The sequence below is a fragment of the Roseateles sp. genome (assembly GCF_044373315.1).
Classification (GTDB): Bacteria; Pseudomonadota; Gammaproteobacteria; order Burkholderiales; family Burkholderiaceae_C; genus JACDQM01.
In genome coordinates this window covers 1-55,884 of the sequence record NZ_JBILQK010000017.1, presented here as the reverse complement: position 1 = coordinate 55,884, position 55,884 = coordinate 1, and the positions used below count along the sequence as shown (strand labels likewise).

Here is a 55,884-nt window from a genome sequence, read left to right as displayed (position 1 = left end):
TTTCGGCCGCTGGGCCGGCGTGGAGCTGAGCGCAGAGAACCAACGCCAGCTGTGGATCCCGCCCGGCTTCGCGCACGGCTTCGTGGTGCTCAGCGAGACGGCCGACTTCCTCTACAAGACCACCGACTATTACGCCCCGCAGGCCGAGGGCTGCGTGCGCTGGGACGACCCGACCATCGGCATCGAATGGCCAGACTTCGGCGGTGCGCCGACCCTGGCCGAGAAAGACGCGAACGCGCCGCTGCTGGCGGACGCAAAGCACTTCGACTGAGTGAGCAGCGCTTGGTGATTAGCGCTTAGCGCTCAGCGCCCGCGGGCCGGGCGCAGTTGCTTCAGCTGCTCCTGCTGCTGCTCCGGGCTCGTCACACCCCGGCGTAGTCGATGAAGCCCTTGTTGATGCTGGTCAGCTTGCGCGCGAGCCGGTAGACCCCGCCGCCTTCGCGGCCCTGGCTGGCGTCGGTGTTGCCTTCGATGGTGTGCACGAAGCCGCCTTCTACACGCTCGACGAAGCCGGTGTGACCCAGGCCGCCGCCGAAATCCATGATGAAGACCATGCCCGGCGTCACCAGCGCCGGGTCGGCCACCGCGTCCTTGGCGGCAATGCGCCGCGCGCCGCGGCTCTCGGCCTTGTTCCAGTGCATCAGGCAGCCGGCGGTGCGAAGCATCGGGTTGTCCCGTTGCACGTCGCCAGCAGCCTCATCAAAGCACCAGTAGGTGAACGCGCAGCACCAGGCCAGGCCGGGCTTCACACCGGCACGCCGCAGGTACTCATCCACTTCTGGGCCGCGGTTGCTGTTCCTGGGCTGCTCGCGCACGCCGGCATCGGCGGCCTCGCCAGCCTTGCCCAGCACCGCGCCGAGGAAGGCGTCCGCCACTGCATCGCTGCGCGGCACGCGCCACTGGCCAAACAGCGCGGCCCAGGTCAGCGCGCCCACCTCGCCATCGATCTTCAACGGCTGGCCCTGCACGTCCAGATGTCGCGCCTGGAACAGCTGCACCGCCTGCTTCATGCGCGGGCCAAAGCTGGGGTTGTCCGGGTCCAGCGGCACAGCCGCGTCGCCACGCAGCACCAGGGCCTTGTTGAGCGCCGTCTTCAGCGCCTTGACGACGGCGGCATCGCCCTCGCCCAGCTTGATCGTGCGGCCTGGGTATTGCATGTCGAACTCCCTGAGCTTCAGTAGTCGAGACGCTGCACAGCGACGGCCTTGCCGGCGATGTGGCTGAGCGCCACAGCCATGATGTCCACCGCGTTGTCGAAGCAGCCATGCGAGGTGCGAAGATCCCGGGTGCCGGTGGAGACGCTGCGCGCTTCCAGCACATGCAGGTTGGCGCTCTTGGCCGGGCCCAGCGTGTTCCAGAACTTCTGCCAGCCCTTTACATCGGCCAGGCGATCGGTGGACCAGATGTCGTCCTCGGCCTTGGCCGCAGCCGCCGAGAAGCACTTCTCCATGCCCAGCAGCGGCTCCTTGTGATAGTCCTCGAAGGCTCGGCTGACGAGATACAGCAGCGACTTCTGGTAGGGCCCCACAGTGTCGTCGCGTTCGTTCTGGTCAGACAGCAGATGGATGTGCAGCTGCTGCGTGTCCAGCACGCCGGCACCGACGGCCGGTGCGTAATGCTCCAGCGCAAAGCCTGCGGTGCAGGCCGGCGCGAACAGGCGCACGCTCGCGGCCTTCAGCCCCGCCTGGCCCAGCAGACCCAGCATGGGCCCCAGCACGATGGAGCCGGCCGAGTGGCCGACCAGATGAATCTCCAGCCCCGGGCGCACTGTCTTCAGTGCCCGCAGCCGCGCCACCAGCTGGCGCACGCCGCCGTCCTGGTGCTGGCTGGCGCGCACAGCATTGGTCTTCATCTGCCCCCACATCGCGCCGCCAGGGCCCCGCAGCAGTGGCTCCAGCATGCGGTCGGTGGTCTCGGCCACGCGATCCAGGAAGCCGCGCGCGGGCGCTGCCGCGCCGCCTGCGCCCAGGCCGAACTTGGCCAGGCACTCCTCCACCAGATCAGACAAAGTCTCCAGCGGCCCTGAGCGCCAGCTGATGAAGAGCGGATAGACGCCTGCGGCCAGGCAATAGGGCGCGATGGCGCGGATGCGCGTGATCGAGGCTTCCTCGCTGTTGAGGCCGCCATGCGCATAGATCATGAGCTTGTCGCTGCGCTGCTCGGCCATCCAGGCCTGCGGCCATTCCAGCGCAGCCCGGTCCAAGGCGATCTCGCGGTTGGGTGCGGCCACATCGTTGTTGACGAGAAAGCCGCGGTCGAGCACCACCGTGTGGCGGTAGGCCTCATCGGTATCCAGCGGCATGGGCGCCTGGCCTTCGCTGCTGCGATAACGCCGGCTCAGCGCGTCCTCGGCGGCGATCAGGCCGGCCGGCCGCTCCAACGCAGCGGCCGATTCGCCAGAGCCCGAAGGCACCAGAAAGCGCGGCGAGCGCAGCACGCTCGTGCTGCTCGCGGCGCTCTTTGCGGTTCTGCCGCTGCCCTTGCGGGCGCCGGCCAGCACGGCCTGCTGGCGCGGCACACCCAGCGTCAACACCCAGGCGTCGTTGCCATGCGTGACCCAGTCCTCATAGGGCAGCAGCGCGAAGCCGAGCGAGCCCCAAGCCGGCCCCCAGGAGTTCTGCACCACGAAGCCGAACTCGTTGTAGCCCACCAGCGCAAAAGCATGGCCGCCGGGCTGCTTGGGCTCAGCCACGGCGCGGATGCGCGCCAGGTCAGCATGGCCACGCAGCTTGGTGGGCGAATGAGTGTCGATGTTCCAGCCCTCATGCACCGTGGCCGACACATACAGCGCAAAGTTCTCGCGCAAGGCCGCCTGCATGTCCACCACGGAGCGGCTGTCCACGCGGTAGTACACGCCCAGGGTGCAGGCCAGCGCGTCGACGTCCCAGTTGCGATCCGGATCATCGGGCCGCTTCGGATCTTCCTTCGGCACGCGCGGCAGCCGGTTGCCCTGGGCATCGATCTCAAAAGGCCACACGTCGCTGCGGCAGACGCCGTGCCGATGCCAGCCTTTGAGCGCGCCGCGGCAGCTCGAGCCTTCATAGTCCTCGCCGGGCCACTCGTCATACAGACGCGCCAGCTGATAGAGCATCGCCGGGCTGACGCGCCAGGGCTTGGGCGCCTGCCGGCCGAGCTCAAGATCGTGCAGGAAGAGCTGGAAGTTGATCACCGCCGCCAGGCCGAAGCCGGTGCAGGCCCCGTCCACTCCCTGATCCAGCAGCAGCCCGGCGCCGGCGTAGCGCGGCAGCCAGTTCTTCACCTCGGCATCACTGGGAGACTGCGGCGGCAGATTGCGCAGCAGCGGCCGGTAAGGCCGGTCGCGCAGATCCAGGCGATCGGGACGGGCATCCAGCGCGATCTTGTGCTGGCCGATGGCAACCGTTTTGGTAGGCATGGCGGCGGGCTCCTAGGATGGTGTGCCGAACCATCCTAGGGGCCCGCCTGCTCGACCGCATCGCACTGCTTGGGGAGGGCCGCAATGCAAACAGGCCACCGCAAGGATGGCCTGTTGACGAAGCCGCCTCAGCGGCGCCCTGCGACGCTGCGCGTCAGACCTTGTAGTAGTCGCGGTACCAGGCCACGAAGCGCTCGATACCTTGCGGCACCGGCATCGCCGGACGGAAGCCGGTCCAGGCGGCCAGCTCTTCGACATCCGCATGCGTGGCCGGCACATCGCCGTCCTGCAGCGGCATGAAGTTCTTCACCGCCTCGCGCCCCACCGCCTTCTCGATCGCCTCGATGAAGGCCATCAGCTCGATCGGGTCGTGGTTGCCGATGTTGAACACGCGGTAAGGCGCGTTCGAACGCGCCGGGTCGCTCTTGACCGCGTCGTACTCGGGGTCAGGCGTTGCCGCCCGGTCCAGCACGCGGATCACGCCTTCGGCGATGTCGTCCACATAGGTGAAGTCGCGCACCATCTTGCCGTGGTTGAACACATTGATGGGTTTGCCTTCGAGGATGGCCTTGGTGAACAGGAACAGCGCCATGTCCGGCCGGCCCCAGGGCCCATAGACCGTGAAGAAGCGCAGGCCTGTGGTCGGCAGGCCGAACAGATGGCTGTAGGTGTGCGCCATCAGCTCATTGGCCTTCTTGGTGGCGGCATACAGGCTGACCGGATGGTCGACGCTGTGGTGCTCGCTGAAGGGCATCAGCGTGTTGCCGCCGTAGACGCTGGAGCTGGACGCATAGACCAAGTGCTGGATCTTGGCGTGGCGGCAGCCTTCGAGGATGTTGGTGAAGCCCGAAACATTGCTCTCGATGTAGGCATGCGGGTTCTCCAGCGAATAGCGCACGCCGGCCTGTGCGGCCAGGTGCACCACGCGGTCGAAACCGCCTTCGGCGAACAGCTTCTCCATGCCCGCGCGGTCGGCCACGTCGAGCTTGACGAACTCGAAGCCCGGCTTGCCGGTCAGGCGCGCGAGCCGGTCGTGCTTGAGCTGCGGGTCGTAATAGTTGTTGAGATTGTCCAGGCCCACGACCTGGTCGCCGCGCGCCAGCAGGAGCTGGCTGACATGCATGCCGATGAAGCCGGCAGCGCCGGTGACGAGTACTTTCACGCAATCTCTCCGTTGTGAGTGGCGGCCAGGCCTTGCCTCGCCGCCGGGTTTCATTGTCTCGCAGGCTGCAAGCCCTGGCTGGGCCCGCCCCCCTGATTCATGGGCTGCCGCCCGGCTGCCGCGGCAGCCAGCGCTGCAACAGCTGCTCGTATTCGCCCAGGATCTTCGGCCAGGTCAGCGCCGCCTCGAAGCGCACAAGGCTGGCGGCGCGCATCTCGGCCAGCGCGGCCGGGTCCGCCAGCAGTTCGCCCAGCAAGGCCTCCAGGCCGGCGACCGAATCGAAGTAGCGCCCGCCCTCGCCCGCCACCCAGCGGTTGAAGCGGTTGTCGTGCGCGATCACTGCGTTGCCGGCACCCAGGGCCTCGACCAGCGAGGGGTTGGTGCCGCCGACCTGATGCCCGTGTACATAGGCCAGGCTGTGGAATCGCAGCGCCTGCACCACGGTCTTGTCGTAGATGGCGCCCAGAAAGCTCACCTCGTCGCTGGCGGCCGCCTTGACCGCCTGTTGATAGGCCTGCCCCGGCGCATAGTTGCCCAGCACAGCCAGCCGCACGCCACGCCGCTGGCGCGAGAAGGCGCGGACGACCTCGAGGATGGAGTTCTCCGGCTCCGGCCGCGCGATCAGGGTCAGGTATTGCCCCGGCTGCAGGCCCAGAGCCTGCACCGGCGCCGCATCGGCCGCGTCAATGCGCTCGGCGCCATAGGCGATGGTGCTGATCTTGTCGGCCCGCACCCGGCTCGCCAGATGCGCCTTGATCTCGGGATGATCGGCCACCAGATGGTCGCCCAGCCAGCAGCCAGCCCAGTCGTTGAGCCAGAACCAGCTTTTGGCCAGCGGCCCCCACTTGGCGCGCGACCACTCGATGCCGTCCATATTGATCAGGTTGGGAACGCCCTTGACGCGCAGCAGCGCGCAGAACAGCGCGGTGTTGTAGCCCAGGGTCAGGCACAGCTCGCGGTGACGCGCCGCATGCTTGGTCGCCAGCCAGTCGAACACGATGGTGCTCTTGGCGCCGTTGCCGGCCACGGGGATGCGCACCCGCTCGACACCCTGCCAGATGTCCTCCACCCAGGGGCCGCGGCCCTCTTCCTGGCAGTAGACGATGACGCGCCAGCCCTGCGCCACCAGATGCAGCGCCAGCTGCTCGGCAAAGGTCTCGAAGCCGCCATGCGCAGCCGGCACGCCGCGCGTGCCCAGAATCCGCAGCACCGGCTTCGGCTGCGCTGACTGTTCCATCAAATCCTCACTCCCAGTTCGGCATACAGCGCCAGCATCTGCTGCAGATAGCCGGCGCGGTGGAAGCGCTGCACGCCCGCGGCCCGCGCCGCCCGGCCCATCTCGGCGATGCGCGAATCCGGCGTGGCGCGGATCTCGCGCAGGCGCTCGGCCAGCGCGGCCACGTCACCGCTGGCAAAGGTCCAGCCGCTCAGCCCGGCTTCGATCATCTCGGGGATGCCGCCGATCTGCGCGCCTAGCACCGGCTTGCCGAAGGCAAAACTCTCCAGCACGCTCATCGGTGCGTTCTCATACCACTCGGACGGCAGCACCACCGCACGCGCGCCGCGGATCAGCGCGTGCAGCGCCGCGCCGCTCTGGAAACCCAGGAACCGCGCATCCACGCCCAGCTCGGCCGCCAGGCGCCGCAACGCCTCGTCCTCCGGCCCGGTGCCAGCCAGCTTCAGTGCCACGCCGGCCTGCGCGGCGGCCCGCAGCAAGGTGGCCAAGCCCTTCTCAGGCGCCAGGCGGCCAAAGTACAGCAGATAGTCGCCCGGCTCGTACTGCGGCTCGAACGCAGCCGCGTCCACGTAGTTCGGGATGTAGCAGAGCTGCTCGCGCGGCCAGCCCCATTCGACCAGCTTCTCCACATAGAAGCGGCTCGGCGCCACCACGCGCGAGACATGGCGGCGGTAGCTGTCCAGCGGGCCGCGCAGCCCATGCAGGCCGCTCTCGACCGCCACGATGGCGCTGGCGCCTAGCGAATCTCGCACGCAGCGGTGCTTGATGACGTTCAGCACCGAGCCTGTCTTGCAGCGCTCGCAGACACCGCCGGCATTGAGCATCTTGTAGGCCGGGCAGGCAATCTTCAGGTCGTGTGCGGTCAGCACAACCGGCACGCCGGCCTCGCGCAGCACCGGAAGGATGGACGGCGAGAGGTGGTGGTAGATGCAGTGCAAATGCGCCACATCGGCCGGGAAGTCCTGCAGCAGAACGCGCAGCTTGCGCTGCGCCTCGAAGGAATACACCACCTTGGCCGCCATCGCGAGCTTCTGGCGCAAGCTGTAGCTGTGGCCGAACTCCAGCTCGTCGATGAAATAGCGCGACCAGGGCGTGGCCTCGTTCTTCGGGTGCTGCATCGAGAAGAAGCCGCTGTCCCAGCCCTGGCTGGCCAGCAGCGCGGCATGGTCGAAATACACCGCGTCCGAGCCGCCACGGCGGTAGTGGTAGCTGTTGACGTTGAGCAGCTTAGGCATGGCCATCCTTCGAGTCCAGGAAGGCCTCGATGCGGGCGGCGATCACCGGCCACTGCAGGCGTTCACCCGCCGCCGCCATGCCGGCCGCCCAGCGCTGCGGTTCAGCCAGCATCTGCTGCAGTGCATCGGCAAAGCGCGGCACGAAGTCTGCACCCAGCGGCACGGTCAGGCCGGCCCTGGCCGGAATCTCCTCGGGCAGATCGCCCACCGCCGAAGCCAGCACCGGGCGCTGGAAGGCAATGGCCAGCTTGAGCACGCCGCTGGTCGTGCCTTCCTGATAGGGCAGCAGCACCAGGTCGGCGGCCGCGAAGCAGCACTCCACCTCTTCAAAGGGAATGCGGCGCGGCTGCAGCAGCACGTTTGGCAAGGCCGCGCATTCGCTGGCGAGGCGTTGCTGCTCGGCCGCGCTCAGCGAGGGCGCGCCCGCGATCAGGAAGTGCAGCGGCGAGCCCGCCTCTTTCAATTGCCGCGCCACCGCCAGCAGCTCGAACAAGCCCTTGCGTGCTTCGAGATGGCCGAAGAACAGCGCTACCGGCGTCGCAGCCGGCAGCGCGGCCAGAGCAGGCAGGCGCGCGCGCGCTGAGGTGCGGTCCAGGCCGCTGAGGCAGAACAGGTCGTAGACACCATGCGGCACGACCAGGGCCGGCGCGCGCACGCCCAAGGCGCGAGCGCCATCCAGCGCCGCGTTCGAGTGCACGATCACGCGCTCGAAGCTGCGGTAGTAGAAGCCATAGGTCCAGCGGCTCCAGGGCCGCGGCACATGCGGCAGCACATCGTGGATGGTGATCGCACAGCGCAGGCCCGCAGCACGCAGCGCGCGCACCAGCAGCCCGTCCAGTAGCGCGAACTTCAACGGCCCCTGCCACAGCGTCCACTCGGGGCGGCGGCGCAGCAGGCTGGCGGCGAAGCGCAACACGTCCAGCGGGAAATGGCGGCTGCGCCGGAACGGTGTCTCCACCGCAAAGCCCAGCGCGCGAAAGCGCGACTCCAACGACTGCGCCGTCACCAGCCGCGCCCGTGTGCCGACGGCCCGCGCCAGCGAGACCGCGTAATCGGTCAGGCCGGAGTTGCCGGTGAAGCAGATGATTTCCAGCGACTTCATCAGGCGCGCCCCGGCTCGAACTCAGCGTAGACGCGCCGCAGCAGCGCATCCCAGCGGTAGCGTGCCGCACGCGCCTGGCAGGCCGCAGCCAATCCGGGATCGGCCGCGGCGCGGTCCAGCACCTCCAGCAAGGCTTGTGCGTAACGCTCAAGCGTGGCGTCCTGATCCAACTCGGCAGCAAGGGCCGTGCCGACGCTGGCATCCACCATCACTCCCGGACCGCCGAGCGCGAAGCAGACTACCGGAAGGCCCGCCTGCAGCGCCTCCAGCACGACGAAGCCGCCCGAGTCACGCAGACTGGGGCACAGCAGCGCGTCATGACTGGCATACAAGTCCTGCACCTGGGCCTTGGGCAGCCAGCCCAGCCATTGAACGGCCTCGGCCACACCCAGCGCCGCGGCCTGAGCCTGCCAGCGCGCCAGCTCGGGGCCGTCGCCGACCACGCTGAGGCGCAGCCCGGGGCGCTGGCGCTGCGCGCGCGCAAAGGCCTCCAGGCCGTAGTCCATGCCCTTCAGACCCAGCGCGCGGCCGACAAAGAGCAGGCGCTGACCGCCGCCGCTCGTGCGCACGCCGGCGGGCGTCGGCGCACTGGCGATCGCCAATTCCACCCGCGCCTTGGCCCGCGCGAAGGCCGGCAGGCGCCGCAGATGCGCCGGCGAGGTGACATACAGACGCGTCGCCGTGCGGAAGGTCTGGCGCATCAAGGGATCGAAGCGAACGCAGGCATTGAGTGCGGTGCGCGCTGCTTCCAACCAACGCTGCTTGGCCGAAAAGCGCCGCGCATAGCCGGGCGGAATCTCATCGCCGCCAGCCACCGGGCCAAACACGAAGGGCAGACCCAGGGCGCCCAGAAAGCTGGGTTGCCGAAAGCTCACCCAGGTGACGTGGTGCACCAGATCGAAACGCTCGCCCTGCGCGAGCATTTCGCGCGCCCGCTGCAGAGCCAGCCACTGCCAGAGGTAGTAGTAGAGATGGTTCCGGCGGTTGATGCGCGCCAGCAGCGCATGCACGCGCGGTGAATCGACGTACTCGAAGCGCAGCCCGGCCAGCGTGCCGCTGCGCGCCAGCTCGGCGTCGACGGCCTCGCGATGGCTGGCACGCGTCAGCACGCAGACCTGATGGCCCTGGCGCGCGGCCTCGACGGCCCAGCGCCAGCCCACCTCCTCGTCGGAGCCGAACTGCGGATCGCAGGCGAAGGCACTCAGCAGGATCTTCACGTGCGTGGCTGTCCTGTCATGGCTGGCCCAGCAGCAGCGAGAACACCGACTGCGGCGGCACGCACACCGCACCGCCAGCGCCCAGGGCCTCGCGGCCGTTGTGCTGCTGCATGGTGAAGCGATGCTTGTCCTCGTCGCTGTTGTCGCTGCCGCGCGCATCCGCCACCAGGCGGCGCAACTGCAGCCGCTCGGCGTCTGGCACGCGGCCGTCGATGGCGGGCTTCAGCCAGTAAGCCTTGTCGCTGCGGTTCACGCCCATCAGGCTGCGCGTCGCTCCGCTGCCGCGCATGGCCACCAGGCGCAGGTCGTAGCCGCCCCCGTAGCGCGTGCCGGCCACCAGCGCGGGCTGCACCGCCACCGCATCGTCCAGCAAGGCGTCGCGCAGCACACGCAGAGCCCAGTAGGTGGGGCTGGGGTAGAGGGTGTCGGTACGGCGGTCCCACTTAATCATCTGCCAGGGGCCTTGCACGCCCAGTGCATGCCACATGGCAGCGGCCACCGTGGGCTTGGGCAGCAGCGACAGCACGAAGTCGGCCGAGGACACCCCGCCGCCCGAGCCCGAGGCCTGGTACCAGTTGTCCTCCCAGCGCCCCACAAGCGGCTGGCTGGGCCAGCGGCCATGCTCGGTCACATAGACCTGCTGGGCCGGGTTGTGGGCGCGGTAGCGCTGGGCCAGGCGGTCGATGAACTCGTTCATCACCTTGACCGAATGGCCGTCGTAGTAGGGGTGAATGGTCACGCCATCGGACAGCGCCGCGAGCTGCGCCGCGAGCTCGGTGTCGAAGCCCGCCCGCTCGCGCGTCTGGCTGCGCGCATCCCAGGGCGCGGTCTGGCCCAGCACCACGAGCTTGGCCTGCGGCTGGACTTGCCGCAACGCCTTCAGCAGCGGCAGGGCCCGGGCGCTGTATTGCGCAGCACTCCAGTTCACCGGCGACCAGTCCAGCTCGTTGCCCAGCTCATAAGACACCGCATGGCAGGGGCCAGGCTTGGCACACAGGCGCGGCGTGTGGGTCTGGATCCATTGCGCGTAGTCCAGGTTGTCGCGCAGCATCTCCTGCGGCTCCCAGACACGGCCCTGCGCGCCGTGCAGATTCAACATCCACAGCGGCTGGCCTTCCACCTGGGACATCAGGCGCAGGAATTCTTCAGGCCCCAGCTCGGCCACAGCCTGGCCGCCGGGCACATACTGCTCGCTGATGCGGCCGCGCTGCGCCAGCGGGCCGATAGCACGCCGCCACTCGAAGCTAATGCTGCCGGCCGGGTAGCGGTACATCGCGCCCTTGAAAGGCTTGAGCCATTCCACCAGCTCGGGACGGATGGCGCCCTTGCGCAGATAGCCGATCTGCGCGTCATACCAGGGCAGGTCGAAGCCGAACAGCGCTGGCGGCACGGCCGCACGCAGCAGCTCGGAGCTGCGCACCTGCACCGGCAGCACGGTGGCGTCGGCCGGGCACATGGATGGCGCGGCAGCGGCCAGCGCTGGCACCAGCGCCAACAGCGCGCCAAGCATCGGGGATCGGGTGGTGTTCTTCATTGAGCTCTAGCCTCGTCGGCCTGCCGCTGCTGCACCGCGAGGCCGAAGCACAGCGCCGTCCAGACAAACAGGCGCGGGTCCTGGAAACTCGGCGAAGCCAGCGAGTTGCCCAGGATGTAGATCATGCCGAAACCTGCCCCGCCCCAGTAGACGCGCTGCAAACCCTGGCTGCCGAGGTAGTGGCGCAAGGCATAGGCGCTCAGCAACAGGTACTGCAAGACCTGCGCAACCAGCGCAAACCAGCCGCCCTCGCCCAGCGCGTTGTGCCAGAAGATGTCCAGGAGATAGTTGTCCTCGCCAAACCACCAGTGGCGGCCGAAACCCAGGCTCAGATAGATCGACAGATCGAATTTCGCCGCGCCCGCACCGCCGTAGGTGCCGAGGCCGCTGCCGAGCGGGAAATGCTTGTTGGCCAGATAGGCCGCGCCTTCATAGAGCTGGGCCCGCGGGTGCTCGATGGCCGAATGGCGCGCGCCGCCCCACTGGGCCGCCTCCTGCACCAGGGTGTCGCCATACAGCATCCAGTAGCCAGCGGCGAGCAGGGCCACCATCGGTAGCACCAGCACCAGGCGCGATGCCAGCTGCCCGCGCCGGTTCCAGAGGTAAAGGGCCGCCAGGCTGACCAGCATCGCCGCCAGCTCACCGCGCTCACCCGAGGCCAGCAGCAGGGCAAAGTAGATCAGCGCCAGCAACAGGCCCCGGCGGCGCTGCTGCGGCAGGTTCAGGCCGCGCAGCAAGGCCATCAGCGTCATCGCTGCGGTGAAGCTGGCCAGCACGCCCGGGTGCTCATACACCCCGAAGGCCCGCGAGGGCAGCAGGCCGCCCACATCCGAGGCCGGCCCATGCGGATAGGGAAACACCTGGGTGTAGGAGCCAGGCGCACCCCATTGCCAGGCGACCAGCGCCAGCAGCGGCAACCAGGACCAGTCATTGATCCACCACAGCGGCCGGCCCGGCGACGCCAGGCGCAGCAGCGCAAAGCCGGCACCCAGCATCAGCAAGGGTTTCAGCAAAGAGAACAGCTGGTAGGCCGCCGCCAGGCCCCTGGACTGGCCGGCCACCCCGGCTGACAGCAGCATCAGGGCCAGAAACAGGCCATAACAGATCAGGGACGCGCGCAGCAGGCCGTCGCGCCCAGCCTCCCGCGCCAAGGCCAACAGACCGGTCAGACCCAGGCCCATGGCCAGGAACTGCCAGTTGTTGACCCAGTTGATACCCTTGGTCTTCAAGAGCAGCGGCAGCAGCAGGTGCAGCAGCAAGAGCGCGGCGATGCCCATCTTCAGATAGCTCAGGCGCAGCATCGCGGCGGCCATCGCGGCGACGAAAGCCAGGCTGGGCACCAGCAGCAGCATCCAGGCCCCTGAACCCGCCAGGCCGGTGAACAGGCCAATCAGCAGCAGCAAGGCGAAAAGCGCGGCCAGGCCCAAGGCGGTGGGCCATGTCTCGCGGACGCGTTCGGCTGTGAGTCTCGGCAGGGCAATCATTGCGGCATCAGGGTCAAGGCGTCGGTCGCTGGGCCGCCTTGCGGGGACGATTGTGCGGCGGCCACATGACATCGGTGCGCTGAAAAACCGGCCAGCGCACGACCAAACGTTGCCGGGCGCCTCACCGCCCGCCTCCTGCCGTCAGTCGCCCCAGGAAACCGGCCAGGCCAGCCGGCAGCAAGGCCGCCAGGCGTGCACGCTCGCCAGCGTCGAAGTAGCTCCGCGCCAGCACGGCCAGCGTGCCGACACCACAGGCCATCAGGGCCAGACCCAGCTCGAGCGAAGCGGACAGCCCGCTGGCCCGGGCCAGCATCAAGGTCAGCCCAAGGGCCAGGCCGTTGGCAAGGGCCATCTTCAGCAAGGGCATCAGCGGCAGCCCCATGCGAACGCCTTGCCTAGCAATACGCCCATGCTGCACCGCCAGCGATGCAAGCTCCGCCAGCAACAAGGCCAGCAGCAAGCCCTGCACGCCCATCGGCAGAAGCAACAGCGCCGAACCGCCAAACACCAACGCAGCCACGACAGAACCAAACAGCGCGCCTTGGCCGTCCTCCAGCGCGGTGATCACCAGCGCCTGGCAGTTCTTCAGCGCCTGCACGATCAGCAAGGCCAGCAGCAGGCTCAGCACGCCGCCGCCCGCGTCGAACTTGCCGCCCGAGCTCAGTTGCAGCAACCGGTCCTCGTAGAGGCAGCTCAGCAGCAGCAGCGGCAGCAGCGGCGCCAGGTTCAGCTTGAAGAACAGCGCCGACAGCTGGCGCAGGCGGTCCGCCATATCGGCGCGCTGCCGCGCCACGATGAACAAGGGCCTGGCCATGCCGGCCAGCAAATAGGTGGGCAGATAGCGCTGCACTACCAGCACAAGGGCCAGGCAGAAACCCAGCAACGCCGCGGCATCCAGCCCGAAGCCGCGTGTCACCGCGATCTTCAGCGTGTCGAAGCTGGTCAGCAGCCACACCAGCTGGCAGCCAAAGATGTAGAGCCCATAGCGCCAGTAGCGGCGCCAGTCCAGCGCCTGGCCAGCCACCGGCGCTTTACGCAGCAGGCTGCTCCGGGTGGCCAGATACAGCCCCCCGCTCCACAGCAGCGCCAGCGCCATCAGCCCCAGCTCCAGCTGCAGCCAGTGCTGCAGGCTGAGGGTCTGATCGCCGACCGTCATGTACAGCAGTGTCAGGGTCTTGATGCCGTTGCGGAACAACACCGAGAACTGCGACTTGCGCTGCATCAGCAAGCCCTCGTGGAAGCTGTCCACCATGCGGCACAGCCCCTCGGCCAGCAGCAGCCCGTTGATGAGCCAGAAGACCTGCGCATAGTCCTGCAGACCCAGCAGCCCGAGCACCGGCTGCTGGGCCCACTGAAGCAGCGCAACCGTGCCGATCAGCAGCAGGCCGCGCCAGCGCAGCAGTGCCGAGGCCAACCGGGCCACCTCGCCATCGCGATGCTGCTCATGCAGCTCGGGAACAAATCGCTCCATCAGCTGTACGCTGCCCCAGGCGCTCAGCAGCAACATCACTTCGATGTAGGCATAGAAGGTGAAGTAAGCGCCGTAGTCCGCCTCGGGCATCACCCGCACCAGCGTGAACAGCCAGGCCAGGCCGATCAGGGCGCCGGCCGACTTCCCGAGGACAAAATGAAGCAGCGAGCGTCGTACCCGCTGCGCGCCATAGCGCTCAGGTGCCTGAGTCATCGCCGACACAGCGCCGCCGGGGCCACCGGCAGGCTCACTGACCCAGCAGGCGCGAGCGGGCCTGCCCGGCCAGCGCCGCCGCCATCTCGGAGGCAAAGCGCTCCTGCAGCGCAAAGCCGCTGGCGCTGTCGCGATCGATCGACGACACGCGGAACAGCAGGCCGTCGGGAATCAGGCCTTTGAAGCCATAGCGCATCTCGGCCAGCTTCTTGTCAACGCCGCCGCGCACGACGGTATCGCCGATGACCGTCCAGTAGGTCACGGGCTCGAAGCGCTGGTTGGCGTAGACGGTTTCCAGACGGCGCGCCGGGAGGCTCAAGCCACCGAGTTGCAACTGCACCGGCTGGCTGGACTTGAGCTGGAAGCCCTGGGCCGGATAGCAGACCTCGGGGTAGTGCATCTGCATGCTGTCGCGCTGGTCGTTGCCGTAGGCGATGGACAGCATGATGCGCTGGCCCTGGCTGTTGACGTAGCTGCGCGTCAGGATCTGGCTGTAGAGCTGCTTGAGCTGCGCCTCCTGCTGCGGATTGACCACACCGGCGATGGCTGCCGTGTCGAGCTGCCAATCGCCGAAGCGCTTTGGCACGACCTGCTCCAGCTGGAAATCGCCGTGCAGCGTGGCCATGCGCTGGGTGGGCGTGAGCTGCCAGGCGAGGCCTGCAGCGGCAAGCGCCAGCAGGAGCACCAGGGCGGCACGGCGCAGTTCGCGGGCGCCGGCGCTCATGCCGGGCTCCCCTGGCGACGCAGCTTGGACAGCACCAGACGCAGCAGGCCGTCGGTGGCGATGATCAGCAGCAGCGCACTGATGAACAGCACCATGCCGGCGAAACCATGCAGAAAGCCCTGCCCGGCCGCGTCGCCGAAGTGGTAGGTGATGAGCGTCAGCACCATCACGCGGATCACGTTGGCGCTGAAGCTGATCGGCACGATCAAGATGGCCAGCGCAATATTGCGGAACATCGACTTGGAGCGCACCAGGTTCAGATACAGCAGGCCCAGCGCTTCGAGCGTGAACAGCGTGTGCAAGCCGGCGCAGGCGTCCGCCACCAGCAGCTGGTAGGGGCCGATCTGCAGGATAACGCCGGTGCGGCTGATCGGATAGCCCACCGCGTAGAGGATGTTCTCGGCGACATAGGACACGGCCATCTTCATCGGCTGCGTCAGTGCATCCACGATGGCGCCTGGCAGCGGAATCATGAACAGCATGAAGAACAGCGCGAACGCGATCAGGCGCAGATGGCGCACCCCGCGCAGCAGCAACACGATGCCGGCCACCATGCCCAGCGAGGAACCGACCTCGAACAGCCAAATGCCTTGCGAACGCCCCACCGCATAGGCCAGCGCCGACAGCACCAGCAGGGGCCAGGCCAGCCAGGGCGCCGGGCTGGCATCCCGCGGATCCATCAGGGCGCCCCAGTGGCGGTAGATCAGCCACATGCTGACGCCCAGCACGATCGGGCCATGGCCCTGCTCGTCGGTGCTCCACAGGCCATTGAACAGACTCACCAAGGTCGGCAGATACAGCGCTGCCAGACCGGCACCTGCCAGCAACCAGGGCAGCAAGCGGGCACGCCCCTCGGCGTGCGTTGGCAGGGCCGGATTCGTCACGCCCACCTTAGTGCTCGTTCATCACCAAGCCCGCCAGCTTGACCGGGCTGTTGGCCAGCGTGTGGCAAAGCTCCTGCACCGCCGCCACCCGGGTGATGCCCTTGCGCGCCAGTAAGAGCGCCGCACCGCAGCGGGCGGCGATCACGGCATAGTCGGCACCGCTGCAAGCGGCCGGAGTGTCGACGATCACATGGTCAAACTTGCCCACCAGTTCCTTGATCAGCAGGCCGAAGGCGGGGCGCTCCACCAGTTCGGTCGGGTTCGGCGGCAGCGTGCCGACCGGCATCACGAACAGGCTGGGCAGATTGGGCACGGGGCGGATCACATTGCGCTCGGCGCGGCCGGACAGGATGCCCGACAGGCCGGCGCTGTTGTCCACGCCGAAGACCTCGTGCTGGCGTGGGCTACGCATATCGGCGTCCACCAGCAAGGTGCGCCCGCCCAGCTGACTGAAGGCGATCGCCAGATTGGCGGCGAAGAAGGTCTTGCCGTCGCCGTGCTCAGGGCTGACCACGGCCAGCGCGCGCCGGGGCATGTCAGCGCCGAACAGCAGCATATTAATCTGGCTGCGCAGCGTGCGGATGGCTTCGGCCTGGTGGCTGAAAGGCTTGTTGGCCAGCACCAGCTCCTCGCGGGTCTGCTCGCCGCTGCCAGGCGCATAGGGATAGTGGAACTGCTGGCTCAGCGCCCACAGCACGTCTTCACCCTTGGCCAGGCCCAGGGCCACCGCGGCCTCGCCGAATTTCAGGCCCTCGCTCTTCTGGTGCGCCAGGATGCGCTCGACCTGCTCGGCCGACAGACTGTTGGCCTCAGCAATGATGTCGCCGATGCTGCGGTCCTGCAGCGCGGCAGGCTGCTGATCCGGGTTCTCGCTGTTCATGGTGGACATGGATTCTTCAGCCCGCGTTCTTGGAGGAAGGCGCCGGGCCGATCAGGCGCCGGTGCATCGCGGAGTCGGCACGCCGACCGGCCGCACCGCCGGCATCAGGCCCGGGCAGGAAGCCGATCAGCGGCAGGCCCAGCAGGCCCTCCACATCGGCCACATCGCGCACCCGGCGGTCGCGCAGCTCGGCCCCCAGCACAACGCCGGTGCCCAGCAGCAGGCCCACCACCAGGGCCAGCAACGTGTTCAGCAAGACCTTGGGTGAGGAATGCTCCAGCGGCGGCACGGCCGAATTCAGCAGGCTGGCGCTGCTGGAGGTAGCCTGGCTTTCCAGGCTGGACTGGGTGAAGCGCTGGACAATGGCGTCGTAGTTCTTCTGCGCGATCTCGACATCGCGCTGGATCAGCGCGGCTTCGTCGCGCACCTGCTTCATGCGCAGCACCTTGTTGCGCTGCGCTTCCAGCTCGGCGCGGGTCTGCGCCTCGCGCTGGCGGCTGATGCTGCCGCTGACACCGACGCCGGCGGACAGGCGGCCCACCTCGCTGTCGATGCGCTGGCGCAGCTCGCTGATATTTGCCTTGAGCTCGACCACCTGCGGATTGCTGTCGCCCAGGCGCGAGCTGATTTCCTTGAGCCGGGCCTCCTGGCGCGACAAGTCAGCGCGCAGCGTCGAGACGACCGGATTGCTCGACACCTCCTGCAGTTTGTCGCCCGAACCGGCCGTGGCCTGGGCCTGGCGGCTGGTCGCCTCGGCGGCCATCGACTGCAGCACCACCAACTGGCTGGAGAGTTCGTTCAGGCGCTGGTTCTCGACATCCATGCGCTCATCGGTCATCAGCACGCCGGTCTCGCGCTGGAAAGCCGAAAGGCGCGTCTGGGCCGCCTCCAGCGTCTCGCGCGCTTCCTTGGCTCGGGTCTCGAAGAAGGCGCTGTACTGCTTGGCTGGGTCAACGCGCAGATCCACCGCGGTCTCGATATAGGCCTGCACAAAGGCATTGGCCATGCCGGCCGCGAAGCGCGCATCGGGCGCGCGGAACGAGATGTTGATGACGCTGGACTCGCGCGAGGGCTTCACGTCCAGCTCCTTCTGCAGGCGCTCGACCAGCCAGGTCTCGATATCGCCCACTCCCTTGGTGGCCGAAGTCCATTGCTCACGGATCTGCGGGTTCTCGCTGAGCTTGAGCATGCGCACCACGCGGCGCGCCACGCGGTCGCTCAGGATGATGTCCACCTGGGTCGCCATCACCGCCGGGCTGGTCATGGTCTGGAAAGCCATCGCCGAGAGCGGATCAGGCTTGGCATCGATCACGACGCTGGCCACTGCCGTGTACTGCTTGTCCAGCCACAGGCTGACCGCCAGCGCCGGCAGCAGCACCGCCAGCAGCACCGCGACGAACAGCGTCTTGCGCGCCAGCAGAATGGCCAGGAATTGTCGGAACGTCATCGCTCAGTCCTCAGAACAGGCTCTCGCGCACATAGACGACATCGCCGTCCTTCAGCACCTCGTCCATCGCCGGCTGCAGCACCTGCACCTTGCCGTCGGCGCCCTTGCGGTGCACGCGGATGCCTTTTTCGGTGCCGCGCAGGTTCAGGCCGCCACCGGCGGCCAGGCTCTGCATCAGCGTCATGCCACGTTCCAGACGCAGCGCGCCAGGACGCTGCACCTCGCCGTAGATGTAGACGATGGGCGCACGGTCCACCCACAGCACATCGCCGTTCTGCACCAGCAGGTCCTGACCCCGGCCACCGGGCGCGAAGATGCCCGGCAGGTCGATCTCAACGCGGTAGGGCTGGCCGTTGCGCGTGCCGCTCAGCACCATCACCTCGGCACCGCCGGCCGCCACGCCGCCGGCATTGGCCAGCAGATCAGTCAGGCGCATATCGGCCACTTCGATGGGAAAGCGTCCCGGGCGGTTGACATAGCCCAGCACGCTGGCCTGGTTGCCCTTGACCTGCAGCACGACGATGGTGACCTGCGGGTTCTTGACGAAGTTGCCGTTCTTCAAGCCATCGGCCAGCAGCTTCTCGGCCTGCGTCACGCTGATGCCGCCGATGCGCTGGTTGCCCAGCAGCGGGAAGGAGATCACACCGGCCTCGGAAACGCGGGTCTCCAGGCTCAGATCCGGGTTCTGATAGACCGAAATGCGGATCACATCGCCCGCACCGAGCCGGTACTCGGCGGCGCTGGCAGCCACCGGCGCGGAGGCCGCCGCTGCGGACTGCGCGTGCGAAAAGCCACTGGCCAGGACCAGCAGACTCAGCGCCGCAGCACGGCGGATGTACGCGGCGCCCTTCATTTGAGACCCATGCCCTTGGAGATGGAGTTGGCATCCAGGCCGCTGGCGGCCGGCGCTGCCGGAGCCGGCGGCACGGCCGAGGCCGCTGCGGCGGCCGGTGCGCCGGCGGCGAACTTGCCGACATACTCGATCTTGGCGTTAGCGCGCATTTCCTTCATCGTCTTCTGCACCAGTTCGGCCTTTCGCTGGTTGCTCAGGAACTGCTCGATCGCCGGCCGCGCCGCAGCCTCGTCCACCGGCTGCGCCCGCGAACTGACCAGATACAGCACCTGCACGCCCGCAGGCAGTGGGCTGAAAACAGAATCGCCGTCCTTCATCCGGGCAATGGCGTCCAAGTTGGCCAGCGGTAGCTGCTCGGCGGCACGCAAGGCCTGCGTGCCCTGGAAACGGAAATCGTTCGCCTTTAGATACTCAATGAATTCGCCCAGGTTCTTGGCTGCAGCGAGCCTGGTGCGCAGTTCGGCAAGCTGCTCGGGCTTGGCCTCGACGTTCAGTTCCTGCAGGTTGTAGATACGGCGCTCCTTAAAGAGTGCCGGCTTGTCGTTGTAGTACTTGCTGACCTCTTCGGGCGTGGGCTTGGAGACGCTCTCGCCCAGCCGCTCCAGATAGGCGCGGGCGATGATCTCGCGCTTGGTGGCCTCGATCTGCTGCAAGACGCGGGGGTCGCGGTCGAGCTTCATGTCCTCGGCCTTCTGCACCGCGAGTTCCTGCTCGATCAGACGCTCCAGCGCCTGACGCCCCGCCGCTTCGGTTGCCTCGGGCTTCAGTCCGGGCTGGCGCTGCAGCAGGTAGTTGATCTGGTGGACCGTCACCTCTTCCCGGTTGACCTTGGCCGCGGTCTGCGACGCCTGCTCGCCCTTGCCGCCCCCGCAGGCGGTCAGCAGCACGACACTGCACAGCAGGGTCAGGCTGCTCAGACGCAAGGCCCGGGCGCGGGCGTTTCGGGGGGGATTAGGGGTCCGGATCATGGCGATGATTCTCTCGGTGGTCGATGGCGCTGGCCTGCCCATTGGCCCATTGCCCATTGGCCGATTCCCCAGCCTTGCGGGCAAGCTCCAGCAGTGCCGGCCGAGTGTAGCCGCGGGACATGTCAGCAACCCCTTACTGACTGGGTTTCCCCGTGACATGCTGCCTGCGGGCCGCCCGTGTGTGGCACCCGAAATCCGGGGCGCGCGCCTTCAGGCCGCCAGCAGGCTCTCCAGCGCCTGCTCCCGCAGGCCGTAGAAGCGCTTGATCTCGGCTATCTGCGCCAGGATCTCCGCGCGCCGGGCCGCCAGCGCCGCGCCGGCCGCCCCCTGCTTCTTGACGGCCAGGATCATCTTGTTCTTGCTGGTGTGCTCCAGCGCGATGAACTCGAACACCTGGGTCTCGTAGCCCTGCGATTCCAGCAGCAGCGCGCGCAGGGAATCGGTCACCATCTCGGCCTCCTGGCCCAGGTGGATGCCATGCTGCAGCATCGGGCGCAGCAGCTTGGGCAGCTGCATCTGCGGGCGGATCTGCTTGTGGCAGCAGGGCGAGCACATGATGATCTGGGCCCCGGCGCGCAGGCCCAGGTGGATGGCGTAGTCGGTGGCGATGTCGCAGGCGTGCAGCGCGATCATCACGTCCAGCCGGGCCGGTGTGTAGCTGCGCACATCGCCCTGGTCGAAGCGCAGGCCGGCCAGGCCATGCCGCTCGGCCGCGCCGCGGCACAGCGCCACCATATCGTCGCGCAGCTCCACGCCCACCACCTGCGCGTCCTTGCCCTGGCTGCGCAGCCAGTCGTACATCGCAAAGGTCAGATAGCCCTTGCCCGAGCCGAAATCGGCCACGTGCACATCGGGGCTGTCCGCCAGCGCCGAGGACTTCAGGGCGGCGCCGAAGATCTCGATGAAGCGGTTGATCTGCTTCCACTTGCGCGCCATCGCCGGCACCAGCTCGGCCGTGCTGCCGTCCTTGCCCGCATGGGTCAGGCCCAGATCGCGCCAGAAGGGGCGGTCCAGCTCCAGCTGGCGCTGCTTTTCCTTGTCATGCCCCTTGCCAACCGTCTTGCCCGGCGCATTGCCGGCCGCCGGTTCGGCCGCTTCGGCGCGCGCCACGCGGAGGCTGGGCTTGCCCTTGCGGCTGAAGGCCAGCTGCACCTCCTGGCCGGCCGAAGTGCCCTCGGTGTGGAGATGGGCGTTCAGGAACTGAGTGCCCAGCAAGGCGGCGATCTGCGCCAGCCCCTCGGTCAGCACGTGGTTCTTGGTGACGTCCTTGGTCTGGTGCCGCCACAGAAAACTCAAATGCCGCTCGCCCTTGAGCTGCACTTCGCGCACCGTCAGCCTCTCGATGCTCTTGTCCTCGCCCACCGGCTTGGCCAGCAGCAGGCGGCCGAAGCTGCCATCGGCCAGCGCGGTTTCAAGCAGGCGCAGAAAGCGCTGCGTGGCGTCCGGCTGGACGGGCGGGTTGATCAGGTCGGTGAACATCGGCGGCGCAGGGAGCAAAGCCCGATTTTGCCGCCTGCGGGCCAGTTCCGCGCCGGCGGGCCTCAGGCCGAGGTCACCAGCGCGCTCAATTCCGGCGGGTCCAGGTGCGGCAAGCCATTGAAGGTCTGCAGCACATGGCGCTTGGGGTTGAAGCTGAACTCGGTCACCGCGCTGTTGCGGATGCGCAGGTTCAGCTCGATGGCAGTGTCACTGGGCGCCTGCAGCACCTGTGCCACGGCGGTGGAGATCGGCCCGCCGCTGGAAACGATCAAGACCTGGCCCTCGCAGCGCTCGCGCACATGGGCGAGCGCCTGCGCTACGCCGGCCGAGAACTCGGCGTAGCTGGGCATGCCCTGCGGTGCGGTCTCGCCACGCATCCAGGCCTGCAAGGCCGTGCGCAGCAGGCGGAAGTGCGAGCGCACCATCTCGGCATCGCGCGGCTTTTCGAGCGGGGCTGGGTGGATGGCGCGGATCAGCGCCTCGCTGTCGTATTCATTGAGCCCAGGCATCTCCGTGGGCGTCGGCACCTCGCCCAGCCCGGCGGCGATGCCGGCGAAAGTCTGGCGGTGGCGCTTCAGCGTGCCGGTCAACACCGCATCGAAGCGCTGGCCGCGCTGGCGCCAGTAGTCGCCCAACAGGCGGCTCTGGCGGGCTCCCAGCTCGCTGAGCTGGTCATAGTCGGCGGCCCCGAAACTGGCCTGGCCGTGACGGACAAGATAGAGCGTTCCCATGCCCTCATCATCGCCTTGCGCGCTGTTGCGAGGCTGTCACTCGCGCGACCGGCTAAAATCCCGCTCCAGGCCGGAAACCTTATGTCCGGCTTCGCATTCAATTTCATCGGAGCCACTCATGGGCAACAAGATCAAGACCGAGGCCGACCAGCGCGCCACCCCCCGTCCCATCCCCCCCACCGGGCTGACGTTCACGCACGGCCGCGGCCAGAAGAGCAGCCTGGAGCGTGGTTCGCACACCCGCAGCAAGAAGAACCCGGGCAAGCGTCCGCATTCGGGTTGATGTCCTGGCGGGCCTGTCCCGCCGACATCCCCCTCACAGGCCCTTGCCCAACAGCAGGGCCTGTTTTCTTTCCGCAAGCTGAGCCAGCGCGGAAGCCATCGGGCAAGTGTTTGGGCTCGTGTCCCCCGCCGCGGACACGCCGGGCCTCCTCCTTTACCTCGCCCAAACACTTGCCCGAGGGCTTCTGCAAGCACGGTTTGCACTGCCACCCCTTTCATGCCTTGATCACTCGACATGATCCGCATCACTGAACTCCGCCTGCCGCTGAACCACCGCGAGGACGAGCTGCGCCCCGCCGTGCTGGACAAACTGGGCCTCCAGGACACCGAACTGCTGGCCCTGCATGTCTTCCGCCGCGGCTACGACGCGCGCAAGAAGACCGCCATCGTGCTGAGCTACACGCTGGATTGCGAGCTGGCCAGCCCTGACGCTGAAGCCGCGGTGCTGGCCCGGCTGGTCAAGGACCCGCATGTCAAGCCCAGCCCCGACACGCGCTACAAGTTCGTCGGCCATGCGCCGGCTGACTTCCCGGCCGAGCGGCGCCCGGTGGTGGTGGGCTTCGGTCCCTGCGGCATCCTGGCGGCGCTGGTGCTGGCGCAGATGGGCTTGCGGCCCATCGTGCTGGAACGAGGCAAGCAGGTGCGCGAACGTACCAAGGACACCTGGGGCCTGTGGCGCGAAAGCCAGCTCAACCCCGAATCCAATGTGCAGTTCGGCGAAGGCGGCGCCGGCACCTTCTCGGACGGCAAGCTCTGGAGCCAGATCTCCGACCCGCGCCACCTGACACGCAAGGTGCTGGAGGAATTTGTCAAGGCCGGTGCGCCCGAGGAAATCCTTTACGTCAGCAAGCCCCACATCGGCACCTTCCGCCTGGTCTCGATGGTCATCAAGATCCGTGCCGAGATCGAGGCGCTGGGTGGCGAGATCCGCTTCCAGCAAAAGGTCACCGACCTGCTGGTCGAGCCGGACGCCAAGGGCCAACGCCATGTGCGCGGCCTGGTGCTGGAATCCGGCGAGCAGATCCGTGCCGACCATGTGATCCTGGCCCTGGGCCACAGCGCGCGCGACACCTTCACGATGCTGCACGGGCGCGGCGTCTACATGGAGGCAAAGCCCTTCTCGATGGGCTACCGCATCGAGCATCCGCAAAGCATCATCGACGCTGCGCGCTTCGGTCCCAATGCCGGCCATCCCATCCTGGGCGCGGCCGACTACAAGCTGGTGCACCACGCCAAGAACGGCCGCTCGGTCTACAGCTTCTGCATGTGCCCTGGCGGCACCGTGGTGGCAGCCACGAGCGAGCCGCTGCGCGTGGTGACCAACGGCATGAGCCAGTATTCGCGCAACGAGCGCAATGCCAATGCCGGCATCGTCGTCGGCCTCTCGCCCGAGGACTACCGCCAGGACGGCAAGACCGATGGCAGCCCGGTCAATCCGCTCGATGGCATGGCCTTCCAGCGCCTCTGGGAAAGCCGCGCCTACGAGCTGGGCGAAGGCGCCTACCGCGCGCCCGGCGCGCTGGTGGGCGACTTCATCAAGCGCCAGCGCAGCAGCGTGCTGGGCCGCGTCGAGCCCAGCTACAAGCCGGGCGTTACGCTGACCGATCTGCAGCAGAAGGGCTTCGGCAGCCTGCCCGAGTACGCGCTGGATGCGATCCGCGAAGCATTGCCCGCCTTCGAGCGCCAGATCAAGGGCTTCAGCATGAACGACGCGGTGCTGACTGGTGTGGAGACCCGCACCTCGTCGCCACTGCGCATCAACCGCGGCCGCGAGGACTACCAGAGCCTGAACACCCGCGGCCTCTACCCGGCCGGCGAAGGCGCGGGCTATGCGGGCGGCATCATGTCGGCAGGCGTGGACGGCATCGAGGTGGCCGAGGCGGTGGCGAAAAGCATGCTGGGCATCCGCTGAGCTGCACTAGCATTGCCGGCTCTTATCTAGCCTGACTGACCCTTTGCGCTTTCTGCACCACCTCATGCACCTCGCTCCCCTGCGCCTTGCCCTCTCGTCCTTGCTCGCTGCCTCAGCCCTAAGCACCCAGGCTGCCGGCCCAGAACCGCTGCGCATCGCCAGCTGGAACCTGGGCTGGCATGTCGCGCTGGCCGAGCAGCCCAACTGGGCGGCCAAGTGCGGGCTGCACTATGCACGCGACGAGGCCGCTGGCGTGTGGAAGCCCGTGGCCGCCGGCACGCCCGGCGCCACTGTCGGATGGGACGTGCGCGAATCACGTGCGCAGTTGCAGGGCGTGGACCTGTCGGTGATGCCGCCCTGCGGCGTCTACCAGGGCGCCAACCGCGAAGGCCTGGCGGTGACGCCGGGCGCTCTGGCGGCCCGCAACACGCGCATTGCCCGGCTGCTGGCCGAGACGGTCAGGCCCGATGTGATCGCCTTCCAGGAAGTCTCGGGCACAGCAGCTGTGCGCGAGGCGCTGGGCGCGCAGGCCGGGCAGTACGAGGTCTGCTCCTTTGATGGCCGCTACAAGGTACAGCGCCTGGCCTTTGCCTGGCGCAAGAGCCTGGGCGAAGGCCAGTGCGAGCTGGATGCCGGTCTGGTGCTGACGCAACTGCCGCCCGCCGAACAGCTGCGCCCGGCGCTGACACTGACGCTCAAGCGCCAGGGTCAGGTCGTGCGCTTCATGACTCTGCATCTGAAGTCCGGCTGCGTGACGCCGCTGGACGGCCGCGGCAAACTGGACCAGGACCAGGGGCCCAAGGACCCCTGCCCTGCCCTGCAGCAGCAGATCGCGCCGCTTGAGGCCGCCGTGGAGAAGCTGGGCCAGGGGGCGGACCACTTCGTCGTGCTCGGCGACTTCAACCGCAATCTCTGGCATGACGCGCAGGCGGTCGACGGCGCCAAGCCTATGCGCAGCGACGCCAGCACCGACCTGACGACGCCGCTGCCCGTCGGCGTGAAGACACAGAACCTCTACCGCGAAGTGTTCGACGGCAAGCCCGCCGCCACCGAGCTGGTGGCACTGGACTGTGCCGGCCCGGGCGGCGAGCTGTGCCAGCGCGCCAAGACCGAGGCCGTGGGCCGCCGCGATCTCGCGCCGCTGGTGGCCAATCTGGGCTGCCGCAATCCGATCGGCCTGGACCACTTCGTCGTGTCGGCCAGCCTGACGCCGAAACTGCGCGGCGCGCAGAAGATCAGCATCGGCGCCGAAGGCCAGAGCCGCGCGGCGGCACCCGGCGAGCAGGAGTCGGTGCTGGGAGTCTCAGACCACTGCCCGATCGTGCTGCAGCTGGGGCTCTGAGGCACGGACGCAGGCGCGGGCGCTTTAGCGCCCGCCGTCCAGGCCCCTGACCCTGGACAGGGCCAGTGCAGCCGCCGAGGTGCGGGTCTCGACACCGAGCTTCTCGAACACATGCTCCAGGTGCTTCTGCACCGTGCGCGGGCTGCTGCCCAGGATGTCGCCGATGTCGACATTGGTCTTGCCCTTGACCACCCAGTAAAGCACCTCGGCCTCGCGGGCCGTCAGCTTGAAGGCCTGCATCAGGCCATCGAGCAGGGCCGCATCGTCGGCCTCGCGCATCACGATCAGCCATTGGCCTTCGCCCAGCGCATCCGGGTCCACCGCATGCAGCGTGAAGGACAGGCGCTTGGCGCCGCGGCCCTTGGCGCTGTCGGGCGGAGCGTCGCTGCCGGGATGCGGCAGCACGGTCAGGCTGGCCGGCTCGGCACCTGCGCGGCGGCGCAGCGCCTCGCGGTGCAGCCAAAGCATCACCTCAGGCGGCAGGCGGCCACGTTCGAAATGGCCACCGGCGAAGTACTCGGCCATCAGGCTGCGCGCCAGCGAGGTCTGCCAGACGCAGCGGCCATCGTGTTCTCGCACCGCCAGGCTGGCGTGGCCGAAGGCGTCCAGCGCGTTGCGGGCCTGACGCTGCGCACGCGCGCCGCGCAGATGGGCGGCGATGCGGGCCAGCACCTCGCGCGGGCGGATCGGCTTGGTCACATAGTCGATGCCGCCGGCCGCAAACGCCGCCTCCACATGCTCGGTCTCCGTGAGACCGGTCATGAAGATGATGGGAATGCTGGCGGTGGCCGGGTCGGCCTTGAGCCGGCGCGCCACCTCGAAGCCGTCGATCACCGGCATCATTGCGTCCAGCACGACCACATCAGGCGGCTCGGCTGCGGCGCTGGCCAGAGCGGCTTCGCCGCTGAAGGCGACCAGCACGGTATAGCCGGCCTCATCCAGCGCGTCGTGCAAAAGCGCCAGGTTGTCGGGCACGTCGTCGACGATCAGCACCCGCTCGGCGTGCGCAGCCGCCTGCGGCCCGCCCGCCAGCGGGGCGTTCTCAAAATCGAGGTCTTGCTCGTCAGGTCCGGTGTTCATGCAGGAAGTCTCCACCGGGATGCTCTTGCAAGGCGCGTGCCACCAGCCGGCCCATGGCCTGCAGCTCGAAGGCGCGCGCCAGCGTACGTAGCTGCGTGACGAAGTCGCTGCAGTCGTGGTCGGCGTCCTGCATCAGGTCCAGCTGCTGGTGGATGGCCTTCACATGACCGCGCTGCAGCTGCGCATTCAGACGCTCCAGGCTGTCGCGCGAGGGCAAGCGCACAGGCTTGGCCGGGCCAGCAGGCTGCGCGGCTTCGGGCTCGCGCAGCCGCCACTCCAGCTGCAGGCGCTGGCCGAGCCAGTCCAGCAGTTCGTCCACCCGCACCGGCTTGACGATGAAATCCTCGGGGCCGATCTCGGGATGCTCGGCCAGCGCGCGATCGTAGGCATTGGCAGAGACGATGGCCACCGGCGCGCCAGACAGGCCCTGCTCGCGGATCGCCGCCAGCGTCTGCCAGCCATCCAGGCCCGGCATCGCCAGATCCATCAGGATGGCGTCGGGCTGCCAGTCGCCATCCGGCGCCAGCAGGGCCAGCGCCCCCTGGCCGCTGGCGGCCGTGCGAACCTCGAAGCCCAGCGGTTCAAGAATGGCCTGCAGCAGGCTGCGGTCGGCCTCCTCGTTGTCGACCGCCAGCACGCGCTGCGGCCGCCCCAGATAGCCGGTGCGCGCCGCGCGCTTGGCTTGCGCGGCCAGCGCGCCGCCCTGCAGCACAGGCAGGAACAGGCGCAGCTCGAAGCGCGTGCCCTGGCCGGGCGCGCTGCTGAGCTTGAGTTCGCCGCCCATCAGGTCGACCAGCATCTTGGCAATCGTCAGGCCCAGGCCGGTGCCGCCGGCGGCCGCGGCGCCGCGCTCGAAGGGCTCGAAGATGCGGGCCTGCTCGTCCTCGCTCATGCCGGGGCCGCTGTCCTCGATGAGGAAGCGCGCTATCTCGCGCCGGTGTTCCAGCGTCAGTCGCACATGGCCCGCCGGCGTGAACTTGATCGCATTCCCGACGATATTGATCAGCACCTGCTGCACTCGCTTGGCATCGGCGCGCACCCAGGGTGGCAGGTCGGTGGACGGCTCGTAGCGGAACTCCAGGCCCTTGGCAGCGGCTTGCAGCGAGAGCAGGCGCACCAGATCGTCCATCGCTTCGGCAAAGGCCCAGGGCCGCGGCTCCAGCGTGAAGCGGCCAGCCTCGATGCGCGCCAGGTCCAGCGTGCCCTCGATCAGCGACAGCAGGTGCTCACCACCACGCCGGATCACGCCGACCGCCTGCTGGCGATGGGCCGGCATGCGCGGGTCCTCATCGAGGATCTGGGCATAGCCGAGGATGGCATTCAGCGGCGTGCGCAGCTCGTGGCTGATGGTGGTGATGTAGCGGCTCTTGGCCTGGTTTGCGCCCTCGGCCACGGCCTTGGCGCGCTGCAACTCGGCGTCGGTCTTGCGGTGCGATTCGATCTCGGCATGCAGGGCCTGGCTCTGGCGGCGCGATTCTTCCTGCGCCACCTGGCGGCTCTTGTGCGTCAGCACCAGCCACCAGCCGATCACGCCCGACAGCAGCAGCAGGCCCACCAGGGCCTTGGCCAGGGTGTCGCGCAAATAGGGCGACAGCGTCGGCGCCGCAGCACCCAGGCGCCCGACCTCATGCTGGTACAGCAGGCCGAACAGCAGCAGCAGCACCGGCACGACCACGGCCATCAGCGCCAAGTACTGCATCAGCCCGCTGTCCAGCAAGGGCCAGACCCGCCGCGGCAGCAGGGCCTGCAGCCAGCCGCGCGCCTGCACGGCCAGGCGCGCATGCGGCTTGCACAGGTCTTCGCAGCGCGCATCGAGCGAGCAGCACAGTGAACAGATCGAGCCCTGGTAGGCCGGGCAATGGGCCATGTCGGGGCCTTCGTACTCGCGCTCGCAGACCACGCAGCGCAGGCGCCGCTGCCCCCCGTCGAGGCCGGAAGCCGCCGCCAGGCCGCCCCAGCTGTGGCGTGCCAGGTAGAAGCGTCCCTTGGTTGCCCAGGCAATCAATGGCGAGCAGACCATGGCCGCCACCAGCGCGATCAGCGCCGAGAAGGCCTGCGCCAACGGCCCGAAAACGCCCAGATGTGCCGAGATCGACAGCAGCGAGGCAATCACCATCGCGCCCACGCCCACCGGGTTGATGTCGTAGAGATGGGCGCGCTTGAACTCGATGCCCGGCGGCGAAAGGCCCAGCGGCTTGTTGATCACCAGATCGGCCACCACAGTCATGATCCAGGCGATGGCGATATTGGCGTACAGGCCCAGCACGCGATCGAGCGCATGGAACAGCTCCATCTCCATCAGCACCAGCGCAATCCCGGTGTTGAAGACCACCCAGACCACCCGGCCCGGATGGCTGTGCGTCAGCCGCGCGAAGAAGTTGCTCCAGGCCAGCGAGCCGGCATAGGCGTTGGTGACGTTGATCTTGAGCTGCGAGACGATCACCAGCAGGGCCGTGGCCGCGATGGCCCAGCCCGGGTTCGAGAACACGGTTTCGTAGGCCACCAGGTACATCTGGTTGGGGTCGAGCGCGCGCTCGGTCGGCACCATCAGCTGCATGGCCAGAAAGGCCAGCAGCGCGCCGCCCAGCATCTTCAGCACGCCCAGGATCACCCAGCCCGGCCCGCCGACGAACACCGCCAGGTGCCAGCGCCAGCGCTTGCCGGCTTCAGGCTCGGGCATGAAGCGCAGGTAGTCGACCTGCTCGCCCATCTGCGTGATCAGCGCGATGCCCACCGTCATCGCGGCGCCGAACAGCGGCAGACTGAAACCGGATCCGTCGCCCTGCGCGCCGGCGTAGTCGCGGATCTGCGTGCTCAGCTCCGGGTAGCGGCTGAACACATAGACATAGGGCAGGATCAGCAGGAACAGCCACAGTGGCTGGGTCCAGACCTGCAGCCGCGCGATAGCAGTAACGCCATGCGTGACGAGGGGCAGCACCACCAGCGCGCAGATCAGATAACCCCAAGCCGGCGGGATGTCGAAGGCCAGCTCCAGCGCATAGGCCATGATGGCCGCTTCCAGCGCGAAGAAGATGAAGGTGAAGCTGGCGTAGATCAGGCTGGTCAGCGTGGAGCCGATGTAGCCGAAGCCGGCGCCGCGGGTCAGCAGGTCCATGTCCACACCGTAGCGGGCGGCATAGATGCTGATCGGCCAGCCCGCCAGCAGGATGATCATGCCGGTGGCCAGGATGGCCCAGAAGGCGTTGATGAAACCGTATTCCACCAGCAGGGTCGCGCCCACCGCTTCCAGCACCAGGAAGGAAGCCGCGCCGAAGGCCGTGTTGGCCACCCGCGTACCGGACCAGCGACGGAAGCCATGCGGTGTGAAGCGCAGCGCGTAGTCTTCCAGCGTCTCGCTGGCCACCCAGGCGTTGTAGTCGCGCCGGATCTTGATGACGCGCTGCACCGGTTCGCTGGGGCTGGGGGGACTGCTGCTGGCGCTCATACACCGATCTACTATCAAGACCCGTGCCGGGCTGGCATGCCTCCTGCAAGCCTGTGTCCTATCGAACCGCGAGCCTGCAAATGGAACTGACGCCGCGAGCTCAGCCACAGGCTGCTCGGGCCAACAACAAGAATCGAGCGTAGCGAGATGGAACTCACTCCCCGAGAGAAAGACAAGCTGCTGATCTTCACCGCCGCGCTGCTGGCTGAGCGCCGCATGGCGCGGGGGCTCAAGCTCAACTACCCCGAGGCGGTGGCGCTGATCAGCGCCGCCATCATGGAGGGCGCACGCGACGGCAAGACCGTGGCGCAGCTGATGAGCGAGGGCAAGACGGTGCTGACGCGCGCCGATGTGATGGACGGCATCGCGGAGCTGATCCCCGACATCCAGGTTGAAGCAACTTTTCCTGACGGCACCAAGTTGGTGACCGTGCACCAACCGATTGCCTGAACCCAAGGGATGCACCAATGATGAACAAACCAAAACAAACCCTGGCCCTGCTGGCCCTGATCAGCCTGAGCGGCTTCGCCGCCGCGCACACCGGCAGCGATGGAAGCGCGGCCCACGCGCATGGCTTCAGCAGCGGGCTGATGCATCCCTTCACCGGCCTTGACCATCTGCTGGCGATGCTGATGGTGGGCGTCTGGAGCAGCAGCTCGGCGCGCCGGCTATGGATAGCGCCGGCGCTGTTCGCGCTGATGCTGCTCGCTGGTGCGCTCTTCAGCGCGAGCGGCCTGGCGCTGCCCGGCGTTGAGCCGATGATCGCCGGCTCGCTGATCGTGGTCGGCGCACTGCTGCTGTCGCCGCGCCAGCTGCCGCTGGCTGCCGGTGCGCTGGCGATGGGAGGCTTCGCTCTCTTTCACGGCGCGGCACATGGTCAGGAACTGTCGGGCAGCGCCGCCTTGGCCGGCATGCTGCTGGGCACCGTGATCCTGCACGCAATGGGCATCGCGCTAGGCTTGGCGCTGCGCCGCGGCGCGCACTGGCTGCCGCGCTTGGCCGGTGCCGGTGTCGCGTTGACGGGCCTGGGCCTGCTGCTGTCATGAACGGCGCTGCACACAGAGCGGCGAGCCGCGCTGCGCCGGGCCGCCACTGGCCGGAGTCCCGTGGCCTTCGCAGGCATCAACAGTCCTCAGGACTGTTGATGTCCGGGTTCTGCCCCAAGCAAGCGGCCGTTCCCTCGGGGGACCGGCCGGGGTACTCCACGGACGAGGGGCTGACATGATCCCAGGCGAACTGATCATCGACGATGAAACGGCCAGCCACGAGCTGAACCCCGGCCGGCGCACGCTGCGCCTGGTGGTCGAGAACGCCAGCGACCGGCCCATCCAGGTCGGCTCGCACTACCACTTCGCCGAGACCAATGCCGGCCTGCGCTTCGACCGCGCGGCCGCGCAGGGCATGCGGCTGAACATCGCCTCGGGCACGGCGGTGCGCTTCGAGCCGGGCCAGCAGCGCACGGTCGAACTGGTCGACTACGCCGGCGACCGGCAGGTCTGGGGCTTCCGCGGCCTCGTGCAGGGGGCTCTGCCACCAGGGCCGTGACATGCTGACGCTGTTCTTCGTCGCCTTCGGCCTGGGAATGATCTTCAACATCACCCCTGGCGCCGTCTTCACTGAAACCGTCCGGCATGGCCTGCGTGGAGGATTCCGCCCGGCCCTTGCCGTCCAGATCGGCTCCCTGGCGGGGGATGCCAGTTGGGCGATTCTGGGCCTGACGGGCATGGGTTTCGCCCTGCAGTGGGAGGCGCTACGCTGGCCGATGGGGCTTCTGAGTGCGCTCTATCTGAGCTACCTCGGCTGGGACAGCTGGAAGGCGGCCCGGTCGGTGCATGAGGTTGATCTCCGCCCCGGCGAAGCCTCGGGCGAGCGATCCGCGCTGCGCTCAGGCGTCTTGCTATCACTGACGAACCCGCAGAACCTTGCCTATTGGGGCGCGATCAGCAGCGCCCTGGCCGCATTCGGCATCGCTGAGCCGCAAGTTCAGCACTACGCGACCTTCTTCGCGGGACTGATGTCGGCCTCGCTGCTGTGGTGCTTCGTCTGCGCCGCCCTGGTCGCAAGACTGCTGGGGCAGGTCGGTACTCGCTGGGCTCGGTTCACCTACCGACTCTGCGCGGTGGCCCTGCTGACGCTGGCCTTGAACACACTGCGCGACCTGGCTCTGCCCAGCGCAGCGAGCACCCCACCCATGGCGCCCGCTGCTGCGGAACTGCGCTGACATCCCGAACAAGAAAGAGCAGAAAACCATGGCACAGATCGGAAGACGCGCCTACGCCGAAATGTTCGGACCAACCGTGGGCGACCGCCTGCGCCTGGCCGACACCAATCTGGTCATCGAGGTCGAGCAAGACCTGACCCTGCGCGCCGGCGGCTACGGCGAGGAAGTGAAGTTCGGCGGCGGCAAGGTGATCCGCGACGGCATGGGCCAGTCGCAGCGACCCAACGGCCCCGGTGCGGCCGACGCGGTGGACTGCGTCATCACCAATGCGCTGATCCTGGACCACTGGGGCATCATCAAGGCCGATATCGGCCTGCGCGGCCAGCGCATCTGCGCCATCGGCAAGGCCGGCAATCCGGATGTGCAGCCGGGCGTGGACATCGTCATCGGCCCGGGCACCGAGGTGATCGCGGCCGAGGGTCTGATCGTCACCGCCGGCGCGATCGATTCGCACATCCACTTCATCTGCCCGCAGCAGGTCGAAGAGGCGCTGATGAGCGGCGTCACCACCATGCTGGGCGGCGGCACCGGGCCGGCCACTGGCACCTTCGCCACCACCTGCACGCCCGGGCCGGAGAACATCGAGCGCATGCTGCAGGCGGCCGAAGGCCTGCCGATGAATATCGGCTTTCTCGGTAAGGGTAATGCCAGCCGCCCCGAGGCGCTGCGCCAGCAGATCGAGGCCGGCGCCATCGGCATGAAGCTCCATGAGGACTGGGGGACGACGCCCGCGGCGATCGACTGCTGCCTGTCGGTAGCGGAGGAGACCGACACCCAGGTGGCCATCCACACCGACACGCTCAACGAGAGCGGCTTCGTCGAGGACACGGTGGCCGCTTTCAAGGGCCGCACCATCCACAGTTTCCACACCGAGGGCGCGGGCGGCGGCCATGCGCCAGACATCATGAAGGTGGTCGGCGAGGCCAATGTGCTGCCCTCCTCCACCAACCCGACGCGGCCTTTCACCGTCAACACGCTGGACGAACATCTGGACATGTTGATGGTCTGCCATCACCTGGATGCATCGATCGCCGAGGACCTGGCCTTCGCCGAAAGCCGCATTCGCCGGGAGACCATCGCCGCCGAGGACATCCTGCACGACCTGGGCGCGATCAGCATGTTCAGCTCCGACTCGCAGGCCATGGGCCGGGTCGGCGAGATGAGCATCCGCGCCTGGCAGACCGCGCACAAGATGAAAGCCCAGCGCGGTGCGCTGCCGCAGGACAGCGAGCGCAACGACAACTTCCGCGTCAAGCGCTATATGGCCAAGCTGGCCCTCAATCCAGCGCTGGCGCATGGCATCGCGCATGAGGTCGGCAGCATCGAGGTCGGCAAGTGGGCCGATCTGGTGTTCTGGCGCCCCGCCTTCTTCGGCATCAAGCCCAGCCTGATCCTGAAGGGCGGCTTCATCGCCGCCGCCGCGATGGGCGACCCCAATGCCAGCATCCCGACGCCGCAGCCGGTCCACTACCGGCCCATGTTCGGCAGCTTCGGCAAGGCGCTGGCGCAGGGCAGCCTGAGCTTTGTCTCGCAGGCGGCACTGGCGGACGATGTGGGACAACGCTATGGCCTATCCAAGACGTTGGTCGGCGTAAAGGGCTGCCGCACCGTGAAGAAGGCCGACATGGTGCACAACAACTGGCTGCCGCGCATGGAGATCGATGCTCAGACCTACGAGGTGCGCGCGGATGGCCAGTTGCTTACTTGCGAGCCGGCCGTGGAGCTGCCGATGGCGCAACGCTACTTCCTGTTTTGATTGGGGGCCAGTTCCGGCCCTGATGTAGGCCTGTCGCCAGGTTTTGCCAAGGTAAGCTTCAGACCCTGAAAACGTGGAATTGTTCCGCGTAGCACGGCGTCGGACAGGGAGCGCATGGACAGCAGACTGGCGGATCAGCTGGTGGAGTGGCACAACCGCCACCCGCTGGCGCGGCACATCAGCATCTTCGATGTGCACACGCTTGGCGTTGTGGCCCTGCCCTTCATGCGCAGCGGCCGCCCGGCTGCGCACATCGAGCCCGGTTTTGCGCCCGAGGGGGCAGCCCCCGTCCCAGACGGCGAACACCCCGAAGCGGCAGCCGCTGGGGCTGCCAGCGCCGAACCCTTTACCGCCAAGCCAGGGCTGGGCGCACGCCTGCGATCCCTGCTGGCCAGGCGACCGAACAGCCAGCAAGGCTGGCCCCTGTTCAACGAGCGTTTCATCAACCGGCTGTCGCCCCGGCGCGTGGCGCGCTTTGCGCTCGCACATGGCCACAGCAGCACGCCCGGCGCGGCGGACTGGCCGCAGCGCAGCATTGAGATCGACGAAGACCTGATGGCCCGCACCGCCAGCAAGGCTGCGGGCGCCTGGCCGATCGAGCTGTATCTGATGACGGCCGGCATCGACGCCGGCCCGGCCCGCACCCGCGTGCTGATGGCCTGGGGCAGCGGCCAGCAACTGCTGGTGCTGGGCCAGCGTTGCCTCGATCCGCGCAAGCTGGGCCTGGCCCTGCTGGCAACGGCGCTGCTCGCCGCCGGCGCTCTTGCGCTCACATGGACCCTGAGCGGCAAAGGGGCCGCGCCCGACGAGCCAGCAGCGACAGCGCCAGTGGCCGCCAGCGCGGCGCCGGGCGTGCAGGCCGCGTCCAGCGCGCCGGCTGCCGCAGCCAGCATGCCGCTGGCATCGGCGGCTTCAGCGGCTTCAACGGCGGCGGGCCTGCCAGCGCTGCCTGCATCTGCTGCAGCCTCTGCCACTGTGGCAGATGCCGCCGCGTCGACACCCAGCCCCTTGCCAGCGCCAACCGCTGCGACGCCCGCTGTCGCCGGCGCTGCCTCAGGCGTGCCGTTTGCGCCGGCCATGCAAGGCATCCCTGACATTCGCCCACGCCTGATGCCGGTTCCGTCAGCACGCGCCGACAGTAGCCCCACCAATGCAGACAAGCCATCGGCGCCAGCCGAGCCCAAGGGCAAGGCCACCGACAAGCCGAAGGAAAAAGCACCGACCCAAGCCTCGGCCGACTCTGAACAAGCGCGAGCCAAAGCGAACAGCAGCAGCAAAGCCGCGCCGCCCAAAGACGAAGGCAAGAGCTCCAGCAAGCCCGATGAGAGCGTTGACGGACGCAAGGACAACAGGCCGCAGCCCGCTGAGGAAGTGCCCCGCTCCAAGACGCCGGGCAACGCCTTGGGCGAGTTGGCACCCAGACGGGGCAGTGGCAGCGGTTCGCCCGCCGCTGCCGCGGTGCCGGCCGCAGACCGTCAGGTCGCTCTGGTCGGGCCCAGCAGCCCCAGCAAGGCCCAGGCCGAAGCCACACTGACCCGCATGCGCAGCCTGCTCGGCCAGACGGTGCGCGATCCCGACCAGCTGCAGGCCCAGGTGTTCCAGACCAAGGACGGCTGGCGACCCGCGGTGTGGCCTTTTGCCAGCCGCGAACAGGCGCAGCTGGTCAATGCCACACTGATCGCCAGCGGCCTGCGCACGCGGGCTGTCGATTTCTAGACCGGCTGGCACGCTTCTCGCCTGTCCAAGCTTGTCACAGCTTCTACCGCTTCAACGATCCGAATCCTCAATGCTGACTGTCAACAAACTGATCCCCCAAGGCCAGGGCCTGGCGCCCGTGCTGCTCAAGCGTGCTGCCAGCGTCGAACTGGACTGGGACGTGCGCCAGAAAAGCCGCTTTGACGCGACCGACAGCCAGGGCCGCACGCTGGGCGTGTTTCTCCCGCGCGGCACAGTGGTGCGCGGCGGCGATGTGCTGGTAGCCGAGGATGGTTCGCTGATCCTGGTGAAGGCGGCAGCACAGGCGGTGATCGAGGTGTGCATCTGTGGCGAGCATGGCCAGCCCTTCGACCTGATGCGGGCCGCCTACCACCTGGGCAACCGCCATGTGCAACTGGAGCTGCAGCCCGAGCGCCTGCTGCTGGAGCCCGACCATGTGCTGGCCGAGATGCTTAGAAACATGCACCTGATCGTGACCGAGGCGCACTGTGCCTTCGAGCCCGAGGCCGGCGCCTACGGCGAGCATGGGCAGCGCCATGAGCATGGCAGCCATGGGCATGGGCACACTCACGATCATGGCCAGGCGCAGCAGTCCAAACCAGCCGGCAAGCCTGTCGGCATCGCCATCAAGGCCGCCGCCGTCCCGCATGTGCACGGCCCGGGCTGCAAGCACTGAGCAGCACAGACCCGCATGACTCTCGCAATGGCACCGCAGGCCTGGCTGGGCCTGATGCAGCTGGCCTCCCCCGCGCTGCCGGTGGGCGGCTTCAGCTATTCGGAAGGCCTGGAGGCGGCCGTCGAAACAGGACGGGTGACGAACGAGGCGCAGGCCACGAGCTGGCTGCTGGATCAGCTGCAGCTGTCGCTGGGCCGGGCCGACTTGCCCGCCTGCGTGGCGGCGATGCGCGCCTGGCGCGAGCAGGACATGGGCTCCGTGCAGGCGGTCAATGACTGGCTGCTGCAAACGCGCGAGACCAGCGAGCTGCGCCTGCAGGCCGAGCAGATGGGACGCTCGCTGCTGGAATGGCTGCGCAACAAGCCGCAGGATGAGCACAGCCGTGCGCAGTTGCAGGCCCTGGCCGCGCTACAGCCGGCGCCCAGCTGGCCGGTGGCATTTGCGCTGGCAGCCGCGCAGACCGGCGCGCCGCTGCGGGAGGCCATGCTGGCACATGGTTTCGGCTGGGCCGAGAACATGGTGGCCGCTGCGGTGAAGGCCGTGCCGCTCGGCCAGAGTGCCGGCCAGCGCATCCTGCAGTCGCTGTCAGCGGCCCTGCCCGGCGTTGTTGATGCGGCGCTGGCGATGGGCGATGAGCAACGCCAGGCCTTCACGCCGATGCTGGCGATCCTGAGTGCTCAGCACGAGGCGCAGTACTCGCGCCTGTTCAGGTCCTGAGCAGCGCGCGGCCGTTCGGCCTCAGCTGCGGTAGTCGGCGTTGATGCTGACGTAGTCGTGGCTCAGGTCGCAGGTCCACACCGTAGTGCGGGCCGCGCCGCGGTGCAGGTGCACGCGCACGCCGATCTCGCTTTGCTTCATCACGCGCTGGCCGTCTTCCTCGCGGTAGGCGGGGTGGCGTCCGCCCTTGGTGACCACATGCACATCGTCCAGATGCATCTCGATCAGGGTCTGGTCCAGATCGGCGATGCCGGCATAGCCGACTGCCGCCAGGATGCGGCCCAGATTGGGATCGCTGGCGAAGAAGGCCGTCTTGACCAGCGGTGAGTGCGCAATCGCGTAGGCCGCGAGCTGGCATTCCTGCTCATCACGACCGCCCTCGACTGTGATGCTGATGAACTTGGTGGCGCCCTCGCCGTCGCGCACGATGGCCTGGGCCAGCTGCTGCGAGACCTGGATGACCGCATCGCGCAAGACCTGCCCCTCGGCGCTGGAAAGAGAAGTGATTTCCGCATGCGCCGCCTTGCGGGTGGCGATCAGTACGAAAGAGTCGTTGGTGGAGGTGTCGCCGTCGATCGTGATGCGGTTAAAGGAAGCATCGGCTGCATCGCGCACCAGGCTCTGCAGCAACTCCGGCGCGATGTTGGCGTCGGTGGCCACATAGCCCAGCATGGTGGCCATGTTCGGGCGGATCATGCCAGCCCCCTTGGAGATGCCGGTGATGGTGACCGTCTGGCCCTGGATCTGCACCTGCACCGAAGCGGCCTTGGGCAGCGTGTCGGTGGTCATGATGCCTTCGGCGGCTTCAGCCCAGGCATCAGCGCGCAGCGCGGCAATCGCCGCCGGCAGGCCGGCGATGATGCGATCCACCGGCAGGGTTTCCATGATGACGCCGGTGGAGAACGGCAGCACTTGATTCGGCTGGATGCCCATGGCTGCAGCCAGCGCGACGCAGCTCTGGCGTGCACGCGCCAGGCCATCTTCGCCGGTGCCGGCGTTGGCATTGCCGGTGTTGACCAGGATGGCGCGGATACCGGCACCAGCCGCCAGATGCTCTCGGCAGATCTGCACCGGCGCTGCGCAGAAGCGGTTCTTGGTGAACACGCCGGCCACCGCACTGCCCTCGTCCAGCGCAATCACGCTGAGGTCACGTCGGTTGGCCTTGCGCACCCCGGCCATGGTGATGCCCAGGCGGACGCCGGGCACAGGATGCAGGGAAGCAGGATCGGGGGCGGTGAGGTTGACGGGCATGGCGGGCTCTGGGCAGCGGATGGGACGGCGCGATTGTAGAGACCTGAAACCGTCTGCCCTGATCTCGCCATGCCGCATCTTGCTTGCCCCAATGACAACGGGCCCGCGAGGGGCCCGTGATGCGAATGCGAAGCGGCGGCTGCCGCCTTGAGCCTTGCTTAGTGAGCAGCGGGGCTGGCGGTGCGGCGTCGCACCCAGACAGCGCCGCCCAAGGCAGCCAGCACCAAGGCCAGACCGGCGGGCTCCGGAACATCATTTGTCGGCGTCAGGTTGAGCAGGCCGCTGTAGCTGTAGCTGCCACCCTGAACGCCCTCGCCGCCCGCGACACCCATGACAAGCAGGTAGAAATCTCCGGTCACGTTCACGAAGCTTGACGTCTTGATGGTGATCCGGCTACCGCCAGCATCAACCGGATCGCCGGTGAGATCAGAGCCATCGATCTTGTTCTGGTTGGTGTCCAGAAAGTAGATGTCGTCGAAGGTGATGCCTTGCGTGTTCCAGGATGAGACATCGCCGATGTGCATCACCAGACCATTGAGCAGGCCGTTGCCAGCAAAAGAGAACTTGAATCGATGTTCGAAGGCGCCACTGCCAAAGAAAGTGACTTCATCCGAACCTGTCCCGCTACTCAAACCAGCAGTCAGATCGGCACCCCCACCATTGCTGACCAACGTGCCTGTGAACTGTATCGGCCCGGCCGAGACTGCTGACAGGGACAGCGCGAGAAGTGCGGCGGAAAAGAGGTTCTTCAGCATTGCTTGGTTCCAGAAAATTGGGGGCGTCGCTGCGGATCAGCGCGTGGGGCGGCGGCGCGAAAACCAGGCCAAAAGCAGGATTCCGGCAGCGAACATGGCGTAGCTGTGTGGCTCAGGCACGGCCGTGACGTTGATGGTTCCGCCATAGGAGCCGACCGGCGACGAATTGCCCACGCCAGCCGTGAAGGTGCCATTCACCACCAGGGTCAGGCTACCGTTGAAAGCGGTAGTCGCAAAAGTGGCCGTCTCGATGGCGTCGGAATTGCCCAGCAAGGGCGTGGTGGACAGCGAGAAGGGCTGCCCGTTGAGCGTGATGCTGGTGAAGTCGATGTCGTGACGGGCCGCTCCCATCAAGGTGCTGAGGACGCTGTTCACATTGAATGCGCCGCTGATGCCCGTGAAGTTGTAGGTATCCTGGAAAGCACCCGTCGCGGTCAGAGAGGTGGAGATCGACGCCGACTTGTTGCTGCCCGTACCCGTCAGGGGAACTTCATACACGGCAGCCATCGACGCACCTGAGACCAGGAGCGTGGCGACCGCAGCAATCAGTGACTTGACGATTTTCATGGCAGCTTCTTTGCTTAATTTCAGGATCACTCGGGCTCTTCAACCCCAATGCATCCGATGACCCACACTTTAGGGACCGGGTTTGCCCCTGGACACCCCCCATGCGCGTGGCGCGGGGACTTGCGTGCCAACAATCGCACGCCAAACGGGAGCCCGCAGGACGCTTGATGCAGAAATGGGCTGCCAAGGCAGCCCATTTGTTCGCACAAGCGCAAAGCGCTGGCTCAGCTCAGCTTGCCGTGGCAGAGCTTGAACTTCTTGCCGCTGCCGCACGGGCAAGGATCGTTGCGGCCCACATGCGCATAGTTCTGAGCATCGCCGGCGTCAGCGCGTTCCTGGGAAACCGACCCATCCTCATTCGGATGCGTATAGGTGACGTTGGAGACCTGCTCGGCACGCTCCTCGATGGCCTCGGCTGCACGCGCCGCCTCGTCCTGGCTCTGAATGCGCACGTTCAACAGGATGCGGGTGACCTCGATCTTCACCACGTCGAGCAGCTGCGAGAACAACTCGAAGGCCTCGCGCTTGTACTCCTGCTTCGGGTTCTTCTGCGCATAGCCGCGCAGATGGATGCCCTGGCGCAGATAGTCCAGCGCGGCCAGGTGCTCACGCCAGTGCTGATCGATGCTCTGCAGCAGCACCATGCGCATGAACGGGGTGAATTGCTCTGCCCCGACGCGTTCGACCTTCTCGTTGAACACGGCATCCGTGGCCTTGACGACGGCCTCCAGGATGTCGTCGTCGGTGAGGGCATCGCTCTTCTCAAGCAGGCCCTTCAGTTCGATCTCAAGCTGCCATTCGTCCTTCAGTACACGCTCGAGGCCGGCCAGATCCCACTGCTCTTCCAGGCTTTCAGCCGGAACATAGCTGCGCACGACATCGCTCATCGCGCTTTCGCGCAGATTGGCGATCTGCTCCACCAGGGCCTCGGCCTCCAGGATGTCGTTGCGCTGCTGATAGATCACCTTGCGCTGATCGTTCGAGACGTCGTCGTACTCGAGCAGTTGCTTGCGGATGTCGAAGTTGCGGGCCTCGACCTTGCGCTGCGCGCTTTCGATCGAGCGGGTCACGATGCCGGCCTCGATGGCCTCGCCTTCGGGCATCTTCAGACGGTCCATGATGGCCCGCACGCGCTCACCCGCGAAGATGCGCATCAGCGAATCATCCAGCGACAGGTAGAAGCGCGAGGAACCCGGATCGCCCTGTCGGCCCGAACGGCCGCGCAGCTGGTTGTCGATACGGCGGCTCTCATGGCGCTCGGTCGCGATGATGCGCAGCCCACCCTCGGCCTTGACCTTGTCGTGCAGGCCCTGCCACTCTTCCTTGAGCTGCTGGATGCGGCGCTCTTTCTGGTCGGCTGCGATGCTGTCGTCGGCCTCCAGGATCTGCACCTGCTTCTCGACGTTGCCGCCCAGCACGATGTCGGTACCACGACCGGCCATATTGGTGGCGATGGTGATAACGCCCGGACGGCCGGCCTGGGCCACGATCTCGGCCTCCTTGGCATGCTGCTTGGCGTTGAGCACCTGGTGCGGCAACTTGGCCTTGGCCAACAGACCCGAGATCAGCTCGGAGTTCTCGATCGAGGTCGTGCCCACCAGCACCGGCTGGCCACGCTCGTGGCAGTCGCGGATATCGGCGATCACCGCGTTGAACTTCTCCTCGTTGGTCTTGTAGACCAGATCGAGTTCGTCCTTGCGGATGGTCGGGCGGTTCGGCGGAATGACCACGGTCTCAAGACCGTAGATCTCCTGGAACTCATAGGCCTCAGTATCAGCCGTACCGGTCATGCCAGCCAGCTTGCCGTACATGCGGAAGTAATTCTGGAAGGTGATCGAGGCCATGGTCTGGTTCTCGCTCTGGATCGCCACACCTTCCTTGGCCTCGACAGCCTGGTGCAAGCCATCGCTCCAGCGCCGGCCCGTCATCAGGCGGCCGGTGAACTCGTCAACGATGATCACTTCGCCGTTCTGCACCACGTAGTGCTGATCCTTGTGGAACACATGATGCGCTCGCAGCGAGGCGTTCAGGTGGTGCATCAAGGAAATGTTCGCGGCGTCATACAAGCTCGCACCTTCGGCCAACAGCCCGGCCTGAGTCAGCAGCCTCTCGGCATTCTCATGACCATCCTCAGTCAGATGGATCTGATGAGACTTCTCATCGATGGTGAAGTCGCCCGGCTCGATCACACCTTCGCCGGTGCGCGGGTCACGTTCGCCGATCTGCTTGGTCAACAGCGGAGCGACCTTGTTGATGGCGAGGTAGACGTCCGTCTGGTCGTCGGCCTGGCCAGAAATGATCAGCGGCGTGCGCGCCTCGTCAATCAGGATCGAGTCCACTTCGTCGACGATGGCATAGGCCAAGCCGCGTTGCACGCGGTCCTTGGTCTCGTAGACCATGTTGTCGCGGAGATAGTCAAAACCGTACTCGTTGTTGGTGCCATAGGTCACATCAGCAACATAGGCAGCTTGCTTGTCTTCGCGGCTCATTTGCGGCAGGTTGATGCCGACACTGAGGCCCAGGAAGTTGTACAGCTTGCCCATCCACTCAGCATCGCGCCGGGCGAGATAGTCGTTGACGGTCACGACGTGCACACCCTTGCCGGTCAGCGCGTTCAGATAGACCGGCAGTGTGGCCATCAGCGTCTTGCCCTCGCCGGTACGCATCTCGGCCACGTTGCCGGAATTCAGCACCATGCCGCCGATCAACTGCACATCGAAGTGACGCATCTTCAAGGCGCGCTTGCTGCCCTCGCGACAGACCGCGAAAGCTTCCGGCAGGATGGCGTCGAGCGACTCACCTGCGGCCACGCGCTGCTTGAATTCCTCCGTCTTCGCTCGCAACCCGACATCGTCGAGCGCTTCGAACTGCGGCTCCAGTGCGTTGATCTGCTGAACGACGCGCCGATAGCCCTTGAGCAGGCGTTCATTGCGGCTACCGAAAATCTGGGTGAGAAGCTTGGGCAACATGCGGCGTGAGTTTCTTGGACTTGTTGGTCTGGCGCGTGGTCAGCGCCAGCCGGGCGGCAAACACCGGGCTCTTGGCCCGGGACGCAGCCCTTGAGAATAGGGATCGGTTACAGCTTCGGGCAGCCCCCTTGACCCTGCGCCTGAAGCAAGCTTCAGATGGGGTATCGGAGACGTTCCGCAAGAGCCTGCCCGATAGATTCCGCATCACAGCACGGAAGGACCGGCCTGGCCTATGAAAAACTCGCTGAGTTTAGCATCGGGGCCTGATCGAACCTTCGGCCGGACCTGGGGGCTAAACTGCGTCGTGATGCACGCACGCTACCTTCCCCCACCGAAATCGGCGCAGGTTCCAGATCCGATGCCGATTGCTCAGGCGCTTGCACAGCACAGCGGGCTGGCTCGCCTGGGCTATTTGCTACAAGAGTCGAATCGCAGGATGGAGATTGTGGCCGTCGCTCTGCCCGGGGCGCTGAAGCGCTTTGTCAAAGCCGGTCCGATCGACGAGGAAGGGTGGACCTTGCTGGTGGCGAACGCTGCCATCGCCGCCAAACTCAGGCATTTGCAGCCGAGATTGATGGAGTTGCTGGCTGAACAGGGCATCCCGGAAGGAAAGCTGCGCATAAAGATACAGCAGCCTTGAGCATTGCACTCAACGGGACCTGAAGGCTTTTGAATGGTGCCGGCTATCGGATTCGAACTGATGACCTACCGCTTACAAGGCGGTTGCTCTACCAACTGAGCTAAGCCGGCACGGCTTTGATTTCAAAGACAGCGCGCATTGTAGAGGCATTCAACACGGCGCTGAGGCGTTTTACGCGTCTTTTCGCAGGAAGATTCGAGCTACTTACTTGACGCGCTTGAGTGACGGGCGGCCTCCGCCTGCGCCTGGGCCGGCAGGATCATCGTCATCAGTGGCCGGGAGAACCAAGTCCGGTGAAGACTCGGCCGCCGCGCCTTCGGCTGGACCAGTCGCCAGACGCAAGCCTCCGCGCGCCGGACTCACCACCGGCTTGCCCGAGGGCTTCTCCGATGGATCAGCAGCCGCTGCAGGCACGGCAGCCACCGACCCGCGCCGCTCCGCGCCAGGCGCAGGGAAGGCCATGCCCTGGCCGTTCTCGCGAGCATAGATGGCAACCACATGGTCGATAGGCACGACGATCTCGCGCGCGACCCCGCCAAAGCGCGCCTTGAACTGGATGAACTCATTACCCAGCTCAAGCCCGCTGGTCGCATCGAATCCGACGTTCAACACGATCTCGTTGTTGCTAACGTATTCATTCGGCACCTGCACGAAACGATCCACGTGAACGGCAATGTATGGCGTGAAGCCATTGTCCGTGCACCAGTCATGCAGAGCCCTGATCAGATAGGGTCTGGTGGAGGTTCCCGAGGCGCCGACGGTCGAACCGCCTTCTGAGCTTTGATCCATGACGGGCCAGCCTATTACTTGCGCATCACCTTCTCGGACGGCGTCAGCGCTTCGATGTAGGCCGGGCGCGAGAAGATTCGCTCTGCATACTTGAGCAGCGGCGCGGCGTTCTTCGACATATCGATGCCGTAGTAGTCCAGACGCCAGAGCAGCGGAGCAATCGCCACGTCGAGCATCGAGAAATCGTCGCCCAGCATGTACTTGTTCTTCAGGAAGATCGGTGCCAGCTGAGTCAGCCGATCACGGATCTGCGAACGTGCCTTCTCAAGCTGCTTGTCGGTGGCCTTCACCGCTTGGCTGCGCCCTTCAAGCACATTCACATGCGCGAACAGTTCCTTCTCAAAATTCAGCAGGAACAGGCGGACTCGAGCCCGGGCAACCGGATCGCCCGGCATCAGCTGCGGATGCGGGAAGCGCTCATCGATGTACTCGTTGATGATGTGCGACTCGTAGAGAATCAAGTCACGTTCGACGAGGATAGGCACCTCGTTGTACGGATTCATCAGGGCAATATCTTCCGGCTTGGCAAACAGGTCGACGTCGCGGATCTCGAAATCCATACCCTTTTCGAACAGCACGAATCTGCAGCGATGCGAGTAAGGGCAGGTGGTTCCAGAGTAAAGCACCATCATGGCGGCAGGCTCCCGAAGGGGTTGATACGGCTACCCCGATGAAGGGCAGCACAGAAAAGGCAAACGCAGTGGGTGGCAAAGCCGGCCCACTGCGTACTCGGCCCGGCACAAGGCCAGGCCCGAATGCTTACTTCACGTCTTTCCAGAACGACGCATTCAAACGCCAGGCGATGATTGTGAAGACGCCGAGAAACAGCAGCACCCAAACGCCGAGACGGAAGCGCTGGCCCTGGGCCGGCTCACCCATCCACTGCAGATAGGCGACCAGATCGCCAACTGCGTCGTCGTACTGACGCGGGGTCAGCGTGCCAGGCGTGACCTGCTCAAAACCCTTGAAGACGTGCACCGTCTTCGTGGGATCGTGCGGATCCTTCTCGTCAACATACTTGGCCGTACGCACGCCCTGCAGTTCCCAGAAGACATGCGGCATTGCGATGCTCGGGAAAGCCAGGTTGTTCCAGCCGGTCGCCTTGGTTTCGTCGCGGTAGAAGGTCCGCATGTACGTGTACAGATAATCTGCACCCGAGCCCTTGGAAGCGCTCGCGCTCGAACGCGCGATCACGGTCAGGTCCGGCGGCGTCGCGCCAAACCATTCCTTGGCCTGCTTCGGGTCCAGCGCGATCTTCATCGTTTCGCCGACCTTCTCGGTCGCAAACATCAGATTGCCCTTGATCTGCGCTTCCGTCAGCCCGATATCGCGCAGCCGGTTGTAGCGCATATAGGCGGCCGAATGGCAGTTCAGGCAGTAGTTGACGAACAGCTTGGCGCCATTCTGCAGCGCAGCCATGTCCGTCAGCTTTTCCTTGGGGAACTTGTCCCACTCGATGCCGCCACCTGCAGCCGTCGCGCCGGAAACCAAGCCGAGGCCAAGGGCCATCGCGGTCAGCAGCTTCGCAAACAGTTTTTTCATTCTTGTAACTCCGGTGCTTAGTGGGCGCTGAAGGTCACGCGATCAGGCACGGGCTTGGGCGTACCCAGCTTGCTCCACCAAGGCATCAGCAGGAAGAAGCCAAAATAGAACAGCGTGCCGATCTGGGACACCAAGGTACCCGCATCAGTCGGCGGCTGAATGCCCAGATAGCCCAGCACCAGGAAGAAGACCACAAACAGGGCGTACACATACTTGTGCCAGTCCGGGCGGTAGCGGATCGACTTGACCGGGCTGTGATCCAGCCAAGGCAGGAAGAACAGGATGACCACTGCGCCACCCATGACCACCACGCCCCAGAACTTCGCGTCGAAGGTCTTAAGCAGGGCGACTGCCACAAAAGCCAGCACCAGCGTAGCGATCTTGCCCTTTCCGGAGAAGCTGCCCTTCAGCACAGCCAGCACCGCACCAATGCCGACCAGCGCCGCGAGCACGTTCACCATCGGGTCAGTCGTTGCACGCAGCATCGAGTAGTAAGGCGTGAAGTACCAGACCGGCGCGATGTGGGCAGGCGTCTTCAGCGGATCAGCCGGAATGAAGTTGTTGTATTCCAGGAAGTAACCACCGAATTCAGGCGCAAAGAAGATGACCGCCGTGAAGGCCATCAGGAACACCGACACACCCATCAGATCGTGGACCGAGTAGTAGGGGTGGAAAGGGATTCCGTCCAAAGGCTTGCCGGAGGCGTCCTTCTTGTCCTTGATCTCGATACCGTCAGGGTTGTTGGAACCCACATCGTGCAGGGCCAGCAGGTGGGCAACCACCAAGCCCAGCAGCACCAGCGGCACCGCGATCACGTGGAAAGCGAAGAAGCGGTTCAGCGTGGCGTCACCCACCACATAGTCGCCGCGGATCAGCAGAGCCAGCTCCTCGCCGACGAAAGGCACGGCCGCGAACAGATTCACGATCACCTGAGCGCCCCAGTAGGACATCTGGCCCCACGGCAACAGGTAGCCCATGAAGGCCTCAGCCATCAGGCAAAGGAAGATCGCGCAGCCGAAGATCCAGACCAGCTCACGTGGCTTGCGGTAGGAGCCGTAGATCAGGCCGCGGAACATGTGCAGGTACACAACGACAAAGAACGCCGAGGCGCCGGTCGAGTGCATGTAGCGGATCAGCCAGCCCCAGGGCACATCGCGCATGATGTACTCGACCGAGGCGAACGCCAGATTGGCATCCGGCTTGTAGTGCATCACCAGGAAGATGCCGGTGACGATCTGGATCACCAGCACCAACAGCGCCAGCGAGCCGAAGAAGTACCAGAAGTTGAAGTTCTTCGGAGCGTAGTACTCCGACATATGCACCTTGTAGGCATCGAACGCGGTCGGGAACCGGTTCTCAAGCCAGTTGGTGACCTTGGCGCCGACGGGGGCGCTGGCGGGGAGTTCCTTGAAAGTTGCCATGCTTGCCTCTTCCGTGCCGTCAGGCCTTCTTGTCCTCACCAATCAGCAGCTTGGTGTCGGACAGATACATATGGGGAGGCACCTCGAGGTTATCGGGAGCCGGCTTGTTCTTGAAGACACGACCCGCCATATCGAAGGTCGAGCCGTGGCACGGGCACAAGAAGCCGCCGTGCCAGTCATTCGGCAGCGAAGGCTGGGCGCCTGTCTGGAACTTATCACTGGGCGAGCAGCCCAGGTGGGAGCAGATGCCAACGCCCACAAAAACTTCAGGCTTGATCGAGCGATGCTGGTTCTTGGCGTATTCCGGCGTCGGGTAAGCCTTGCGGTCCGACAGCGGGTCGGCCAATTGCGTCTCCGTCGCCTTCAACGATTCCAGCTGCTCCGGCGTGCGGCGAATGATCCACACGGGCTTGCCTCGCCATTCGACGGTCAGCTTCTCACCCGGCTTCAGGGCGCTGATATCGACTTCGACAGCAGCACCGGCGGCCTTGGCGCGCTCGGACGGCGAAAAAGTACTGACAAAGGGCACGGCGGTGGCTACGCCGCCAACGGCGCCAGCGCAACCAGTGGCGATGAGCCAGGTGCGCTTGCCGTGATCCACTTGCTGGTCACTCATGAGTATCCTCAAACGAGACTTCTGATCGGGGGGCAGCCCCGGATTCTAGCGGACGCCACCGCCATTGAGCCCCGAAACCGCGGGCATCGCCACATTTGCGCGACTCACGGGCCTCGGAACGTCACGCGTTTTACCCGATTCGCAACGCAGACGCTCAGGCAAAATGCGCCCGCATCAACCAGGAGGAATGCATGAGCTTCATGTCAGAGTTCAAGGAGTTTGCCGTCAAGGGCAACGTGGTCGACCTCGCAGTCGGCGTCATCATCGGTGGCGCCTTCGGCAAGATCGTCGACTCGATCGTCAAGGACCTGATCATGCCCCTGGTGGGAAAAGTCGTGGGCGGCCTGGATTTCAGCAACTACTTCATCCTGCTTTCCAACCCTCCGGCTGACTTCAAAGGGCCCATGACTTACGAGGCCCTGGCCAAAGCCGGTGTGCCGATGTTCGCGTACGGCAGCTTCCTCACCGTTCTGGTCAACTTCATCATCCTGGCCTTCATCATCTTCTTGATGATCAAGCAGATCAACCGCCTCAAGCGTGACAGCGCGCCTGCGCCGGCCGCATCGACTGAGCCCGCCCCGACGCCCGAGGAGATCCAGCTGCTGCGCGAGATTCGCGACGCGCTGCAGACCTCCAAGTCCTGAGCACCGCAAGGGCGGGTAACCGCCGGTAACAGCCGCTTCAGGCGTCAGCTAATTCGCGTCTGCATAGCCCCGGCATGCAGGCGCTTGCTCTTGCAGACCTTGCTTTAAAGCGATACTTGCAAGCAAGGCTGTGGTGTGCACTCCACGGTCAAGCTTGCGAGCCATGAATTTGACCGACCCTCGCCTGAACCCTCATCTGGAAGCCGCGCTGCAACGCATCCGCACGGCTGCCGAGCAATCGGCTGAGCGCGGCGCCGAGGGCATGGGTATGGCGGCACTGTCGGCTGGCCAGCTCAAACGCCGCGACGCCTTGCTGTCGGCACAGTTCCTGTTCCGCAAGCAGCAGGCCCAGTTCGGCCAGCGCTTCTACCAAAGCCTGCGGGACTTGATGGCCGGCGAACAGCAGAGCAAGGCTGCTGCTGCGCCCACAAAGACGAAGGACTGGACCGAGTTGTCCTTGATGGACGACGATCAGGTCGACGCCATGGTGGCGGCCGACCGCATCGGTCTGGCGATCGGGCACCAGAGCGAGTGGGAGTTGCGCGAGGTTCAGGCCTATCTGCCCGAGCTCAGCCAAAGCGGCGAACGAAATCCGCTGCGACCGGAACTCATCGCTCAAGCGCTTCTCGACGCCATCCATGCGATCACCGACGACGAACAGACGAGGCAGATCCTCGTCGATGAACTGACGCGCGCGCTGTCGCAGGAACTGAAGTCTTGCTACGCCGACATCGCTGAGCTTTTCCGCAGCCGCGGGCTGAAGCCTCAGGACTTGCGTGTGCGTGCGGCGGAGTCCCCTGGGCACTCGGTGCATGGCGCCCATACCCAGGCTGGTGGTTTGTCGAGCCAGCACTCTGTCGCAGGGCAGGACGGCTTCAGCCGTGGCGGAAGCCTCAGCACCGGCGGTGGTCTTCATGGCGGCGCATCTGGACATGGCATTGCCGGGATGCCAAGCAGCGGTGGTTTTCCGCCAGCGCCGCGGCATACCCAGGGAGGCATGGGCTCGGTCGATGCTCAAATGATGGAGCTGCTGCGTCGCCTGGCACATATGCCGGCAGCAGCAGCAGGCGCAGGACCGGCAGACACCGGCTTCGGCGCAGAGATCGGCAGCTTCGGTCAAGGCTGGGACGACGGCGGGGCCAGCACCGCCTGGGCCAACCAAGGGGCGAGCTTCCTGCCGCCCAACCTGATTCATCAGCATCGCGACGCCCTACGCCAGGCGGCGACCGGGCAGCTGGATCACATGGTGATCGACGTCGTCGGGAGCCTGTTCGACCAGATTCTGTCCGACCCCAAGGTGCCGCCGCAGATGGCGCGCCTGCTGGCCCGGCTCCAGCTGCCGGTGCTCCGCGCGGCCCTGGGCGATCGCAGCTTTTTCTCGACAAGGCGCCACCCGGTGCGACGCTTTGTCAACCGCATCGCATCATTGGCATGCGCCTTCGAAGACTTCAGTGAAGACCCGGGGCGCGAGTTCCTGGGACAGGTACGGGAACTGGTGCAAGAGGTCGCGCTCGGCGACTTCGACCGGATGGACACCTACGAGAGCAAGCTGGATGCGCTCGAAGTCTTCATCGCTGAGCAGACCGCCAAGGGCTTGCAAGCCCAGGGCAACGCTGCCGCCGTGGTCGAGCGCAAGGAAATCGACCTGCGCCTGCAGCAGCGCTACACCCAACAGCTTCAGGCCTCGTTGGCAGCGGTGCCGATGCCGGACTTCCTGCGCAACTTCCTCGCCCAGGTGTGGAGCCAGGCCATTGTGCTGGCGTCGCGCGAATCTACGGGCGGCGGCCAGCGCGAGACGCGCTTGCGCCAGTCCGCGCGCGATCTCGTGATCAGTGTTCAACCCAAGGGCGGCACCGCACAGCGCCAGGCGTTCCTGAGTCAGCTCCCGGGCCTGATGCGCACGCTGAATGAAGGCCTCGACCTGATCCGATGGCCCGAAGATGCTCGCAAAACCTTTTTTGGCGAGTTGCTGCCCGCCCATGCCGACTCACTCAAGGGGCAAGGCCTCAGCCCCTTGGACTACAACCTGCTGGCGAAGCAACTGGACACGGTCTTCGGCTGCGCCCCGCCCTCGGAGCAAGACCTGCCCGCCGGGGGCTCCGTCAGCGTGCCGGCCGAGCTCGATATGGGAGAGCGCCTGTCACCCGAGGAAGCCAAGCGCCTGGGCTTGATGGATGAGAGCCGTGTGGACTGGAACGGGCAGGTCGATATCGACCTGGGCGCCGAAGCGCCGCTGCAGGCGGCCGACGTCAGCATCGAGGGACTGCCCGCTGCCGAGGCGCCTGAACCCAGTGAGGGAGAGTTGCTGATCGAGCATCTGCAGCTCGGCTTCGCGTACCAGATGAACACCGGCGATGCCTGGCGCAAGGTGCGACTGGCCCATATCAGCGCCGGCCGAAGCTTCTTCATCTTCACCCAAGGCAGCAAGCATCAGGAGACGGTCACGATGACGGCCCGGATGCTGCGAAAGATGTGCGAATCAGGGCGCCTGAAAGCCTTCGAAAACGCCTACCTGCTGGAGCGCGCCACCGCCAGGGCACGCAAGCAATTGGCCGAGTTGGGCAAAGGCCTGGAATCCCAGCACTGAGCAGCAGCTCTCAGCGCGGCAACAGCCGTCGTGCCATGCTGATCGCGGCCCGCATGCTGGCCGGGTCGGCGCGCCCGGTACCGGCGATGTCGAAAGCAGTGCCGTGGTCGGGGCTGGTTCGTACAAAGGGCAGGCCCAGCGTCACATTGACGCCCTCCTCGACGCCGAGATACTTCACCGGAATCAGGCCGTGGTCGTGCGTCATCGCCACCACCACATCGAACTCGCCTGGATGACCCGCCGCATCGCGGGCACGCATGAACACGGTGTCCGGCGCATAGGGTCCGCTTGCCAGGATGCCCCCGGCCTGCGCCTGCTGAATGGCGGGGGCAATGATCCGCAGCTCCTCGTCGCCAAACAGCCCACCCTCGCCCGCATGCGGGTTCAAGCCAGCCACCGCGATGCGGGGGGCATGGATCCCGAAGCGACGCAAGGCTGCGTCGCTGATGCGCAGCGTCTCGAGAACGAGCTCGGTGCTGAGCATGTCGATCGCCCGACGCAGCGACACATGAATGGTCACCAGCACGGTGCGCAACTCCGGATTCGCCAACATCATGCGCACCGGCGGCGGCACAGCGCCCGGTGGGGTGGCCAGCGCCTGCAGCATCTCGGTATGGCCGGGGTGATCAACCCCCGCCGCATGCAGCGCCTCCTTGTGCAAGGGTGCTGTCACCAGACCGGCGGCATGCCCGACCTGGATCTCCCGCACAGCCGCCTCGATGCACGCCGCCGCCGCTGCGCCGGCGCGTGCATCGATGCGGCCTTGCTCGCAGTGCAGCACATCGTTCGGCAGGCCTGGCGGCTGCCACACCGGAAGGCAATGCGGCGGCACCGATGCGAGCTGATCCACCGACTCGAGCTGTGCCACGGGCAGCTGCAAGCCCATCTGAGCCATCGCGCGCCGCAGCACGCCCACATCACCGACCAGGCACAGCCCGGCGCGCTGCTCGGCAGCCCAGGCCGCGACGGCGATCTCGGGGCCGATGCCGCAGGCATCCCCCATCGTGATCAGCAGGGTGCGGGTGGGAGCGCTCATGCCGGATTGCCAATCTCAATGAACTGCTGACTCAGGCCGAACTCGGTCGCCAGATGGGCACCCAAAGCCTGCACGCCGTAACGCTCGGTAGCGTGATGGCCGGCGGCGATGAAGGCCACCCCGGTCTCCGCAGCCAGATGTGCCTGCGGCTCTGAAATCTCGCCCGTCACGAACACATCAGCCCCGGCCGCAATCGCCGCTTCGAAATAGCCTTGTGCGCCGCCCGTACACCAGGCCACACGCCGCAAGGCACGGCCGTCACCGGGCGCCAGCACAGGCTCTCGCGCCAGGCTGGCGCGCAGCTGCGCAGCCAGACTCTCAAGGCTCTCGGCCTGCGCCAACGGCGCCGCGAAGCCAAGCTCCTGCTCACCAAAGCGCTGATCGGCCTCCCAACCGAGGCGCCGCCCCAATTGCACGTTGTTGCCTAGCTCCGGATGCGCATCCAGCGGCAGGTGATAGGCGAACACACTGATGTCATGCGCCAGCAAGCGCTGCAGCCGCTGCTTCATCCAGCCGGTCACGCGTCCGTCCTGGCCGCGCCAGAACAGGCCATGATGGACCAGGATGGCATCCGCACGCGCCTCGATGGCCGCTTCAATCAAGGCCAGACTGGCGGTCACGCCGCAGACGATGTGGCGAATCTCCTCGCGCCCCTCGACCTGCAGACCGTTCGGCCCATAATCTTTGAAGCGGCTCACCTCCAGCAACTGGCTGAGATGACGGTCGACGGTGTTGCGATGGAGCATGGCAAGGAGCGACGGTGCGCAGAATTTGGCTGATTTTCTCCCAGGCAGTGACGGTATTTCTGGCCCTGGGTTTCGTGGTCGCAACGCTCAAGCCGCAATGGCTGGCCCAGTTTCAGGCGCCAGCCCAGATCAGCCTCGGCAGCCACGCGCCTGCCGTCCCACCGGATGCCGCTGCTTCGCGTGCTGCCGAACCTCAGCGCAGCCTGCGAGGTGCAGCCCAGCGCGCCGCACCGGCGGTCGTCAGCATCTCGGCCAGCAAGACGCCTCGGCGCACGCAGCAGCCCGAAGGCTGGCAGCGCTTCCATCGATTTGGCAACGGCCAGGAGGCGCGACCCCAGGTCGGCCTCGGCTCAGGCGTGATCGTCTCCGAACAAGGCTATCTGCTGACCAACGCCCATGTGGTGGCGGGCGCTTCGGAAATCGAGGTGCGGCTCAGCGACGGCCGGCAGGCCCGGGCGGCCCTGGTCGGCAGCGACCCCGAGACCGATCTGGCCGTGCTGAAGATCAACCTGGACAAACTGCCCGTCATCGCGCTCGGCGCCACCGCCAGCCTGCAGGTCGGCGATTCGGTGCTCGCCATCGGCAATCCTTTCGATGTCGGCCAGACCGTCACGGCGGGCATCGTCAGCGCGCTGGGGCGCAATCAGCTGGGCATCAGCACCTTCGAGAATTTCATCCAGACCGATGCAGCCATCAACCCCGGCAATTCCGGTGGCGCCCTGGTCGATGCCGAAGGCCGCCTGATCGGCATCAACACAGCGATCTATTCGAACAGCGGTGGCAGCCTGGGCATCGGCTTCGCGATCCCCATCGATGCGGCATTGCAGGTGATGCAGGCGCTGCTCAAGGACGGCTTGGTGGCGCGAGGCTGGATCGGCGTGCAAACGCGTGAGCTGACGCCCGAATTCATCGAGGCCTTCAAGCTCAGCGTCAAGGAGGGCGTGCTGATCAGCGCCGTGGTGGTGGATGCGCCTGCGGCCAAGGCCGGCATCAAGCCAGGGGATGTGGTGACGCAGGTCGCCAACAAGACCGTGCGCAGCCCGGCCGAGCTGCTGGCCGCCGTGGCGGCCCTCACACCCAAGAGCCAGGCCGCCGTGGCCGTGCAACGCGGTAGTCAGGCGCTGGTGTTTCAGCTGGCGATCGGCCAGCGCCCGCTACCGCAAGCCGACGACGACGATTGATTACGCGAGTGCCGCAGTGCTCAGGCCTGCGGCTCGCTGTCCGGCGCCTTCGAGTAGCGCACGAAAAAGCGCGCCGCCCAGATGCCCAGTTCGTAGAGCAGGCACATCGGGATCGCCAGCGCCAGTTGCGACACCACATCCGGCGGCGTGATGATCGCGGCGATCACAAAGGCCAGCACGATGAAGTAGCCACGGAACTCCTTGAGCTTCTCGACCGTGACCAAGCCCATGCGCGCCAGCACCACCACCACCACCGGCACTTCAAAGGCCGCGCCGAAGGCGATGAACATCGACATCACAAAGCTCAGATAGGCCTCGATATCAGGCGCTGCCGTGATGCTCTTGGGTGCGAAGCTCTGGATGAACTTGAACACCTGGCCGAACACGAAGAAATAGCAAAAGGCCACGCCGAGCAGGAACAGCAGCGTGCTGGAGATCACCAAAGGCGCGACCAGGCGCTTCTCGTGCGTGTAAAGCCCCGGCGCCACAAAGGCCCAGACCTGGTACAGCACCAGCGGCAGCGCCAACATGAAGGCGGCCAGCAGGGTGATCTTCAGCGGCACCAGGAAGGGCGAGATGACGTTGGTGGCAATCATCGTCGAGCCCTTCGGCAGCTGCGCCACCAGCGGCGAGGCCAGCAGGTCGTAGAGTGCCGAGGGTCCGGGGTAGAGGGCCAGCACGCCGAAGGCGATGCCCACTGCGATGAAAGCCTTCACCAACCGGTCACGCAGCTCGATCAGGTGCGAGACAAAAGGCTGTTCTGTGCCAGCGAGTTCATCCTCGCCAGGCTTGCGGGAATCGGTCATTTGATTGGGCGGGGCGGGCGGAAACGGGCCACGCGCGCCGCACCCGACTGGGCATGGCGCCGCACGCCCTGGCGCTGCTTGTACCACTGCGGCACGGCACTGCGCTTTAGGCGCCAGTTCTTCTTGGGCCTGGCACTGCCGGGCGGCAGGCTCAGGGGCTGCGAATAGCTGTCGCCGTCGTAAGAGGAAGAGCTGAGGCCGCCGGTGGCGTCCTGCCAGCTCTCCTCGAAGCTGTCGCTGGTCTGCTTGATCTCGTTGTTGACGCTCTGCTCGACATCGCGCGCGGCGTCCTCCATCTGCGTCTTCATCTTCTTGAGCTCGTCGAGCTCGATGGAGCGGTTGACCTCCGCCTTGACGTCGGACACGTAGCGTTGTGCCTTGCCCAGCAGATGGCCGACCGTCCGCGCCACGCGCGGCAGGCGTTCTGGGCCGATCACGATCAAGGCCACAGCCCCGATCAGGGCCAGCTTGTCGAAACCGAAATCAATCATGCGGCGGACTCGGCAGGGTCACGGATAGGGCCGGACCGCAGCATCAAGACTTGGTCTTGGCTTCGACGTCGACCGTGTTGCTGTCAGCAGCCTTGTTGCTGGTGACCTGCTGGGCCGGCGCATCTGCACCACCATCCTTCATGCCGTCCTTGAAACCCTTGACGGCACCTCCCAGGTCGGAGCCCATGTTCTTGAGCTTCTTGGTGCCGAAGATCAGCACCACGACCAACAGCACGATGAGCCAATGCCAAATGCTGAACGAACCCATAGTTATCTCCTGCAAACGGAAGTGGGCATTCTAAGTTGCCCGTGTGACAGACGTTCCACAGCGCCAGATTGGCCCGGCGGAAAGCAAAACAAGTGCGGGTTTGCGATGAGCGGAGCCACACAGCACCGCCTTGAGCAGCGACGCCGCTAGCCGGAGCGCGCCGCTGCCGGACAAGGCCCCTGGCATGGCCGATGCGATCTCTCCAGCTAGCCCTTCAGCCACGGGCGGGGGCCGCCCATCACATGCATGTGCAGGTGATAGACCTCCTGCGCCCCGTCGGGTCCGGTATTGATGACGGTCCGGAAGCCGTTGCTGACACCCAGCTCGCGCATCAGGCGCGGCGCCAGCACTGCCATTTGCCCCATCACGCCGGCATGCTCGGGCGCGAGCTCCGCCATGCTGGGGATGTGCAG

At 66.3% G+C, this 55,884-nt stretch carries 52 protein-coding genes and 1 tRNA gene (1 of these 53 only partly in view); 16 read left to right on the top strand and 37 right to left on the bottom strand.

Going from position 1 to position 55,884, the window contains the following annotated elements:
* Positions 1-271, top strand: partial view of a dTDP-4-dehydrorhamnose 3,5-epimerase gene (rfbC, locus tag ACIQ67_RS06560; RefSeq protein ID WP_397533559.1) — the 3' portion only. The gene continues 290 nt to the left of window position 1, outside the view; only the last 271 of its 561 coding nucleotides appear in the window; its start codon lies beyond the left edge, outside the window; it ends in the stop codon at positions 269-271.
* Between the two features lie 91 nt (positions 272-362).
* Here rfbC and ACIQ67_RS06555 read toward each other — a convergent pair whose 3' ends face one another.
* The 19 genes from ACIQ67_RS06555 to ACIQ67_RS06465 all read right to left on the bottom strand — a co-directional run bounded on the left by ACIQ67_RS06555 (position 363) and on the right by ACIQ67_RS06465 (position 22,015).
* Complete coding sequence (locus ACIQ67_RS06555; protein ID WP_397533558.1) at positions 363-1,157, bottom strand: CHAP domain-containing protein; 795 nt, start codon at positions 1,155-1,157, stop codon at positions 363-365.
* Positions 1,158-1,174: 17 nt separating this feature from the next.
* Positions 1,175-3,394: a hypothetical protein gene (locus ACIQ67_RS06550; protein ID WP_397533557.1), complete on the bottom strand. Its 2,220-nt coding sequence runs from the start codon at positions 3,392-3,394 to the stop codon at positions 1,175-1,177.
* Positions 3,395-3,548: 154 nt separating this feature from the next.
* Entirely contained in the window at positions 3,549-4,556 is a 1,008-nt protein-coding gene (locus ACIQ67_RS06545) for an NAD-dependent epimerase (protein WP_397533556.1), read from the bottom strand.
* Between the two features lie 97 nt (positions 4,557-4,653).
* Positions 4,654-5,793: a DUF1972 domain-containing protein gene (locus ACIQ67_RS06540; protein ID WP_397533555.1), complete on the bottom strand. Its 1,140-nt coding sequence runs from the start codon at positions 5,791-5,793 to the stop codon at positions 4,654-4,656.
* The gene (locus ACIQ67_RS06535; protein WP_397533554.1) at positions 5,793-7,028 is read right to left on the bottom strand and encodes a glycosyltransferase family 4 protein; all 1,236 of its coding nucleotides are present in this window, start codon (positions 7,026-7,028) and stop codon (positions 5,793-5,795) included. Before ACIQ67_RS06535 ends, ACIQ67_RS06540 begins: the two co-directional genes overlap by 1 nt.
* Complete coding sequence (locus ACIQ67_RS06530) at positions 7,021-8,130, bottom strand: glycosyltransferase family 4 protein (RefSeq protein WP_397533553.1); 1,110 nt, start codon at positions 8,128-8,130, stop codon at positions 7,021-7,023. Before ACIQ67_RS06530 ends, ACIQ67_RS06535 begins: the two co-directional genes overlap by 8 nt.
* Positions 8,130-9,347 (bottom strand): glycosyltransferase family 4 protein, encoded by a 1,218-nt coding sequence (locus tag ACIQ67_RS06525; RefSeq protein ID WP_397533552.1) that lies wholly within the window; start codon positions 9,345-9,347, stop codon positions 8,130-8,132. The genes ACIQ67_RS06530 and ACIQ67_RS06525 overlap by 1 nt, the downstream gene beginning before the upstream one ends.
* A gap of 16 nt (positions 9,348-9,363) precedes the next feature.
* A complete protein-coding gene (locus ACIQ67_RS06520) occupies positions 9,364-10,881 on the bottom strand; it encodes a hypothetical protein (protein ID WP_397533551.1) in 1,518 nt (505 codons plus the stop codon).
* Entirely contained in the window at positions 10,878-12,365 is a 1,488-nt protein-coding gene (locus ACIQ67_RS06515; RefSeq protein ID WP_397533550.1) for an O-antigen ligase family protein, read from the bottom strand. Before ACIQ67_RS06515 ends, ACIQ67_RS06520 begins: the two co-directional genes overlap by 4 nt.
* A 121-nt stretch (positions 12,366-12,486) precedes the next feature.
* Positions 12,487-14,049, bottom strand: a complete 1,563-nt coding sequence (locus ACIQ67_RS06510) for a hypothetical protein (protein WP_397533549.1) — start codon at positions 14,047-14,049, stop codon at positions 12,487-12,489.
* A gap of 34 nt (positions 14,050-14,083) precedes the next feature.
* Positions 14,084-14,773 carry an exosortase-associated protein EpsI, B-type gene (gene epsI / locus ACIQ67_RS06505; protein ID WP_397533548.1) on the bottom strand — a complete coding sequence of 230 codons (690 nt, stop codon included), beginning with the start codon at positions 14,771-14,773 and terminating at the stop codon, positions 14,084-14,086.
* Complete coding sequence (xrtB, locus tag ACIQ67_RS06500) at positions 14,770-15,657, bottom strand: exosortase B (protein ID WP_397533547.1); 888 nt, start codon at positions 15,655-15,657, stop codon at positions 14,770-14,772. Before xrtB ends, epsI begins: the two co-directional genes overlap by 4 nt.
* 7 nt (positions 15,658-15,664) lie before the next feature.
* Positions 15,665-16,546, bottom strand: coding sequence for a polysaccharide biosynthesis tyrosine autokinase (locus tag ACIQ67_RS06495; RefSeq protein WP_397533546.1), 882 nt, complete (start codon positions 16,544-16,546; stop codon positions 15,665-15,667).
* Positions 16,547-16,553: 7 nt separating this feature from the next.
* On the bottom strand, positions 16,554-17,984 hold the full coding sequence (epsF, locus tag ACIQ67_RS06490) for a chain length determinant protein EpsF (RefSeq protein ID WP_397533545.1): 1,431 nt from the start codon (positions 17,982-17,984) through the stop codon (positions 16,554-16,556).
* 10 nt (positions 17,985-17,994) lie between these two features.
* Positions 17,995-18,837, bottom strand: coding sequence for a polysaccharide export protein EpsE (gene epsE, locus ACIQ67_RS06485; protein ID WP_397533544.1), 843 nt, complete (start codon positions 18,835-18,837; stop codon positions 17,995-17,997).
* A complete protein-coding gene (locus tag ACIQ67_RS06480) occupies positions 18,834-19,805 on the bottom strand; it encodes an EpsD family peptidyl-prolyl cis-trans isomerase (protein ID WP_397533543.1) in 972 nt (323 codons plus the stop codon). Before ACIQ67_RS06480 ends, epsE begins: the two co-directional genes overlap by 4 nt.
* Positions 19,789-19,926 (bottom strand): hypothetical protein, encoded by a 138-nt coding sequence (locus ACIQ67_RS06475; RefSeq protein WP_397533542.1) that lies wholly within the window; start codon positions 19,924-19,926, stop codon positions 19,789-19,791. Before ACIQ67_RS06475 ends, ACIQ67_RS06480 begins: the two co-directional genes overlap by 17 nt.
* Positions 19,927-20,015: 89 nt before the next feature.
* Complete coding sequence (locus tag ACIQ67_RS06470; protein WP_397533541.1) at positions 20,016-21,284, bottom strand: class I SAM-dependent methyltransferase; 1,269 nt, start codon at positions 21,282-21,284, stop codon at positions 20,016-20,018.
* A 62-nt stretch (positions 21,285-21,346) separates the two neighbouring features.
* A complete protein-coding gene (locus ACIQ67_RS06465; RefSeq protein ID WP_397533540.1) occupies positions 21,347-22,015 on the bottom strand; it encodes a histidine phosphatase family protein in 669 nt (222 codons plus the stop codon).
* 118 nt (positions 22,016-22,133) lie between these two features.
* Here ACIQ67_RS06465 and ACIQ67_RS06460 point away from each other — a divergent pair, with 118 nt between their 5' ends.
* The 3 genes from ACIQ67_RS06460 (at position 22,134) to ACIQ67_RS06450 (ending at position 25,551) form a co-directional block, all read left to right on the top strand.
* The gene (locus ACIQ67_RS06460; protein ID WP_397533539.1) at positions 22,134-22,298 is read left to right on the top strand and encodes a hypothetical protein; all 165 of its coding nucleotides are present in this window, start codon (positions 22,134-22,136) and stop codon (positions 22,296-22,298) included.
* A gap of 234 nt (positions 22,299-22,532) precedes the next feature.
* Positions 22,533-24,209 carry an NAD(P)/FAD-dependent oxidoreductase gene (locus ACIQ67_RS06455; protein WP_397533538.1) on the top strand — a complete coding sequence of 559 codons (1,677 nt, stop codon included), beginning with the start codon at positions 22,533-22,535 and terminating at the stop codon, positions 24,207-24,209.
* 64 nt (positions 24,210-24,273) lie between these two features.
* Complete coding sequence (locus tag ACIQ67_RS06450) at positions 24,274-25,551, top strand: endonuclease/exonuclease/phosphatase family protein (RefSeq protein WP_397533537.1); 1,278 nt, start codon at positions 24,274-24,276, stop codon at positions 25,549-25,551.
* Positions 25,552-25,575: 24 nt separating this feature from the next.
* Here ACIQ67_RS06450 and ACIQ67_RS06445 read toward each other — a convergent pair whose 3' ends face one another.
* Together ACIQ67_RS06445 and ACIQ67_RS06440 are read right to left on the bottom strand one after the other, a co-directional pair.
* Positions 25,576-26,631: a response regulator gene (locus ACIQ67_RS06445; RefSeq protein WP_397533536.1), complete on the bottom strand. Its 1,056-nt coding sequence runs from the start codon at positions 26,629-26,631 to the stop codon at positions 25,576-25,578.
* The gene (locus tag ACIQ67_RS06440) at positions 26,615-30,076 is read right to left on the bottom strand and encodes an ATP-binding protein (RefSeq protein ID WP_397533535.1); all 3,462 of its coding nucleotides are present in this window, start codon (positions 30,074-30,076) and stop codon (positions 26,615-26,617) included. The genes ACIQ67_RS06445 and ACIQ67_RS06440 overlap by 17 nt, the downstream gene beginning before the upstream one ends.
* Before the next feature lie 147 nt (positions 30,077-30,223).
* Here ACIQ67_RS06440 and ACIQ67_RS06435 point away from each other — a divergent pair, with 147 nt between their 5' ends.
* The 8 genes from ACIQ67_RS06435 (at position 30,224) to ACIQ67_RS06400 (ending at position 37,162) form a co-directional block, all read left to right on the top strand.
* Positions 30,224-30,526: an urease subunit gamma gene (locus ACIQ67_RS06435; RefSeq protein WP_397533534.1), complete on the top strand. Its 303-nt coding sequence runs from the start codon at positions 30,224-30,226 to the stop codon at positions 30,524-30,526.
* Between the two features lie 20 nt (positions 30,527-30,546).
* The gene (locus ACIQ67_RS06430; protein ID WP_397533533.1) at positions 30,547-31,122 is read left to right on the top strand and encodes a HupE/UreJ family protein; all 576 of its coding nucleotides are present in this window, start codon (positions 30,547-30,549) and stop codon (positions 31,120-31,122) included.
* 175 nt (positions 31,123-31,297) lie between these two features.
* On the top strand, positions 31,298-31,621 hold the full coding sequence (locus ACIQ67_RS06425; protein WP_397533532.1) for an urease subunit beta: 324 nt from the start codon (positions 31,298-31,300) through the stop codon (positions 31,619-31,621).
* Position 31,622: 1 nt separating this feature from the next.
* Positions 31,623-32,297 (top strand): LysE family transporter, encoded by a 675-nt coding sequence (locus ACIQ67_RS06420; RefSeq protein WP_397533531.1) that lies wholly within the window; start codon positions 31,623-31,625, stop codon positions 32,295-32,297.
* A gap of 28 nt (positions 32,298-32,325) precedes the next feature.
* The gene (gene ureC / locus ACIQ67_RS06415; RefSeq protein WP_397533530.1) at positions 32,326-34,053 is read left to right on the top strand and encodes an urease subunit alpha; all 1,728 of its coding nucleotides are present in this window, start codon (positions 32,326-32,328) and stop codon (positions 34,051-34,053) included.
* Positions 34,054-34,167: 114 nt separating this feature from the next.
* Positions 34,168-35,769, top strand: coding sequence for a hypothetical protein (locus ACIQ67_RS06410; protein WP_397533529.1), 1,602 nt, complete (start codon positions 34,168-34,170; stop codon positions 35,767-35,769).
* 70 nt (positions 35,770-35,839) lie between these two features.
* The gene (gene ureE / locus ACIQ67_RS06405) at positions 35,840-36,445 is read left to right on the top strand and encodes an urease accessory protein UreE (RefSeq protein WP_397533528.1); all 606 of its coding nucleotides are present in this window, start codon (positions 35,840-35,842) and stop codon (positions 36,443-36,445) included.
* A 15-nt stretch (positions 36,446-36,460) separates the two neighbouring features.
* Positions 36,461-37,162, top strand: coding sequence for an urease accessory protein UreF (locus ACIQ67_RS06400; protein WP_397533527.1), 702 nt, complete (start codon positions 36,461-36,463; stop codon positions 37,160-37,162).
* Between the two features lie 21 nt (positions 37,163-37,183).
* Here ACIQ67_RS06400 and argJ read toward each other — a convergent pair whose 3' ends face one another.
* The 4 genes from argJ to secA all read right to left on the bottom strand — a co-directional run bounded on the left by argJ (position 37,184) and on the right by secA (position 42,704).
* Positions 37,184-38,413 (bottom strand): bifunctional glutamate N-acetyltransferase/amino-acid acetyltransferase ArgJ, encoded by a 1,230-nt coding sequence (argJ, locus tag ACIQ67_RS06395; RefSeq protein ID WP_397533526.1) that lies wholly within the window; start codon positions 38,411-38,413, stop codon positions 37,184-37,186.
* A gap of 158 nt (positions 38,414-38,571) precedes the next feature.
* Complete coding sequence (locus ACIQ67_RS06390) at positions 38,572-39,168, bottom strand: FxDxF family PEP-CTERM protein (RefSeq protein WP_397533525.1); 597 nt, start codon at positions 39,166-39,168, stop codon at positions 38,572-38,574.
* 36 nt (positions 39,169-39,204) lie between these two features.
* Positions 39,205-39,735: an FxDxF family PEP-CTERM protein gene (locus tag ACIQ67_RS06385; RefSeq protein ID WP_397533524.1), complete on the bottom strand. Its 531-nt coding sequence runs from the start codon at positions 39,733-39,735 to the stop codon at positions 39,205-39,207.
* Between the two features lie 224 nt (positions 39,736-39,959).
* A complete protein-coding gene (gene secA / locus ACIQ67_RS06380) occupies positions 39,960-42,704 on the bottom strand; it encodes a preprotein translocase subunit SecA (RefSeq protein WP_397533523.1) in 2,745 nt (914 codons plus the stop codon).
* 232 nt (positions 42,705-42,936) lie between these two features.
* Here secA and ACIQ67_RS06375 point away from each other — a divergent pair, with 232 nt between their 5' ends.
* Positions 42,937-43,344, top strand: a complete 408-nt coding sequence (locus ACIQ67_RS06375) for a hypothetical protein (protein WP_397533522.1) — start codon at positions 42,937-42,939, stop codon at positions 43,342-43,344.
* A gap of 34 nt (positions 43,345-43,378) precedes the next feature.
* Here ACIQ67_RS06375 and ACIQ67_RS06370 read toward each other — a convergent pair.
* From ACIQ67_RS06370 to petA, 6 genes are all read right to left on the bottom strand, one after another.
* Positions 43,379-43,454, bottom strand: a tRNA-Thr gene (locus ACIQ67_RS06370).
* Between the two features lie 94 nt (positions 43,455-43,548).
* Entirely contained in the window at positions 43,549-44,133 is a 585-nt protein-coding gene (locus ACIQ67_RS06365) for a ClpXP protease specificity-enhancing factor (protein WP_397533521.1), read from the bottom strand.
* Between the two features lie 14 nt (positions 44,134-44,147).
* Entirely contained in the window at positions 44,148-44,765 is a 618-nt protein-coding gene (locus ACIQ67_RS06360) for a glutathione S-transferase N-terminal domain-containing protein (protein ID WP_397533520.1), read from the bottom strand.
* 127 nt (positions 44,766-44,892) lie between these two features.
* Positions 44,893-45,675, bottom strand: a complete 783-nt coding sequence (locus tag ACIQ67_RS06355) for a cytochrome c1 (RefSeq protein WP_397533519.1) — start codon at positions 45,673-45,675, stop codon at positions 44,893-44,895.
* A gap of 17 nt (positions 45,676-45,692) precedes the next feature.
* Complete coding sequence (locus ACIQ67_RS06350; RefSeq protein ID WP_397533518.1) at positions 45,693-47,096, bottom strand: cytochrome bc complex cytochrome b subunit; 1,404 nt, start codon at positions 47,094-47,096, stop codon at positions 45,693-45,695.
* A 19-nt stretch (positions 47,097-47,115) separates the two neighbouring features.
* Entirely contained in the window at positions 47,116-47,712 is a 597-nt protein-coding gene (petA, locus tag ACIQ67_RS06345) for a ubiquinol-cytochrome c reductase iron-sulfur subunit (protein ID WP_397533517.1), read from the bottom strand.
* Between the two features lie 191 nt (positions 47,713-47,903).
* On the opposite strand from petA, the gene mscL reads away from it, so the two are divergent.
* Both mscL and ACIQ67_RS06335 read left to right on the top strand, forming a co-directional pair.
* Positions 47,904-48,356 (top strand): large conductance mechanosensitive channel protein MscL, encoded by a 453-nt coding sequence (gene mscL, locus ACIQ67_RS06340; RefSeq protein ID WP_397533516.1) that lies wholly within the window; start codon positions 47,904-47,906, stop codon positions 48,354-48,356.
* 163 nt (positions 48,357-48,519) lie between these two features.
* The gene (locus tag ACIQ67_RS06335; RefSeq protein ID WP_397533515.1) at positions 48,520-50,943 is read left to right on the top strand and encodes a DUF1631 family protein; all 2,424 of its coding nucleotides are present in this window, start codon (positions 48,520-48,522) and stop codon (positions 50,941-50,943) included.
* 10 nt (positions 50,944-50,953) lie between these two features.
* Here ACIQ67_RS06335 and pdxA read toward each other — a convergent pair whose 3' ends face one another.
* Positions 50,954-51,979, bottom strand: coding sequence for a 4-hydroxythreonine-4-phosphate dehydrogenase PdxA (gene pdxA / locus ACIQ67_RS06330; protein ID WP_397533514.1), 1,026 nt, complete (start codon positions 51,977-51,979; stop codon positions 50,954-50,956).
* Positions 51,976-52,725, bottom strand: coding sequence for a Nif3-like dinuclear metal center hexameric protein (locus tag ACIQ67_RS06325; RefSeq protein ID WP_397533513.1), 750 nt, complete (start codon positions 52,723-52,725; stop codon positions 51,976-51,978). Before ACIQ67_RS06325 ends, pdxA begins: the two co-directional genes overlap by 4 nt.
* Before the next feature lie 14 nt (positions 52,726-52,739).
* On the opposite strand from ACIQ67_RS06325, the gene ACIQ67_RS06320 reads away from it, so the two are divergent.
* Positions 52,740-53,906: a S1C family serine protease gene (locus ACIQ67_RS06320; protein ID WP_397533512.1), complete on the top strand. Its 1,167-nt coding sequence runs from the start codon at positions 52,740-52,742 to the stop codon at positions 53,904-53,906.
* A gap of 20 nt (positions 53,907-53,926) precedes the next feature.
* Here ACIQ67_RS06320 and tatC read toward each other — a convergent pair whose 3' ends face one another.
* From tatC to ACIQ67_RS06300, 4 genes are all read right to left on the bottom strand, one after another.
* Positions 53,927-54,712: a twin-arginine translocase subunit TatC gene (tatC, locus tag ACIQ67_RS06315; RefSeq protein ID WP_397533511.1), complete on the bottom strand. Its 786-nt coding sequence runs from the start codon at positions 54,710-54,712 to the stop codon at positions 53,927-53,929.
* Positions 54,709-55,203 (bottom strand): Sec-independent protein translocase protein TatB, encoded by a 495-nt coding sequence (gene tatB, locus ACIQ67_RS06310; protein ID WP_397533510.1) that lies wholly within the window; start codon positions 55,201-55,203, stop codon positions 54,709-54,711. Before tatB ends, tatC begins: the two co-directional genes overlap by 4 nt.
* 43 nt (positions 55,204-55,246) lie before the next feature.
* Positions 55,247-55,471, bottom strand: a complete 225-nt coding sequence (gene tatA / locus ACIQ67_RS06305; RefSeq protein WP_397533509.1) for a Sec-independent protein translocase subunit TatA — start codon at positions 55,469-55,471, stop codon at positions 55,247-55,249.
* 206 nt (positions 55,472-55,677) lie between these two features.
* A partial coding sequence (locus tag ACIQ67_RS06300) for an HIT domain-containing protein (RefSeq protein WP_397533508.1) occupies positions 55,678-55,884 on the bottom strand: 207 nt, incomplete at its 5' end.

Bases quoted from the DNA above. Each gene is read 5' to 3' on its own strand.
- ACIQ67_RS06555 (WP_397533558.1), bottom strand. From the start codon at position 1,157: ATGCAATACCCAGGCCGCACGATCAAGCTGGGCGAGGGCGATGCCGCC.
- ACIQ67_RS06550 (WP_397533557.1), bottom strand. From the start codon at position 3,394: ATGCCTACCAAAACGGTTGCCATCGGCCAGCACAAGATCGCGCTGGAT.
- ACIQ67_RS06540 (WP_397533555.1), bottom strand. From the start codon at position 5,793: ATGGAACAGTCAGCGCAGCCGAAGCCGGTGCTGCGGATTCTGGGCACG.
- ACIQ67_RS06535 (WP_397533554.1), bottom strand. From the start codon at position 7,028: ATGCCTAAGCTGCTCAACGTCAACAGCTACCACTACCGCCGTGGCGGC.
- ACIQ67_RS06530 (WP_397533553.1), bottom strand. From the start codon at position 8,130: ATGAAGTCGCTGGAAATCATCTGCTTCACCGGCAACTCCGGCCTGACC.
- ACIQ67_RS06520 (WP_397533551.1), bottom strand. From the start codon at position 10,881: ATGAAGAACACCACCCGATCCCCGATGCTTGGCGCGCTGTTGGCGCTG.
- ACIQ67_RS06515 (WP_397533550.1), bottom strand. From the start codon at position 12,365: ATGATTGCCCTGCCGAGACTCACAGCCGAACGCGTCCGCGAGACATGG.
- ACIQ67_RS06510 (WP_397533549.1), bottom strand. From the start codon at position 14,049: ATGACTCAGGCACCTGAGCGCTATGGCGCGCAGCGGGTACGACGCTCG.
- epsI (WP_397533548.1), bottom strand. From the start codon at position 14,773: ATGAGCGCCGGCGCCCGCGAACTGCGCCGTGCCGCCCTGGTGCTCCTG.
- ACIQ67_RS06495 (WP_397533546.1), bottom strand. From the start codon at position 16,546: ATGTCCACCATGAACAGCGAGAACCCGGATCAGCAGCCTGCCGCGCTG.
- epsF (WP_397533545.1), bottom strand. From the start codon at position 17,984: ATGACGTTCCGACAATTCCTGGCCATTCTGCTGGCGCGCAAGACGCTG.
- epsE (WP_397533544.1), bottom strand. From the start codon at position 18,837: ATGAAGGGCGCCGCGTACATCCGCCGTGCTGCGGCGCTGAGTCTGCTG.
- ACIQ67_RS06480 (WP_397533543.1), bottom strand. From the start codon at position 19,805: ATGATCCGGACCCCTAATCCCCCCCGAAACGCCCGCGCCCGGGCCTTG.
- ACIQ67_RS06475 (WP_397533542.1), bottom strand. From the start codon at position 19,926: ATGTCCCGCGGCTACACTCGGCCGGCACTGCTGGAGCTTGCCCGCAAG.
- ACIQ67_RS06470 (WP_397533541.1), bottom strand. From the start codon at position 21,284: ATGTTCACCGACCTGATCAACCCGCCCGTCCAGCCGGACGCCACGCAG.
- ACIQ67_RS06465 (WP_397533540.1), bottom strand. From the start codon at position 22,015: ATGGGAACGCTCTATCTTGTCCGTCACGGCCAGGCCAGTTTCGGGGCC.
- ACIQ67_RS06460 (WP_397533539.1), top strand. From the start codon at position 22,134: ATGGGCAACAAGATCAAGACCGAGGCCGACCAGCGCGCCACCCCCCGT.
- ACIQ67_RS06455 (WP_397533538.1), top strand. From the start codon at position 22,533: ATGATCCGCATCACTGAACTCCGCCTGCCGCTGAACCACCGCGAGGAC.
- ACIQ67_RS06450 (WP_397533537.1), top strand. From the start codon at position 24,274: ATGCACCTCGCTCCCCTGCGCCTTGCCCTCTCGTCCTTGCTCGCTGCC.
- ACIQ67_RS06445 (WP_397533536.1), bottom strand. From the start codon at position 26,631: ATGAACACCGGACCTGACGAGCAAGACCTCGATTTTGAGAACGCCCCG.
- ACIQ67_RS06440 (WP_397533535.1), bottom strand. From the start codon at position 30,076: ATGAGCGCCAGCAGCAGTCCCCCCAGCCCCAGCGAACCGGTGCAGCGC.
- ACIQ67_RS06435 (WP_397533534.1), top strand. From the start codon at position 30,224: ATGGAACTCACTCCCCGAGAGAAAGACAAGCTGCTGATCTTCACCGCC.
- ACIQ67_RS06430 (WP_397533533.1), top strand. From the start codon at position 30,547: ATGAACAAACCAAAACAAACCCTGGCCCTGCTGGCCCTGATCAGCCTG.
- ACIQ67_RS06425 (WP_397533532.1), top strand. From the start codon at position 31,298: ATGATCCCAGGCGAACTGATCATCGACGATGAAACGGCCAGCCACGAG.
- ACIQ67_RS06420 (WP_397533531.1), top strand. From the start codon at position 31,623: ATGCTGACGCTGTTCTTCGTCGCCTTCGGCCTGGGAATGATCTTCAAC.
- ureC (WP_397533530.1), top strand. From the start codon at position 32,326: ATGGCACAGATCGGAAGACGCGCCTACGCCGAAATGTTCGGACCAACC.
- ACIQ67_RS06410 (WP_397533529.1), top strand. From the start codon at position 34,168: ATGGACAGCAGACTGGCGGATCAGCTGGTGGAGTGGCACAACCGCCAC.
- ureE (WP_397533528.1), top strand. From the start codon at position 35,840: ATGCTGACTGTCAACAAACTGATCCCCCAAGGCCAGGGCCTGGCGCCC.
- ACIQ67_RS06400 (WP_397533527.1), top strand. From the start codon at position 36,461: ATGACTCTCGCAATGGCACCGCAGGCCTGGCTGGGCCTGATGCAGCTG.
- argJ (WP_397533526.1), bottom strand. From the start codon at position 38,413: ATGCCCGTCAACCTCACCGCCCCCGATCCTGCTTCCCTGCATCCTGTG.
- ACIQ67_RS06390 (WP_397533525.1), bottom strand. From the start codon at position 39,168: ATGCTGAAGAACCTCTTTTCCGCCGCACTTCTCGCGCTGTCCCTGTCA.
- ACIQ67_RS06385 (WP_397533524.1), bottom strand. From the start codon at position 39,735: ATGAAAATCGTCAAGTCACTGATTGCTGCGGTCGCCACGCTCCTGGTC.
- secA (WP_397533523.1), bottom strand. From the start codon at position 42,704: ATGTTGCCCAAGCTTCTCACCCAGATTTTCGGTAGCCGCAATGAACGC.
- ACIQ67_RS06375 (WP_397533522.1), top strand. From the start codon at position 42,937: ATGAAAAACTCGCTGAGTTTAGCATCGGGGCCTGATCGAACCTTCGGC.
- ACIQ67_RS06365 (WP_397533521.1), bottom strand. From the start codon at position 44,133: ATGGATCAAAGCTCAGAAGGCGGTTCGACCGTCGGCGCCTCGGGAACC.
- ACIQ67_RS06360 (WP_397533520.1), bottom strand. From the start codon at position 44,765: ATGATGGTGCTTTACTCTGGAACCACCTGCCCTTACTCGCATCGCTGC.
- ACIQ67_RS06355 (WP_397533519.1), bottom strand. From the start codon at position 45,675: ATGAAAAAACTGTTTGCGAAGCTGCTGACCGCGATGGCCCTTGGCCTC.
- ACIQ67_RS06350 (WP_397533518.1), bottom strand. From the start codon at position 47,096: ATGGCAACTTTCAAGGAACTCCCCGCCAGCGCCCCCGTCGGCGCCAAG.
- petA (WP_397533517.1), bottom strand. From the start codon at position 47,712: ATGAGTGACCAGCAAGTGGATCACGGCAAGCGCACCTGGCTCATCGCC.
- mscL (WP_397533516.1), top strand. From the start codon at position 47,904: ATGAGCTTCATGTCAGAGTTCAAGGAGTTTGCCGTCAAGGGCAACGTG.
- ACIQ67_RS06335 (WP_397533515.1), top strand. From the start codon at position 48,520: ATGAATTTGACCGACCCTCGCCTGAACCCTCATCTGGAAGCCGCGCTG.
- pdxA (WP_397533514.1), bottom strand. From the start codon at position 51,979: ATGAGCGCTCCCACCCGCACCCTGCTGATCACGATGGGGGATGCCTGC.
- ACIQ67_RS06325 (WP_397533513.1), bottom strand. From the start codon at position 52,725: ATGCTCCATCGCAACACCGTCGACCGTCATCTCAGCCAGTTGCTGGAG.
- tatC (WP_397533511.1), bottom strand. From the start codon at position 54,712: ATGACCGATTCCCGCAAGCCTGGCGAGGATGAACTCGCTGGCACAGAA.
- tatB (WP_397533510.1), bottom strand. From the start codon at position 55,203: ATGATTGATTTCGGTTTCGACAAGCTGGCCCTGATCGGGGCTGTGGCC.
- tatA (WP_397533509.1), bottom strand. From the start codon at position 55,471: ATGGGTTCGTTCAGCATTTGGCATTGGCTCATCGTGCTGTTGGTCGTG.